At 38.7% G+C, this 57,671-nt stretch carries 56 protein-coding genes (1 of these 56 running past the window's edge); 29 read left to right on the forward strand and 27 right to left on the reverse strand.

The features are described from left to right. Nucleotides 1-85 precede the first annotated feature (85 nt). The 4 genes from MT391_RS14230 to MT391_RS14245 form a co-directional block, all read right to left on the reverse strand. Complete coding sequence (locus MT391_RS14230) at nucleotides 86-658, reverse strand: AbiU2 domain-containing protein (protein WP_499498672.1); 573 nt, start codon at nucleotides 656-658, stop codon at nucleotides 86-88. Between the two features lie 1,100 nt (nucleotides 659-1,758). Then, entirely contained in the window at nucleotides 1,759-2,685 is a 927-nt protein-coding gene (locus tag MT391_RS14235; protein ID WP_166368482.1) for an ABC transporter permease, read from the reverse strand. 22 nt (nucleotides 2,686-2,707) lie between these two features. Beyond that, nucleotides 2,708-3,796 (reverse strand): ABC transporter permease, encoded by a 1,089-nt coding sequence (locus tag MT391_RS14240; RefSeq protein WP_499498674.1) that lies wholly within the window; start codon nucleotides 3,794-3,796, stop codon nucleotides 2,708-2,710. Continuing rightward, nucleotides 3,789-5,375, reverse strand: a complete 1,587-nt coding sequence (locus MT391_RS14245) for an ABC transporter ATP-binding protein (RefSeq protein WP_499498676.1) — start codon at nucleotides 5,373-5,375, stop codon at nucleotides 3,789-3,791. The genes MT391_RS14240 and MT391_RS14245 overlap by 8 nt, the downstream gene beginning before the upstream one ends. A 528-nt stretch (nucleotides 5,376-5,903) precedes the next feature. Here MT391_RS14245 and uraD point away from each other — a divergent pair. The 17 genes from uraD to MT391_RS14330 all read left to right on the forward strand — a co-directional run bounded on the left by uraD (nucleotide 5,904) and on the right by MT391_RS14330 (nucleotide 20,843). Beyond that, nucleotides 5,904-6,401, forward strand: coding sequence for a 2-oxo-4-hydroxy-4-carboxy-5-ureidoimidazoline decarboxylase (gene uraD / locus MT391_RS14250; RefSeq protein ID WP_499498678.1), 498 nt, complete (start codon nucleotides 5,904-5,906; stop codon nucleotides 6,399-6,401). Then, nucleotides 6,398-6,763: a hydroxyisourate hydrolase gene (gene uraH / locus MT391_RS14255; RefSeq protein ID WP_205962922.1), complete on the forward strand. Its 366-nt coding sequence runs from the start codon at nucleotides 6,398-6,400 to the stop codon at nucleotides 6,761-6,763. Before uraD ends, uraH begins: the two co-directional genes overlap by 4 nt. Before the next feature lie 69 nt (nucleotides 6,764-6,832). Then, nucleotides 6,833-8,062, forward strand: a complete 1,230-nt coding sequence (locus tag MT391_RS14260) for a urate hydroxylase PuuD (RefSeq protein WP_499498680.1) — start codon at nucleotides 6,833-6,835, stop codon at nucleotides 8,060-8,062. A 283-nt stretch (nucleotides 8,063-8,345) separates the two neighbouring features. After that, nucleotides 8,346-9,260 (forward strand): homocysteine S-methyltransferase family protein, encoded by a 915-nt coding sequence (locus tag MT391_RS14265; protein WP_499498682.1) that lies wholly within the window; start codon nucleotides 8,346-8,348, stop codon nucleotides 9,258-9,260. A 566-nt stretch (nucleotides 9,261-9,826) separates the two neighbouring features. Then, nucleotides 9,827-10,828, forward strand: coding sequence for a 3-dehydro-L-gulonate 2-dehydrogenase (gene yiaK / locus MT391_RS14270; protein WP_166368470.1), 1,002 nt, complete (start codon nucleotides 9,827-9,829; stop codon nucleotides 10,826-10,828). Nucleotides 10,829-10,853: 25 nt separating this feature from the next. Beyond that, entirely contained in the window at nucleotides 10,854-11,339 is a 486-nt protein-coding gene (locus MT391_RS14275) for a TRAP transporter small permease (RefSeq protein WP_166368468.1), read from the forward strand. 3 nt (nucleotides 11,340-11,342) lie between these two features. Then, nucleotides 11,343-12,623, forward strand: a complete 1,281-nt coding sequence (locus MT391_RS14280; protein ID WP_166368466.1) for a TRAP transporter large permease subunit — start codon at nucleotides 11,343-11,345, stop codon at nucleotides 12,621-12,623. 19 nt (nucleotides 12,624-12,642) lie between these two features. Beyond that, complete coding sequence (locus MT391_RS14285) at nucleotides 12,643-13,617, forward strand: TRAP transporter substrate-binding protein (RefSeq protein WP_166368464.1); 975 nt, start codon at nucleotides 12,643-12,645, stop codon at nucleotides 13,615-13,617. A gap of 89 nt (nucleotides 13,618-13,706) precedes the next feature. Beyond that, entirely contained in the window at nucleotides 13,707-14,399 is a 693-nt protein-coding gene (locus MT391_RS14290; RefSeq protein WP_166368987.1) for an L-ribulose-5-phosphate 4-epimerase, read from the forward strand. Between the two features lie 12 nt (nucleotides 14,400-14,411). Next, nucleotides 14,412-15,224 carry a Cof-type HAD-IIB family hydrolase gene (locus tag MT391_RS14295; protein ID WP_166368462.1) on the forward strand — a complete coding sequence of 271 codons (813 nt, stop codon included), beginning with the start codon at nucleotides 14,412-14,414 and terminating at the stop codon, nucleotides 15,222-15,224. Between the two features lie 7 nt (nucleotides 15,225-15,231). After that, nucleotides 15,232-15,723, forward strand: a complete 492-nt coding sequence (locus MT391_RS14300; protein WP_499498684.1) for a NanQ anomerase/TabA/YiaL family protein — start codon at nucleotides 15,232-15,234, stop codon at nucleotides 15,721-15,723. Then, on the forward strand, nucleotides 15,723-17,216 hold the full coding sequence (locus MT391_RS14305) for an FGGY-family carbohydrate kinase (protein ID WP_499498686.1): 1,494 nt from the start codon (nucleotides 15,723-15,725) through the stop codon (nucleotides 17,214-17,216). Before MT391_RS14300 ends, MT391_RS14305 begins: the two co-directional genes overlap by 1 nt. Then, entirely contained in the window at nucleotides 17,209-17,853 is a 645-nt protein-coding gene (locus tag MT391_RS14310; protein WP_499439152.1) for a 3-keto-L-gulonate-6-phosphate decarboxylase UlaD, read from the forward strand. Before MT391_RS14305 ends, MT391_RS14310 begins: the two co-directional genes overlap by 8 nt. Nucleotides 17,854-17,860: 7 nt before the next feature. Continuing rightward, nucleotides 17,861-18,619 (forward strand): IclR family transcriptional regulator, encoded by a 759-nt coding sequence (locus MT391_RS14315; RefSeq protein ID WP_166368456.1) that lies wholly within the window; start codon nucleotides 17,861-17,863, stop codon nucleotides 18,617-18,619. 9 nt (nucleotides 18,620-18,628) lie between these two features. Then, nucleotides 18,629-19,498 (forward strand): L-ribulose-5-phosphate 3-epimerase, encoded by an 870-nt coding sequence (locus MT391_RS14320; RefSeq protein ID WP_499439150.1) that lies wholly within the window; start codon nucleotides 18,629-18,631, stop codon nucleotides 19,496-19,498. A 20-nt stretch (nucleotides 19,499-19,518) separates the two neighbouring features. Beyond that, a complete protein-coding gene (gene tal / locus MT391_RS14325) occupies nucleotides 19,519-20,469 on the forward strand; it encodes a transaldolase (RefSeq protein ID WP_499498728.1) in 951 nt (316 codons plus the stop codon). 50 nt (nucleotides 20,470-20,519) lie between these two features. Next, on the forward strand, nucleotides 20,520-20,843 hold the full coding sequence (locus MT391_RS14330) for a hypothetical protein (protein ID WP_299666591.1): 324 nt from the start codon (nucleotides 20,520-20,522) through the stop codon (nucleotides 20,841-20,843). A gap of 222 nt (nucleotides 20,844-21,065) precedes the next feature. On the opposite strand, the gene MT391_RS14335 is transcribed toward MT391_RS14330, so the two are convergent. After that, nucleotides 21,066-21,203 carry a hypothetical protein gene (locus tag MT391_RS14335; RefSeq protein WP_166368450.1) on the reverse strand — a complete coding sequence of 46 codons (138 nt, stop codon included), beginning with the start codon at nucleotides 21,201-21,203 and terminating at the stop codon, nucleotides 21,066-21,068. A 410-nt stretch (nucleotides 21,204-21,613) separates the two neighbouring features. On the opposite strand from MT391_RS14335, the gene MT391_RS14340 reads away from it, so the two are divergent. The 5 genes from MT391_RS14340 to MT391_RS14360 all read left to right on the forward strand — a co-directional run bounded on the left by MT391_RS14340 (nucleotide 21,614) and on the right by MT391_RS14360 (nucleotide 27,359). Next, nucleotides 21,614-23,152 carry a sugar ABC transporter ATP-binding protein gene (locus MT391_RS14340; protein WP_166368448.1) on the forward strand — a complete coding sequence of 513 codons (1,539 nt, stop codon included), beginning with the start codon at nucleotides 21,614-21,616 and terminating at the stop codon, nucleotides 23,150-23,152. Continuing rightward, nucleotides 23,139-24,176 (forward strand): ABC transporter permease, encoded by a 1,038-nt coding sequence (locus MT391_RS14345; protein ID WP_299666600.1) that lies wholly within the window; start codon nucleotides 23,139-23,141, stop codon nucleotides 24,174-24,176. The genes MT391_RS14340 and MT391_RS14345 overlap by 14 nt, the downstream gene beginning before the upstream one ends. Beyond that, nucleotides 24,176-25,291 (forward strand): substrate-binding domain-containing protein, encoded by a 1,116-nt coding sequence (locus tag MT391_RS14350; protein WP_166368444.1) that lies wholly within the window; start codon nucleotides 24,176-24,178, stop codon nucleotides 25,289-25,291. The genes MT391_RS14345 and MT391_RS14350 overlap by 1 nt, the downstream gene beginning before the upstream one ends. Before the next feature lie 11 nt (nucleotides 25,292-25,302). After that, nucleotides 25,303-26,190, forward strand: a complete 888-nt coding sequence (locus MT391_RS14355; protein WP_166368442.1) for an SMP-30/gluconolactonase/LRE family protein — start codon at nucleotides 25,303-25,305, stop codon at nucleotides 26,188-26,190. 401 nt (nucleotides 26,191-26,591) lie between these two features. Then, nucleotides 26,592-27,359, forward strand: a complete 768-nt coding sequence (locus tag MT391_RS14360) for an IclR family transcriptional regulator (RefSeq protein ID WP_166368440.1) — start codon at nucleotides 26,592-26,594, stop codon at nucleotides 27,357-27,359. 84 nt (nucleotides 27,360-27,443) lie between these two features. On the opposite strand, the gene MT391_RS14365 is transcribed toward MT391_RS14360, so the two are convergent. Genes MT391_RS14365 through MT391_RS14375 form a run of 3 tightly spaced genes read right to left on the reverse strand, consistent with a single transcriptional unit; the run spans nucleotide 27,444 to nucleotide 30,927 of the window. Next, entirely contained in the window at nucleotides 27,444-28,451 is a 1,008-nt protein-coding gene (locus tag MT391_RS14365) for an Ldh family oxidoreductase (RefSeq protein WP_499498688.1), read from the reverse strand. Between the two features lie 17 nt (nucleotides 28,452-28,468). After that, the gene (locus tag MT391_RS14370; RefSeq protein ID WP_166368436.1) at nucleotides 28,469-29,485 is read right to left on the reverse strand and encodes a zinc-binding alcohol dehydrogenase family protein; all 1,017 of its coding nucleotides are present in this window, start codon (nucleotides 29,483-29,485) and stop codon (nucleotides 28,469-28,471) included. A gap of 2 nt (nucleotides 29,486-29,487) precedes the next feature. Continuing rightward, on the reverse strand, nucleotides 29,488-30,927 hold the full coding sequence (locus MT391_RS14375) for a mannitol dehydrogenase family protein (RefSeq protein ID WP_499498690.1): 1,440 nt from the start codon (nucleotides 30,925-30,927) through the stop codon (nucleotides 29,488-29,490). Nucleotides 30,928-31,396: 469 nt separating this feature from the next. Between MT391_RS14375 and MT391_RS14380 the strand changes: the two genes are divergently transcribed. Then, nucleotides 31,397-32,167, forward strand: a complete 771-nt coding sequence (locus MT391_RS14380; RefSeq protein ID WP_499498692.1) for an FCD domain-containing protein — start codon at nucleotides 31,397-31,399, stop codon at nucleotides 32,165-32,167. A gap of 180 nt (nucleotides 32,168-32,347) precedes the next feature. On the opposite strand, the gene MT391_RS14385 is transcribed toward MT391_RS14380, so the two are convergent. From MT391_RS14385 to MT391_RS14415, 7 genes are all read right to left on the reverse strand, one after another. Then, entirely contained in the window at nucleotides 32,348-33,655 is a 1,308-nt protein-coding gene (locus MT391_RS14385) for a TRAP transporter large permease (RefSeq protein ID WP_166368430.1), read from the reverse strand. Beyond that, nucleotides 33,655-34,200 carry a TRAP transporter small permease gene (locus MT391_RS14390; protein ID WP_499439141.1) on the reverse strand — a complete coding sequence of 182 codons (546 nt, stop codon included), beginning with the start codon at nucleotides 34,198-34,200 and terminating at the stop codon, nucleotides 33,655-33,657. The genes MT391_RS14385 and MT391_RS14390 overlap by 1 nt, the downstream gene beginning before the upstream one ends. 55 nt (nucleotides 34,201-34,255) lie before the next feature. After that, the gene (locus MT391_RS14395) at nucleotides 34,256-35,236 is read right to left on the reverse strand and encodes a TRAP transporter substrate-binding protein (protein ID WP_166368426.1); all 981 of its coding nucleotides are present in this window, start codon (nucleotides 35,234-35,236) and stop codon (nucleotides 34,256-34,258) included. Between the two features lie 31 nt (nucleotides 35,237-35,267). Then, nucleotides 35,268-36,107, reverse strand: coding sequence for a 5-dehydro-4-deoxy-D-glucuronate isomerase (kduI, locus tag MT391_RS14400; protein WP_166368424.1), 840 nt, complete (start codon nucleotides 36,105-36,107; stop codon nucleotides 35,268-35,270). A 908-nt stretch (nucleotides 36,108-37,015) separates the two neighbouring features. Further along, the gene (gene otnI / locus MT391_RS14405) at nucleotides 37,016-37,792 is read right to left on the reverse strand and encodes a 2-oxo-tetronate isomerase (RefSeq protein ID WP_499498694.1); all 777 of its coding nucleotides are present in this window, start codon (nucleotides 37,790-37,792) and stop codon (nucleotides 37,016-37,018) included. Between the two features lie 316 nt (nucleotides 37,793-38,108). Next, on the reverse strand, nucleotides 38,109-38,402 hold the full coding sequence (locus MT391_RS14410) for an ArsR/SmtB family transcription factor (RefSeq protein WP_166368408.1): 294 nt from the start codon (nucleotides 38,400-38,402) through the stop codon (nucleotides 38,109-38,111). 139 nt (nucleotides 38,403-38,541) lie between these two features. Next, the gene (locus tag MT391_RS14415; RefSeq protein ID WP_499498695.1) at nucleotides 38,542-39,663 is read right to left on the reverse strand and encodes a permease; all 1,122 of its coding nucleotides are present in this window, start codon (nucleotides 39,661-39,663) and stop codon (nucleotides 38,542-38,544) included. 240 nt (nucleotides 39,664-39,903) lie between these two features. On the opposite strand from MT391_RS14415, the gene MT391_RS14420 reads away from it, so the two are divergent. Next, the gene (locus MT391_RS14420; RefSeq protein ID WP_499498697.1) at nucleotides 39,904-40,047 is read left to right on the forward strand and encodes a hypothetical protein; all 144 of its coding nucleotides are present in this window, start codon (nucleotides 39,904-39,906) and stop codon (nucleotides 40,045-40,047) included. Nucleotides 40,048-40,072: 25 nt separating this feature from the next. Here MT391_RS14420 and MT391_RS14425 read toward each other — a convergent pair whose 3' ends face one another. After that, entirely contained in the window at nucleotides 40,073-41,509 is a 1,437-nt protein-coding gene (locus tag MT391_RS14425) for a uracil-xanthine permease family protein (RefSeq protein WP_499498698.1), read from the reverse strand. Between the two features lie 795 nt (nucleotides 41,510-42,304). Here MT391_RS14425 and puuE point away from each other — a divergent pair. From puuE to MT391_RS14440, 3 genes are all read left to right on the forward strand, one after another. Beyond that, nucleotides 42,305-43,237 carry an allantoinase PuuE gene (puuE, locus tag MT391_RS14430; RefSeq protein ID WP_499498700.1) on the forward strand — a complete coding sequence of 311 codons (933 nt, stop codon included), beginning with the start codon at nucleotides 42,305-42,307 and terminating at the stop codon, nucleotides 43,235-43,237. 130 nt (nucleotides 43,238-43,367) lie between these two features. Continuing rightward, nucleotides 43,368-43,703 carry a hypothetical protein gene (locus MT391_RS14435; protein ID WP_499498702.1) on the forward strand — a complete coding sequence of 112 codons (336 nt, stop codon included), beginning with the start codon at nucleotides 43,368-43,370 and terminating at the stop codon, nucleotides 43,701-43,703. A 1-nt stretch (nucleotide 43,704) separates the two neighbouring features. Next, nucleotides 43,705-45,162, forward strand: a complete 1,458-nt coding sequence (locus MT391_RS14440; RefSeq protein WP_499498704.1) for an SNIPE associated domain-containing protein — start codon at nucleotides 43,705-43,707, stop codon at nucleotides 45,160-45,162. A 53-nt stretch (nucleotides 45,163-45,215) separates the two neighbouring features. On the opposite strand, the gene MT391_RS14445 is transcribed toward MT391_RS14440, so the two are convergent. The 10 genes from MT391_RS14445 to MT391_RS14490 form a co-directional block, all read right to left on the reverse strand. After that, a complete protein-coding gene (locus MT391_RS14445) occupies nucleotides 45,216-46,451 on the reverse strand; it encodes an allantoate amidohydrolase (protein ID WP_499498706.1) in 1,236 nt (411 codons plus the stop codon). Between the two features lie 11 nt (nucleotides 46,452-46,462). Further along, the gene (locus MT391_RS14450) at nucleotides 46,463-47,695 is read right to left on the reverse strand and encodes a pyridoxal-phosphate-dependent aminotransferase family protein (protein WP_499498708.1); all 1,233 of its coding nucleotides are present in this window, start codon (nucleotides 47,693-47,695) and stop codon (nucleotides 46,463-46,465) included. Then, on the reverse strand, nucleotides 47,685-49,277 hold the full coding sequence (locus MT391_RS14455) for a gamma-glutamyltransferase family protein (RefSeq protein ID WP_166368394.1): 1,593 nt from the start codon (nucleotides 49,275-49,277) through the stop codon (nucleotides 47,685-47,687). The genes MT391_RS14450 and MT391_RS14455 overlap by 11 nt, the downstream gene beginning before the upstream one ends. Before the next feature lie 2 nt (nucleotides 49,278-49,279). Continuing rightward, nucleotides 49,280-50,515 (reverse strand): amidase, encoded by a 1,236-nt coding sequence (locus MT391_RS14460; RefSeq protein ID WP_205962917.1) that lies wholly within the window; start codon nucleotides 50,513-50,515, stop codon nucleotides 49,280-49,282. A 92-nt stretch (nucleotides 50,516-50,607) separates the two neighbouring features. After that, nucleotides 50,608-51,609 carry a bile acid:sodium symporter family protein gene (locus MT391_RS14465; protein WP_166368979.1) on the reverse strand — a complete coding sequence of 334 codons (1,002 nt, stop codon included), beginning with the start codon at nucleotides 51,607-51,609 and terminating at the stop codon, nucleotides 50,608-50,610. Nucleotides 51,610-51,651: 42 nt separating this feature from the next. Continuing rightward, complete coding sequence (locus MT391_RS14470; RefSeq protein WP_166368392.1) at nucleotides 51,652-52,470, reverse strand: MurR/RpiR family transcriptional regulator; 819 nt, start codon at nucleotides 52,468-52,470, stop codon at nucleotides 51,652-51,654. A 46-nt stretch (nucleotides 52,471-52,516) separates the two neighbouring features. Next, complete coding sequence (locus tag MT391_RS14475; protein ID WP_499498710.1) at nucleotides 52,517-53,245, reverse strand: amino acid ABC transporter ATP-binding protein; 729 nt, start codon at nucleotides 53,243-53,245, stop codon at nucleotides 52,517-52,519. Next, nucleotides 53,232-53,882 carry an amino acid ABC transporter permease gene (locus tag MT391_RS14480; RefSeq protein WP_499498712.1) on the reverse strand — a complete coding sequence of 217 codons (651 nt, stop codon included), beginning with the start codon at nucleotides 53,880-53,882 and terminating at the stop codon, nucleotides 53,232-53,234. Before MT391_RS14480 ends, MT391_RS14475 begins: the two co-directional genes overlap by 14 nt. Nucleotides 53,883-53,894: 12 nt before the next feature. Continuing rightward, nucleotides 53,895-54,563, reverse strand: a complete 669-nt coding sequence (locus MT391_RS14485; RefSeq protein WP_299666707.1) for an amino acid ABC transporter permease — start codon at nucleotides 54,561-54,563, stop codon at nucleotides 53,895-53,897. Nucleotides 54,564-54,578: 15 nt separating this feature from the next. Further along, nucleotides 54,579-55,370: a transporter substrate-binding domain-containing protein gene (locus tag MT391_RS14490; RefSeq protein ID WP_166368384.1), complete on the reverse strand. Its 792-nt coding sequence runs from the start codon at nucleotides 55,368-55,370 to the stop codon at nucleotides 54,579-54,581. Nucleotides 55,371-55,770: 400 nt separating this feature from the next. Between MT391_RS14490 and MT391_RS14495 the strand changes: the two genes are divergently transcribed. Then, the gene (locus MT391_RS14495) at nucleotides 55,771-56,187 is read left to right on the forward strand and encodes a group II truncated hemoglobin (RefSeq protein ID WP_499498714.1); all 417 of its coding nucleotides are present in this window, start codon (nucleotides 55,771-55,773) and stop codon (nucleotides 56,185-56,187) included. A gap of 25 nt (nucleotides 56,188-56,212) precedes the next feature. On the opposite strand, the gene MT391_RS14500 is transcribed toward MT391_RS14495, so the two are convergent. Further along, on the reverse strand, nucleotides 56,213-57,037 hold the full coding sequence (locus tag MT391_RS14500; RefSeq protein WP_499498716.1) for a MurR/RpiR family transcriptional regulator: 825 nt from the start codon (nucleotides 57,035-57,037) through the stop codon (nucleotides 56,213-56,215). A 439-nt stretch (nucleotides 57,038-57,476) separates the two neighbouring features. On the opposite strand from MT391_RS14500, the gene MT391_RS14505 reads away from it, so the two are divergent. Continuing rightward, nucleotides 57,477-57,671 carry the start of a bifunctional 5-dehydro-2-deoxygluconokinase/5-dehydro-2-deoxyphosphogluconate aldolase gene (locus MT391_RS14505; protein WP_499498718.1) on the forward strand. The gene runs 1,776 nt beyond the window's last position, so the window shows 195 of its 1,971 coding nt (coding positions 1-195); its start codon is at nucleotides 57,477-57,479; its stop codon lies off the right edge, out of view.

Genomic DNA, 57,671 nt, shown 5'->3' on the forward strand with positions numbered 1-57,671 from the left:
CCCTAATAACTGGCGCGTAGGTTGGTATTGTTTTTGCGCCTTTTCTTTTGCAAAAACGATGACAACCGTTATGCGTCCGAGTTTATTAGCTTGTTATATGCAATTCACGCAAATTACCTAAAAGACTATCCCCGTCATCATACATAATGATTTCTGTTCCTGTTGTCATCAGAACATCAGTTTCACCAACTGCATACCTGATCATATCTAACAACTGCCAAAGCTGTTTCATAAGTAAAGTAAGACCATCATAGTTAAGAGATAAATGTTGAGTTTTATTATTGATGGTTCGTAAGTCATTATGAGACATAACCTTATTGCGGTATTTTTTTAACCCTGTAGAAGTAAAAGTTTCAAGTGTATTAGCTAATAGTTCTGACAACTCTTTATGATCGGTAAGTGCTAATTCTTCAACCAAAAATTTGAAAGATAAATTAGAATCGTTTCCTCTACCATTCTTAGCGGGATCTAAGATTCGAGAAATTCCCATATAAATAGTATTCAATAGAGAACGCTGATAACTAGAGAAAACCATTGGAGCAGTTTTATTTAATAATTCGATAGCATTTGGATTTACAAATAACTGATTATACAAAGTGAATTCGGTTGCCAGATCAGCAATCACTCTCTGCATTTTTTCGATATATTCAGAACTCATAAAGTTTCCTTTGCATATAACAGCGTAATTAAGCAGAACTATTCTGTATTTCCGGTGGATAGATAGAACGCAATTATTTATTTAAATTTGATGTTAGAATAACAAGCTGAATAAACTAATCAACAAGTTAAAAATAAAACTGAAACCTTAGTCATGTAGATAGACAGAATAATCCCACATTTATGGCGGAAATGCAGAACTAAATAGATTATGTGAAAATAGATTATAGTTTTGTCATGCTGAATAAATTAAGCAGTTAACATTGCCCATCATGGAAAATAAATCCCACCGTTGAGTTTTCCCAAATCATCAATGGCTTTTAGCAAAGCCAAACAGGATGTTTGGATTAGGCTCGTTTGGCACATGGATGTGCCGTAAGAGCCGGTGCGTTATAAAAACCATTTATTATTTGGATCAGAAAACTCAACGGTGTCAGTTTCTTTGACTTTTCTGGGTGCTGGTTTCTTTTCTGCTAAAAGAAAGACGTGTCGCCGACAGGGCGAAACCACTGTAAAGAAGCACCAACCAGACTGGATGAGCGTAGACGAACCCTAACTCAAAGCAAACTAAAAACTGCATTTCCACGCGGAGCATGGGAACGAGAATGTAAGCTTAAGCTAAGCATAAAAACATTGCTCATTGTGGATGAACAATCCCACCGTTGAGTTTTCCCAAATCATCAATGGCTTTTAGCAAAGCCAAACAGGATGTTTGGATTAGGCTCGTTTGGCACATGGATGTGCCGTAAGAGCCGGTGCGTTATAAAAGCCATTGATGATTCGGATCAGAAAACGATTCGGTGTCAGTCTCTTTGACTTCTCTGGGTACTGGTTTCTCTTCTGACCAAGAGAAAGTAAAGTCGCCGCAAGGGCGAAATACCAAAGCATATAATTAATCAAACAGACCGGATGAGCGCAGACGAACCCAACTCAAAGCAACCCCATCCAAAGCACGCAATTAATCGCACTGACCGGATGAGCGCAGACGAACCAAACTCAAAGCAACCCCATCCAAAGCACGCAATTAATCACACTGACCTGATGAGCGTAGTCGAACCCAACTCATAGCAAATCCAAATAAGCGATGGCAACCTCGCGAGGTTAACTACTCCTATGCCATGGTTTCCCTAATGCCATCGGCTCAAACAACTTCAATCGTTGCTTGTCACGACTCAACATCACCAACACCACTAATGTCGCAACATAAGGCATCATCGCTAATAAATTAGAAGAAACATCCCAATTTAACCCCTGTGCAACAAGGTGCATAATGCTTGCAAAACCGAATAAGTAGGCGCCTAAAATAATACGTTCTATTCGCCAGCTCGCAAACACAACCAAGGTTAATGCAATCCACCCCTTGCCTGATACCATGCCCTCTGTCCACATGGGAGTATAAGCAATGGATAAGTAACCACCTGCTAAACCGGCCATTGCACCACCAAAAATAACCGATAAATAACGAATGAACATTACCGGTAGTCCTAAGTTGCTAGCAACGCTTGGGTCTTCGCCAACCGCTCTTACCGATAAACCTTGGCGGTGATAACGGAAGAATAAATACACCACAATGACCAATATCCAGCTTAAATATACAATCGCATTTTGTCCGAATAGCGGCTTACCTATTAATGGAATGCTTTGTAATGCATCGATAGATAATGAAGGTAACACGGCTATTTGCTTGCCCTCATAATCGTTGCCTAAAAAAGCGGATAAACCAGTGCCGAAGATAGTTAGCGCTAGGCCGGCTGCCACTTGATTTGCATTTAAATTTAATGCAATGAAGGCAAATAAAAGTGACATCGCAATACCAACTAAGATCGCCGCGATAAAACCAATAAAGTGATTATCCGTGTGGTACATGGCAATAAAGCCTGCAACTGCGCCCATCAGCATCATGCCTTCTTGACCTAAATTGAGCACGCCACTTTTTTCACATACCATTTCACCTAACGCAACCAATAATAGCGGCGTACCGGTCATGATCATGGCGTATAAAATATTGGTAACTAAATCAATATCCATTTGTTGATCTCCTTAATAATCTTTAATGTTTAGCAGCTGCTGTGAAACCAGGTAACTTAACGGTGAATACGATACGGTAACGGATCAGCACATCACAGGAGAGCAAGAAAAATAAGATCAGTCCCTGTAAAATACCTGTGATTGCTCTAGGTAATTGCAATACCATTTGTGACATTTCCCCGCCCATAAATATTAAGGCAATTAATAACCCTGCTAGGGTAATTCCCACTGGGTGCAAACGCCCTAAAAAGGCAACAATAATCGCCGAATAACCGTATCCGGGAGAGATAGCGGGGATTAATTGGCCCGTTGAACCGGTGACAATGACTGCGCCGGCAAGCCCTGCTAATGCACCTGAAACCAAAAACACCATCGCAGCTAATTTTTTCTCTTTAAACCCTGCCATGCGAGCGGCTGGTTTATCCAACCCTAGTACTTTGATTTGGAAACCTAGAAAAGTTTTGCTCATAAATATCCAAACAATAACCAAGGCTAAGATGACCAATAACAAACCAAAATGTAGGCGTGTTCCTTCAAATAAAATAGGTAATAAAGAGCTGTCTCCAAATAGGGCACTTTCAGGAAAGTTATATCCGCTCGGATCTTTTAAAGGGCCATAGACCGCCCACAAAAGAGTATTAAGCGCGATGTAGTTCATCATGATGGTCACTAGCGTTTCGTTACAATTTAAACGCAAGTTGAGGAACGCTGAGATGCCCGAACAAAGCATACCGCCAACCATACCTGCCAGTAAAACTAAGGGCATTGCCCAGAAGCTATCTGAATCAACAAATTGTAAGGCCATGGTGGTGGCAACCACTGCACCTAATAATAATTGTCCTTCTGCCCCGATATTCCATATTGAAGCGCGATAACATAAGGCCAACCCATAGGCGCAGAGTAAAATAGGGATTGCGACAACTAGTAATTCTGTAATGCCATACCAATTTTCGATAGGGCTTATAAAAAAGGTATACAGCGCGAGTTGTGGATCTTTTCCTAATCCCCAGAATAATACGGTGGCTGCAATCAGGGTTAAAAAAACGGCCAATACAGGGGATAGGTAACCCCACTTTGCCGAAGCTTGCGCGCGAGGGGTTAACTTAATCATGACTTGTTGCTCCTATTTCCACTGTTTTTGTCGCCGCGGTTGTTGCTGTCTTTGGCTCTGGCTCTGTACTTGGTCCAAAATCACCGGCCATCCATTGTCCTAACTTAACTAACGGTAATACTTCCGGTACTAAAAAGTCTGATACGCTACCGTCACAGATAGCACCTAAGCGGTCACTGATTTTATATAACTCGTCTAAATCTTCGGAAATAATCAAAATTGCACAGCCACGGTCTCTTAACTGTAAAATTGCATCGTGAATAGCGACTTGGGCTCCAATATCAACTCCCCAAGTTGGGTGCGACATTAATAAAAATTTTGGCTCTTGATCTATTTCTCGCCCAACAATGAATTTTTGTAGGTTGCCGCCAGATAAGCTTGCCGCGCTAGTGTGGTTACCCGGCGTTTTTACTTTATATTGTTTAATTATTTTGTCTGCTAACTGCACAATTTTAGATTTTTTTAAGAAGCCATTTTGCACTAAGCCTGAATCAAAGCTGGTCAGTAGTGCGTTATCGCATAAGTCTAAATCAGGAACAGCACCTCGGCCTAGGCGGTCCTCTGGCACAAAAGCTAACCCTAAACGACGACGCTTTAATGGACTGAGTTGATCAACAAATTGACCAGCAAACTTTATTGCTTGTGAATTACGGTGGATCTCTTCACCGGATAAGGCTTTTAATAACTCTTCTTGTCCATTGCCTGCTATTCCTGCAATACCTACAATTTCGCCCTGTTTAACCTGTAAATTAATATTTTTAAGTGCAATATCAAATTGCCCGATTGACTGTGTAGACAAGCCTTCAATACTGGCAAAAACATCACCGCCTAGAGCGCGTTTACATTCATTACTGATCGCTATATCGTCGCCTACCATCATGCGTGCGATGGACTCGGAGGTTTCATTCTTAGGGATGCAATGACCAGTTACTTTACCTGCTCTAAGGATGGTTGCGCTGTCACATAGCTCAGTGACTTCATGTAATTTATGGCTAATAAACAGTACTGAGCAGCCTTCTTTAGTGAGTTTTTTTAAGGTTTTAAATAGGTCCTGTACTTCCTGTGGGGTTAATACAGAGGTGGGCTCATCTAAAATGAGTAGTTGTAAATCTAATAATAAACAACGCACGATTTCAACACGTTGGCGTTCACCTGTGGATAAACTAGAAATACGGCGCTCGGGATCTAAGGGCATACCATAGCGCTCAGACGTTGCTTTGATACGATGCGCTAATGTCTTGAGGTGGCCTGCTTGGTCACCTAATACGAGTGCTATATTTTCAGTCACGGTTAAGGTTTCAAATAATGAAAAATGTTGAAAAACCATGCCAATACCTAAACCACGTGCAATCGCAGGTTGATCTATCGAAACAGGTGAGCCATTCCAAATAATGCTGCCAGCATCGGGTTTAACTACGCCGTATAACATTTTCATTAAGGTGCTTTTCCCCGCACCATTCTCTCCCAATAGGGCATGAATTTCGCCATGCTCTATATCTAGAAAGACTTGATCGTTGGCTTTACAGCCTGGATATTCTTTGGTTATCCCCTGCATTGCCAAGCGTTTAACATTGCTCATTAATAAATCCCTTTTAATTACAATGATTACTGTGTCTTTTAAAAACAGCTTTTAATAAAGGAGCATTTTGGTTGTTCTATAACCATCAGAATGCCCATCGAAATAGCCTTATTAATACTGGTTTACACTGTAACCTGTCCAATTGGTCAAAGTTGGTATGATATTAGCAATAACCTTACCAGTTATTAAAAATCTATTGGCTGAATGCCCGTAAGTGATATTTTATAAAGTGCTTAAGATGCTAATAAATAAATGATTTTATGTTTTTAAATGCGTTTTTAATGGTTTTTTAAACCTAACAAGTCAGCTCTTAAAATAATTTTATAAGCACCAATAGTGGACATTATTTTCTCTTTTGCACCATTACAGGGCTTCGATTAAAACAGTAATCGATTAACGATTTGTAGTTGATGAGTATTACTATTTGTTGCTGTAACGGATCATCAACAGCGTTTAACGAACAGCAGAATAGTGTTTTTATATAATGAGGTTTATTGTCAATCTTACCGAGATGAAAAAGGAAGTTAGATGAGTTTGGATAAAATAAATAATGCCAGTGCAGAGCAAGCTTATGATCTTTTTGAGCACTGCTGTTGCGCGCCAAACTGGATTAATAGCATGGTTGCAGAGCGTCCATTCAAGAATATGAGTGCATTATTAGCGGCATCACAACGCATATTTCTGCAATTATCTGAGCAGGATTATCTAACTGCTTTTACCGGACATCCGCAAATAGGTAATTTAGCGACTCTACATGAAAAATATGCCAGCACTTCTGGCAGTGCAAGTCATGAGCAGTCTGGTATGTCAGTGGCAGAACAAACACTGCTTGAGGAGATGCTGGACTTAAATAAAGCTTACTTAGCCAAGTTTGGTTTTATTTTTATTGTGTGTGCATCGGGGAAAAGTGCACAACAAATGTTAGCGATTATTCAATCAAGGATCGGTAACGATCGTCAAACTGAACTCACAATAGCCAGTCAAGAACAGGCCAAAATAACGCAAATTAGGTTGGAACAATTATGATCAATAAAAACCCAATAACCACACACATACTTAATACTGCACTGGGTAAACCGGCAGCGGATATAGCCATTCAGCTTTTTGTTTTAAATGAGCAAACTTGGCAGTTATTGTCTGCTGCTGTGACTAATGAAGATGGACGCATTGATGATTGGTTGGATAACAGTTGGTATCAAGATAAACAGCCAGAGGATCTTTTTTCGACCTATAAAATCGTATTTGAGCTGGATGCTTATTGGCAGAAGCAAGGTATTGATGCCTTTTATCCTAGCGCTGAAATCTGTTTTAAAGTGCAGGACAGTAAGCACCATCATGTGCCTCTCTTGCTCTCCCCTTATAGTTATTCCACATACCGTGGTAGCTAGTAAGTATTTATTTTACAGATCCTAAAAAACAGTTACCTAAAAATAAGAATAAAAAGGACGATATAGATTATGGAAAATTACTTAATTGAGGTCGCGCATTTAGTATTGCGTTATTTTCATGTAATTGCGGGCATCGCATGGATTGGGGCTTCCTTCTATTTTGCTTGGTTAGATAACAGCTTAGAAACGCCCCCAAAAGTAAAAGCAGATAAAGGTATCAGTGGTGACTTGTGGGCTATTCATGGCGGTGGTTTTTACGAGGTGGCTAAATATAAAAATGGGCCCGAGCACATGCCAACCACTTTACATTGGTTTAAATGGGAAGCTTATACAACTTGGATCACCGGTGGTTTGTTATTTAGTTTGCTGTATTACGTTGGCGCAGATGTAAACCTATTAGATGGTAGTAAAAGTGAATTAAGTAAACTGGCGGCGATTGCAACATCACTGGGTAGTATCGCGGTAGGTTATATTATTTATCGCCTATTATGTAATTCGCCTTTGGTTAAAAACGGTTTGTTATTTGCGGTAGCTATGGTGCTGTTGTTAGCATTATGGGCTTGGGGTTTTGACCAATTGTTTGCTGATAAAGCGGTTTATATTCATATCGGTGCATTAATTGGTACCTGTATGGCGGGTAATGTTTATCATATCATCATGCCTGGTCAGCGTTATCTCGTTAAAGAAGTAGAAGCAGGGCGCATTCCTGATCCGGCTGTAGGTTTAAAAGCAAAGTTGTGTTCAATTCATAATAACTACGCAACCCTGCCGATTATTTTCATTATGCTAAGTAATCATTTTTCACATACTTATACGCATCAGTATGGTTGGTTAGTGTTAATCGCCTTTATCGTGATTGGTATGTGGATCAGACATTATTTTAATCTTAAACATCGCCATATTAATAAACCTTCTGTGTTAATCAGTGGTATTGCTGCATTTTTTGCATTGATGTTGGCGATTGCACCTTGGGATAGTTTTGCGCCGAGAGTTGTTGCAACGGGAGCAGAAACAACCGATATAGCGCAAGTTTCAGATGCGCAAGCTTGGTCTATTGTAGAAAAGCATTGTACTGAGTGTCACAGTGCAACACCGACTTCAACGATGTTTGCTAGCGCGCCGTTAGGGTTTACGCTTGATTCAATGCAAGCTGTGGAAATCCAACATGAAAAGATCTATTCGCATGCGGTGTTAAACCAAGACATGCCTTTAGCTAATTTAACTAAGATCACAGCAGAGGAACGTGAAACTTTGGGTAGATGGATTGAAAATTATCGCCTGAAGAAAGCCAAGCAGTGATTAAAATTTAACGTTCAAGATGAGCCCTGTTTAAGATGTTAGGGCTCCTCGTTCACGCTGGCTGATCATCGGCTAGTGCTGCTTCTATTTGTAAATGTCTTGGTTATAACGTACTGAATAAAATCTTGAATAACGTATGAAATAAAGCACTTATCTTGAGTGCTTTTAACCTATCCCGCTACATTGAATTTTTCTCATCTTCATCCAGCGTAAGTTTCATTATGATTTTTGTCTAAATATGTTTAAATAAGGACATATCTTTTAGACGTATAGAAGTCCATTAATGAAAAAATTAACTATATTAGATGGTGGCATGGGACGCGAACTTAAGCGTATTGGCGCACCGTTCTCACAACCATTGTGGAGTGCACAAGCACTGCTAGAAGCCCCACATTATGTAACGCAAGCACACCAAGGATACATTGATGCAGGTGCTGAAATTATTACGGTTAATAGCTATGCCTGTGTACCTTTTCATCTCGGTGAAACATTGTATCAACAACAAGGTAGTGCATTAGCCACACAAGCTGCAGTGATTGCTAAAGACGTTGCAAAAGGCGCTAAACATGAGGTTTTAGTGGCTGGATCTTTACCGCCTGCTTTTGGATCTTACCGTCCAGATTTATTTGAAAGCGAAGGTGCCTTTGATATTTTAAGCACTTTATTTAACGCGCAAGATGAACATGTAGATATCTGGTTGGCTGAAACCATCTCAAGTATTGAAGAAGCACAGGTTATGTCAAATGTACTTAAGCATTCAACAAAACCTTGTCACTATGCATTCACATTAAGCGATGAAATTGAACAAGTTGCTAGATTAAGATCTGGCGAGTCTGTTACAGAAGCTATTAACATTATCCTTGATGGCAGTTTTAATGAAAATATTGACGGTATTTTCTTTAACTGCTCTATTCCAGAGGTAATAGAGCAGGCAATAGCAGATACTAACCAAGCTTTATCTGTGCATAACATACAGGCCAACATCGGTGTGTTTGCTAATAGCTTTACACCGATCGCTAGCGATTATAAAGCCAATGAAGGTGTGCAAGCTTACCGTGAGTTATCCCCTGAAGCCTATCTCGAATTTGCTAAAAAATGGTATGAGCTAGGGGCCAATATTATCGGTGGATGCTGTGGTATCAGACCTGATCATATTCAAGTGCTGGCTGAGTGGAGAGATAGTATCGAAGCAGCTTAAGCTAATACCAACTCTGCTAAGTAACTGATCAATCTTATTGGTTAAAAGGAACTATTTTCGCGTTAAAAGTTTTGTAAAGGGAGTAACCATTTACGGTCACTTTTGCCTTAAACTAGCTCCTTTTTCCTGCATAATATTCGATTATTAAACTAACGGGGTAGGTATAATAAAACCCATTAATTGGTCATTAATTTATTCTGTGGCATCAATGGGTGCCACAAAAATCATTGCGGCATTGCGCGATTTTCTCTTATCCACGATAACTACTCCTTGTTTTTCATCTTTACGCTTTTCCTATATTTTTTGTCTCACTATCTCACTATGTAATGACAGGTGAAACTCTATTTCCAGCAATAAAAAAGTGATTCATTTCAAATTTTTATAAAACCATCTCTTTTAATCTCTATTTATACGATCTCCTTCAAATTTATTTTAAATCCTTTTAAAACAGTTGCTTATAAATTTTTGTGTGCTTTGTGTCTAAAAACAAGCCATAAAATAGTGAATAAAATGGAATCTTGGTTAGTATTAATTCCGTATTGTGGAATTCATAACTGGAGGTCAAGATGGCATTAGTAGCAATTAAAAGATTACAAGAAGAATACGAACGCATTTTATTAGCGAGAGATATGGATGGCGAAATGGCTACAAAACTAGCCGCTGGCTTTGTAGAGATGGCTAACGAAGGCACTTATTCTCATGGTATTAATCGCTTTCCTGTTTTTATTGATCAAGTAGATAAAGGCCAAATCAAACTTAATGAAGTGCCTAAATGTGTTAACAGTATGGGCGCGCTTGAGCAATGGGATTGTAATTTTGGACCCGGTGTTTTGAATGGTTTGATTTGTTCTGAACGAGCAATGGAATTAGCACGCGAACATGGTATTGGCATGGTTGGTATGCGTAATTCTAACCATTGGATGCGTGGTGGTGCTTATGTATTAAAAATGGCGAGACAAGGATTTGCTGGTATTGCATCAACTAACTCAATTGCTGTTATGCCTGCTTGGGGTGGTAAAGATCATCGTGTTGGTTCTAATCCGCTTATTATGGCAATTGCCGGCGATCCACCTGTAGTTGTTGATTGCTCAATGAGCCAATTCTCTTACGGTCAATTACAAAACTATGTATTAGCTGATAAGCAATTACCTGTTGTTGGTGGTTTTGATGATAATGGTGAGTTAACGACTGACCCGCATATCTTATGGGAAAACAAACGTTTATTACCAATGGGATTTTGGAAAGGTTCGTCGATGTCTATCGTATTAGACATGATGTTAACGGCAATCACTGGTGGTAACTCTGTTCCTGCTCTTACTGAAGATATGGGCGGCGAATTTGGCGTATCTCAATTCTTGATTGCGATTGATTTGAGCAGAACTATGGAAAAAGACCAATTTGCTCGTGAGATGAAACGTATTCGTGATTATGTATTAGCGTCTGAGCCTGCTGAAACAGGATCTGTAATGATTGCTGGTTCAGAAATGCAGAACTTCATCGATAAGCATGAAAAAGCCGGTGGCATCGAGATTCACGATGAGATTTGGAATCAAATCACAGCCTTGTAATTGAGCGCTAGATTAGGAGAACTTTATGCGAAGTGTATTTAAGTGGATCTGGAACTGTATCGATATTTTAATGGCAGCCGTTTTGTCTTTTATGATTGTGCTTGTCTTTACTAATGTTGTTTTACGTTATGGATTTTCCTCAGGTCTACGTCCTTCCGTGGAACTTTCTCGTCTAGGCCTTGTTTGGGTTGTCATGTTAGGTGCAGTCGTTGTGCTGCGCCGCGGTGAGCACCTTGCTGTGAGTGAATTTTCCGAGAAATTGTTTCCCAAGTTCGTGCCCATATTAAGACGCCTATGTTGGGCTGTCATTTTAGTGTCAGTTAGCATGTTATACCTAGGTTCATTCAATCAAATGATGGCTAATTGGGGAGATATTTCTCAACTGACGGGGCTACCATCTGCACTATTTTATCTCGCGGGTGTTATTTCTGGCGGGCTGATGGGAGTGATTGCTTTGGTACGGATTATTAATCCAGATTGGTTGCTCGATCATAAAGAGAATGGAGAATAAATAATGGTTTTAGCAATATTTTTATCGGTATTGATTATCTCAATTCTGTTAGGTCTTCCGGTTGCATTTGCATTGCTATTGTCATCAATAGCACTGATGTTCCATTTAGATCTCTTCAGTGCGGATATTCTTGCTCAAGGCCTTATTAATGGCGTAGATAGTTTCACATTATTAGCTATTCCATTCTTTTTAGTCGCTGGTGAGGTGATGTCTGCAGGTGGTCTGTCTAAAAGAATTGTGAGATTAGCAACCACCTATGTTGGGCATCGTAAAGGTGGCTTAGGTTACGTAGCAATCTTAACTTCGGTATTACTGGCGGGTTTATCTGGCTCAGCAGTAGCAGATGCGGCGGCATTGGTTAGTATTTTATATCCTATGATGAAAGCAGCTAAATACCCTGAAGGTTCATCAATGGGCTTGCTCGCTTCCGGTGGCATTATCGCCCCTGTTATTCCCCCTTCACTACCACTGATTTTAGTGGGTGTTGCAGGCGGTATTTCTATTAAAAACCTTTTCTTAGGCGGTATCGTACCTGGTTTGTTAATGGGCTTAACGCTCATGTTTGTATGGAGCTTATTAGTTAGAAAAGAAGATTTAGAAGTCAAAGAGAAAGCATCAAAAGCAGAGAGACGTGCAGCACTAAAAGATGGTATTTGGGCGTTGTTCTTACCATTCATTATTATTGGCGGTATACGTTTTGGTATTTTTACACCAACAGAAGCGGCTGTGGTTGCTGCTGTTTACGCCATTTTTGTATCAAGTGTCATCTACCGTGAAATATCCTTAAGAGATTTTTATAACATCTTATTAACTGCGGGGCGTTCAACTGCCATGGTTATGTTCTTGGTGGGATGTGCAATGGTTGCGGCTTGGTTGATTACTGTTGCGCAATTACCACAACAACTTGCTGGCATGTTAGGTCCACTGGTTGATAGCCCTCGCTTATTGATGGCTGTGATCATGTTATTGGTATTGTGTGTGGGTATGGTAATGGATCTTAGTCCGACGATTTTGATCCTCGTACCATTACTGATGCCGATTGTTAAAATGGCGGGTATTGACGTCACTTATTTTGGTTTGATGTTTGTTATTAACTGTTCTATAGGTTTAATCACTCCACCTGTTGGCACCGTTTTAAACGTGGTGTGTGGTGTGGCTAAAGTACCCATGTCTACCGCGGTAAAAGGGGTGTTACCTTTTATTGGTGCGTACATGATTCTGTTAACTTTATTTGTAATATTTCCAAGTATTATTACTGTCCCGATGGCTTTTGTCATTGGTTAAACTACCCAAGGAGAAGAAAATGAAAACATTTTTTAAAATAGTAGGGATTGCATCGACGATTGCTTTTTGTTCATCAGTGTCGGCACAAACGACATTAAAACTGGCTCATGCTGCGCCTGAATCTGATTTACAACAAGACATGTCCTTATTCTTTAAAAAAGAAGTAGAGGCTCGTACCAATGGCGATATTAAAATTAATATCTTCCCACAGGGACAGTTAGGTAACGATAAACAAATGATCGACGGTACTCGCTCAGGGATTCTAGATTTCTCCATGGTAGGTGTAAATAACTACTCTGGTTTCTTACCTGAATCATCGGCTTTTACTCTTCCGTTTATATTTCCTACCCGCGAATCTGCTTATACAGCACTTGATGGCGCACCTGGTAAAGAAGTATTAGTTTCAATGGAAAAATTCGGTATTAAAGGTTTAGGTTATCCTGAAAGTGGATACCGTAATGTTACTAACAGCCGTCAACCAATTCGCACACCAGCAGATCTTGAAGGCTTACAAATGCGAGTAAATGGTTCGAAAGCATTGAATGATATGTTTAATGAGCTTAAAGCCAATCCACAACAAATCCCTGTTGCTGAACTTTACAGCGCATTAGAAACAGGTGTTGTTGATGCACAAGACCATCCAATTGGCGTGACATTGTCATTTAAATTTTATGAAGTTCAAAAATACTTAAGCATGACGCAACACGCTTACTCGCCTTTAGTATTGACTATGAACTTGAAAAAATTCAATAAATTAAGTGCTGAAAATCAAAAAATCATAACAGAAGTTTCTAAAGAAGCCGTTGATATGCAACGTAAGCTTAGTATTGCTAAAGAAGATCAAATGATCGCTGATTTAGAATCGCATGGTATGAAAGTTAACCGTGATGTTGATGGTGCTGCTTTCCAAGAAGTGGTTAAGCCAGTATGGGCTTCATTTATTGAAGCAAATGGCGATGACATGATTAACAAGATCCAAGCTGCTACAAAATAGATAAGAAAATATACGTCATCTAGTTAAGGGTGTGACTAGGTGGCGTATTTATCAATGTAAATGATAAAAAGGGGCCACAGGGTATGAGCATATATAAAGAATTAAAAAAAAGAGTATTAGAGGCTAATTTACAACTTCCTAAGTATGGTCTAGTGACTTTTACTTGGGGTAATGTCTCTGAAATCGATAGAGAAAAAGGTGTGATTGCGATTAAACCATCGGGTGTTGAATATGATGTAATGGCAGAAGAACATATTGTCATTATTGATTTAGAAGGTAATCGAATTGAAGGTGAGCTTAACCCTTCTAGTGATACGGCAACGCATATCGAACTCTATAAAGCTTTCCCTAATATCGGTGGCATTGTTCATACGCATTCTAGAAATGCAACTATTTGGGCCCAAGCTGGCATCGATATCCCGGCGCTAGGGACAACACACGCAGACTATTTTTACGGCAATGTTCCATGTACGCGACAATTAAGTGATGCTGAAATCGAGCATGATTACGAAAAAAATACAGGTACGGTGATTATTGAAGAATTTGCTAAACGCAAGTTAGATCCAAAAGCAATTCCAGGTGTTGTAATTGCTGGGCACGCTCCTTTCTCATGGGGAAAAGATGCCTTTGATGCCGTGCATAATGCGGTTGTATTAGAAGAAATATCTGCAATGGCGATTGGCACTAGAGCATTAAATCCTGAGATTATGATTAATCCCGCGTTATTAGATAAACATTATTCTCGCAAACACGGTGCAAACTCTTACTACGGTCAAAAATAAAGGCACATGCTTATGTATAAATTATTGGCGTTGGATCTCGATGGTACTGTTTTAAATTCAGAGCATAAAATTAGCGCTCAGTTAGTTCAGGCAATTCAACAAATTTCACAGGTTCACCATGTTGTTATTGTGACTGGACGTCATCATGTGGCGGCTGCTCCTTATTACCATGAGTTAGGCCTAAGCACGCCAATTATTTGTTGTAACGGTACTTATATTTACGATTACCATAATAAAAAAGTGCTCTCTGAAAAATCAATAGATAAGTCAAAAGCACTTGATTTCATTAAGCTTGCGAAACAATTCAACCTCAAAATGGTGATGTATAGCCGAGATTCAATGCTGTATTCAACACAGCAACCGGTTGCTTATATGGAAAAACTGTCACAGTGGGCAAATAACTATCCAGTAGCCGAAAGGCCAAGTATTTTACAGGTTGATAGTTTTACTGATGCCTTACAAGAGACAGATTATATTTGGAAGTTTGTTGTTGAAGGCGGTGAAGTGGACTCGTTTAATCAGACTGATTTTATTAACAATAATTTTAATGGTGAACGCTCTTGGGTAGATAGAGTTGATTTTGCCAATAAAGGTAATAGCAAAGGTAATGCGCTCTCTCAATATGCGCTTAACTTAGGGATTGAAGCAAATCAGATTGTCGCGGTTGGTGATAATCATAATGATATTTCTATGCTGCAATTAGCAGGGTTAGGCGTAGCAATGGATAACGCTGAGCCAGAGGTTAAGCAACACGCGCAACACGTCACCTCGAATAACGACCACCCAAGTGCACTTGCACAGCTGCTATTAAAAACATTTTTATAGAGGGTACATGATGTTAATTGGACATATTGACAACAGTGCAATGAGAACTAGCTATCCGGCGATCATTGATGATGTATTGAATGAGTTATCAGCTTTAGACTTGCATTCATTAGCGCTGGGGCGACATGAGTTTAACAACTTAGATAATCAAAAAGTGTGGTTTGTACTTCTAGAATATAACAAATCACCATTAACCGACTTACAGCCGGAAGTGCATCAATACCATTCTGATTTACAAATAGTATTAACAGGCCAAGAAACGATGGCATGGGCATTAGATACAGGTAAACATCAAATTAATCAGCCTTATAACCCAGACAGAGATATTCTTTTTTATGAATATCAAGGTATCGATTTAAATTATATCGCAGCGATCCCTGGGTGCTTTTATCTGTTTACACCGAATGTGGTCCACATTACGAACATCCAAGATGATGATCAGCAAATGGTTCGTAAGCTGGTGGTGAAGATCCATAACGATTTATTGGACATAAAATAATGAATTATTATATAGGTTTAGACTCTGGCGGCACTTTTATGAAGGCTGCTTTATACGATAGTAAAGGTGTACAAGTTGCTTTAACAAGAACCTCTGCAAGTGTCATTAATGAACAGCAGGGTTGGGTAGAAAGAGATCTTGATAGTTTGTGGGATGATGCGGTTATTGTGATCAAAGAGTTATTAGCAACCACAGATATCAATCGTGAAGATATTAAAGGCATTAGTATTTCCGCGCAAGGAAAAGGCGTTTACCTACTAGATAAGCAAGGTCACAACTTAGGGCGTGGCATTATGTCTTCTGACTCACGCTCATTAAGCATTGTTAAAGAATGGTTACAACAAGGTTTACCAGATCAGATCTACAGCAAAACGCTGCAAACGCTATGGACTGGACACCCGGTGTCTATTATCCGTTGGTTAAAAGACAATCAACCTGAGCTTTATTCTAATATTGGTGCGATCATGATGGCGCATGATTATATTCGATATCGTTTCACGGGTGAGGTGGGTGCTGAAATAACCAATATGTCGGAGAGTAATTTCTTTAACGCTCAAACCGGTCAATATGATATGGATTTATTAACCTTATTTGATATTGAAGAAGTTTGGGATGCTCTACCTAATATTATTCAACCGGATCAATTAGCCGGTAGCATTACAGAGCAAGTCGCGCTTGAAACGGGTTTAGTTGCTGGTACACCTGTTTTTGGTGGATTGTTTGATGTTGTTTCTACCGCATTGTGTTCGGGTATTGATGCATCGGAACAAGCATTAAACTATGTGATGGGAACGTGGGCGGTAACATCAGGCATTACACGTGAAATAACTCAAGCAACACATAATTTTGTGTACGGACATTATGCCGTTGAAGGTGAATATATTATTCATGAAGCAAGCCCTACATCGGCGGGAAATTATGAATGGTTTGCTGAATATTTAAGTGCGGATGGGGAATTACAGCATCAACACAATGAGTCATTAGTGGCTAACTTGGAAGTGGCATCGAGTAGTGTTTATTTTGTCCCATTCTTATATGGCTCTAACCAAGGTTTAGGCCTTAAATCTGGCTTTTATGGTTTGCAGGCTCACCACACTAAGGCGCATATTATTCAAGCAATCTGGGAAGGTATATTGTTCTGTCACAATATACACCTAGAAAGAATGAGAGCTAGATTCCCACAAGCAAAAATACTAAAAGTGACTGGCGGACCTACTTCTAATAATACGTGGATGCAAATGTTAGCGGACTTGACTGGTATGGAAGTGGAGATAACGGACATAGATGAAACCGGTTCATTAGGGGCGGCTATTGTTGCGATGGTTGGTGCTGGCGAGTATTCATCAAGCCGTGAGTGCATGGATAATATTGTCAGTCAAAGCAAGCGTATTCTGCCTAATGTTGATAACCACCAAGCTTTGAATAAAAAATATCATCACTATCAGCAATTAGTTCAACTATTTAAAACATTTGAGGAACAGATTAATGACTAAACCCTTATTACAAATGGCCCTAGATGCAACGGATCTAGAAACGGCAATAGCTTCAGTAGCAGATGTTTCAGAAAAATTAGATGTGATTGAAATAGGAACGATTTTAGCCTTTGCTCATGGTGTGGATAGCGTTCAAGTATTACGCAATAAATACCCAGATCATATTATTGTTTGTGACATGAAAATTACCGATGCCAGCGCCATTCTAACGCGTTTAGCTATGCAAGCCGGTGCTAACTGGGTAACAGTTAGCGCTGCTGCACATATAGAAACCATTCGTTCTGCGAAAAAAGTAACCGATGAATTTAATGGTGAAGTGCAAATCGAGCTTTATGGCCATTGGACATTAGATGATGCTAAAGATTGGGTTGAAATGGGTATTACTCAAGCTATTTATCATCGCTCTCGTGATGCTGAATTAGCTGGGGTGAGTTGGACAGATGAAGATTTGAAAAAAATGAAAAGCCTATCAGACCTTGGTATTGCGCTTTCTATCACCGGTGGCATTGTGCCTGAAGACGTACATCTATTTCAGGATATATCAGTTAAATCATTTATTGCTGGTCGCGCTTTAGCGGGTAGCAACGGTGTTGAAATTGCTAATAGCTTCCATAGTCAAATGAATAAATATTGGTAATGACATTATGAGTGAGCAAATTAAATCCTTATCGAAAGCATTAGTCGTTTTAGAATTTTTAGGGCAGTTCCCTAATGGCGTTTCTCTACAAAAAATTGCAGAAGGAACTGGGTTTAATAAATCCTCAGCTCATCGAATTTTGGCAACCTTTGAAGAAGCAGGATATGTTGCTCAACTCAGTTCAGGTAAAGAGTACCGATTGACCATGAAATTGGTGCACCTTGGCCATTCTGCAATGAATTCTGACGTGACTGGCATAGTAAAACCCTATTTATCTGAGTTATTAGGTGAAGTGAATGAGACCGTTAATTTCTTATCATTTGATGCTGATAACATTGTCTTTAAAGATAAGTTTGAGCCTGAGAATGCGTCTTTTAGAACCCGTACTTACGTAGGCTTACACTCGCCAATGTATTGCTCTGCGGCTGGAAAATGTTATTTAGCCTTTAGCTCTGACATGGTCAGAGAAGCTTACTGGCAACGAAATGCTAGCACCATGAAACCGCTAACCGAGAACACCATCCTAGATAAAGGTCAGTTCTTTACTGCTTTAGATGATATTAAAAAATTAGGTTATGCCCTCGATGATGAAGAAAATGAAGCTGGTATTTCCTGTGTTGCGGTACCCGTTTTTGATAAATTTCAAAAACCTGTTTACGCGGTGAGCGTCTCCTCTTTAACACCTAAAATGAGGAAAATTAGTTACCCCATTTTAGCTCAAAAAATTCAATCCTTTACTGCACGTATAGAGCAGCAACTTTACTAAGGACCTAGTATGTTTAATTTAAAGAATAAGTTTCGTTTGGGTATTTATGAAAAAGCGATGCCAACCTCATTAACGTGGGAAGAGCGTTTAATCAATGCTAAACAAGCGGGATTTGATTTTGTAGAAATATCTGTGGATGAAACTGATGAACGTCGTGCGCGTTTAGATTGGAGTGATCAAGAAATATATGCTTTGCGCCGTTTATGTGAAGAGCATGAAATGCCTTTGCAATCTATGTGTTTAAGTGCGCATAGAAAATTTCCATTTGGTTCAATGGACGATGCTATTAGAACTGAGTCATTAGTGATCATGGAAAAAGCAATCGCACTGGCTTATAAGCTAGGTATTCGTTGTATTCAAATGGCGGGTTACGATGTGTTTTATGAACCGCAGTCAGAGGAAACTCATTTGCGTTTTATTGATGGCATGCAACAAGCGACTAAAATGGCTGAAAGAGCAGGGATCATGCTTGGTGTAGAGATCATGGATACACCATACCTTAACTCATTAAGTAAGTTTGAAGTGTTAAAGCGTGAAATTCCATCTCCATTTTTTATGGCTTATCCTGATGTGGGTAACATTACTGGTTGGAATTATGACGTGTGTACAGAGTTGAAATTATCGCGTGACCATATTGTGCAAATACATCTAAAAGATACGCTGCGTGTTTCTGAAACCTGTAAAGGCCAATTTAGAGATTTAGTTATTGGTGAGGGGCAAGTGGACTTCCCAGCGATCTTTAAAACATTAGCTGAGATTGATTATAGCGCTCCCCTCGTTATTGAAATGTGGGCGCAAAATGATCAATGGTTAGATGATATTAAAGCAGCTAGAAGCAAATTAAAAACCATTGCTAATGCGGCAGGCTTTGCACTATAAATATAAGAGGTGGAATAGTAATAATGAATAAATTAGAACAGCTTAAAAAACTAACCGTAGTGGTTGCTGATACTGGCGATATTCAAGCGATTCAAAAATATCATCCTCAAGATGCAACAACTAACCCTTCTTTGATTCTAAAAGCGGCACAATTAAGTGATTATGCACCTTTAATGGATCAAGCGATTGCCTATGCAAAAACACAAAGTGAAGACAGTAAAGAACAAGTCCAAGCAGCCTGTGACATGTTAGCGGTAAGCATTGGTAAAGAGATATTAAACGTTGTCCCAGGGCGTATTTCAACAGAAGTCGATGCATGCCTTTCCTATGATTGCGAGGGCAGTATTGCTAAAGCACGTCAGTTAATCAAAATGTATAACGATGCTGGTATTAAGAATGATCGTATCTTGATTAAGTTGGCGGCTACTTGGCAGGGTATACGTGCTGCCGAGCAACTTGAAAAAGAAGGCATTAACTGTAATTTAACTCTGTTATTTTCATTCGCTCAAGCGCGTGCTTGTGCTGAAGCCGGTGTCTTTTTAATTTCGCCTTTTGTTGGTCGTATTATGGATTGGTATAAAGCGAAGCAAGGACAAGATTTTGAAGCCAGTGAAGATCCTGGTGTACAGTCTGTTAGCCAAATTTATGATTATTACAAAGCGCATAATTACAAAACCGTAGTGATGGGAGCTAGTTTTAGAAACGTAGGTGAAATTCTGGAATTAGCAGGTTGTGACAGATTAACGATCAGCCCTGATTTATTGCAAAAATTAGAACAGTCAGATGGTGATGTTGAAGTTAAATTACAACCCGCTCAAACACAGCAAGATCGCCCTGAAGCAATGAGCGAAGCTGAGTTTTTATGGGAGCATAATCAAGACCCAATGGCAGTTGAAAAACTGGCAGAAGGTCTTCGAAACTTTGCACTCGACCAAGGCAAACTTGAAGCGATGATTGCAGCTAAATTATAATCTGCTAAAGCTTGGTTTAACTGTTTAATAGGTTACAAAGGAAGTACTGAATGACTATTTTAAGAACGGCATTTTTTGAAGCCAACTTGAGTGCTGAAGAAAAAGAAGATTTTTATCAATATATGCAACAGGTTGTTGCACCTATTATTAATACTTTTCCTCACAATCAAGGTGTTGTATTAAGTAAGCCTGAGTTTATTGAGTCTGAAGCGCATCAGGAAGTATTGTTAATAATGCAGCATAGTTATGCGAACAAGGCATTAATGCAACAGGCTTTAGATTCTGAGCAAAGAATACAGAGTATGAATGCAACTAAGAAAATTATTGAAAAATATAACATTAGAGTGCATCACATGAATCTTATTCAGGATTAATACATTTGATTGCTGTGCTAGGCGAAGTGTACTAAGCCTGTATCAGCATAAGAATATGGATGATTGTTAAACAAGAGGCGTCAGTAGTGGATCATTACTGGCGTTTTTTTATTGTGTTGCTTGTAATAAGTGCTATTGGTACCCCAAAAAGGGAGACTTTTTTCTATATTATGTTTTCGTTTTTAATTATATATTTTCATTTTTAATTACAAAAATGATTAATTAAACCCAAGCTGACACTTCTACTAAAATAATTGCACTCATCACAATCGCCATTTTCGCGAAGAAAAATGCTTTATCAGCAAATGCTGAAACGTTGTCTAAATTTTTTACTGAGTTATCTAAAGTTGTAGTATTCATACGTAATTTCCTTACTTATATAATGAATTCGTACATATTATGCTCAAAACTGTGACTCAAGTCAACTTTACATTGTAATATTATTACCTCTTCAGATTAATAATAAATTCAAATTAGATCAACGACCTACCTAAAAATATCAAAAAATAATGCGTTATAGCTAAGCTTTTCATGGCTATTTTTTGCATTTCATCTGTTCATTTTTACTTATAAAACCTTGTTTTTAGTAAGTGATTTTAATGGGATGAAGATCAATTAAACTGAGATTAGTGAACCAATAGATTTAAATTAGGAGGTGAATCACATCTTATTTCAATGACTATCACTACTATAATATGGAATTTATCGGAATGATATTCCACATTGTGGAATTTAGTCCTTATATTAAAAAGACAATATAAGAGGATTGTATGAGATTTGTAGAGACCCCCGAAGGTAGTTTGCTTTCGATTAATAACCTGACGAAACGGTTTTTTAATTTTGTAGCGTTAGAGTCTGCTTCTTTTAATGTGCACCCAGGCCGGTGCGTTGCTTTATTAGGAGAAAATGGTGCTGGCAAATCGACTTTAATAAAAACCTTGGCTGGCATTAATAAAAAAACCAGCGGTGACATTCTTTTTAAGGACAAGTCGATAGAAGATGCCACTGTTCTGAATCGTTCTGGTAAATCACCGATTGCATTTATCCATCAAGATTTGGGATTGATTGAATGGATGACAGTTACCGAAAATATTGGGTTAACGTTAGGTTTTCCTAAAAAGTGGGGCTTAATTAATTGGAAAGAAGCTGAAAAAAAAGCAACTGAAGTTCTTAACTTAGTGGGCTTAGATGCAAAAGCTTCTGAGCGTATTTTTAACTTGAGCGCTGCTGAAAAAGCATTGTTAACGATTGCTCGTGCGCTGATAGCTGATGCAGAGGTGTTGATATTGGATGAACCAACAGCATCTTTAGTAGCGAGTGATGTCGGGCGCATGTTTGATGTACTTAAGCGTTTGAAGTCTCAAGGTGTAGGCATGATTTATGTTTCACACCGTTTAGATGAAATTCATGATATTTGTGATGATGTGGTGGTGTTACGTGATGGAAAAATGGTGGGCTCTGGTTTAGTTAAAGATTATTCATTAGATGATTTAGTGACGTTAATCGTTGGTATGAAAAAAGAGATGAGTTATAGAACGCCATTAAACTCAACCGCTGACATTGTTTTAGATATAAAAAATCTACAGGTGGGCGACCTTGACCCTTTTAATATGACGCTACGAAAAGGTGAGCTAATTTCTTTAGTTGGGTTGAGAAACGCAGGGCAAGAGGCAATAGGCCAATCGTTATTTGGTCGCTTAAATATTCACAGTGGCAGTGTAGTGATTAATGGGCAGCCAGCGAATATTTCCTCACCAGCAAATAGTATTGCCAGTGGTATAGCGATGGTCGCAGCAGACCGCGTAAAAGAAAGTATTTGCGGATCAATGAGTGCTTTGGAAAATTTAAACTTAAATCCGAAGAACTTAGGCAAGAACGATTTATCGTTTTTATCCAAGGAAAAAGAGCAGTCATCGACATTACAAGCGATGCTCGAGTATACGGTTAGACCAAGAGATCCTGACATTGCTATCAATGCTATGAGTGGTGGCAACCAGCAAAAAATTATCCTCGCTAGATGGTTCAATATGAATAAACCAGTCATGATTTTAGATAACCCAACTGCTGGCGTTGATATAGGTGCACGCTCTGAAATATACAAAATAATGCAAAAAGCGATTAACAATGGTCTCGCTGTGATCGTTATTTCAAGCGACTTTGAAGAGGTCGTTAATATATCAAATCGCGCGTTAGTCTTTAACCGTGGACGAGTCGTGAAAGAGTTAATTCAAGAAGATGTGACTTTATCAAATTTATTGAAGTACGCGTCAGGTTCAAAAGTAGAAGAGGTACAACATGTCAACATCTAATATTAAGTCTACCGCGTTAGAAACAGAAGTGACGATGAAGCTAGGTTTAGGAAACATGGTCACACAAGTATTAATGAGATATGGCTTATTAATACTAACCGTCTTATTAATTATATTGTTTAGTGCCACCACAGATACTTTTTTCTCGATGTTAACGCTACAGGCGATCCTCAGTGAAAAGAGTGTGGTCGCGATTCTGGCGCTAGCTGCAATGGTCACTATGGTGACAGGCAAGATGAATCTGAATGTAGGTTTTGGTGTTACGTTTTGGCATGTTTTAGTCATTACACTACAACAACGTTACGGTTTTTCATGGGAAGTTGCGGCAATTATAGTTGTCTTATGTGGCTGCTTATATGGTGTGCTAAATGGCATGTTAGTAGCATTAGCTGACATTGATTCATTTGTTGCAACATTAGGAACCGGCACAGTGATTTATGCTATTTCACTTTGGCATACGGATGGTCGTCAAATCGTCGGTGCTTTACCTGAAAGTTTTTATAATTTAAGTGGTTTTGAAATATTTGGCTTGCCTGTTGTGGTGTTTTATCTCGCAGCAATCACTTTTGCTTTGTGGTTGTTAACTGAATATACAGCGCTGGGCAGAAAGTTGTATGCGGTAGGTGCGAACCCTAATACAGCAACCTTAAATGGTATTAATACAAAGGCTTGTTATATCGGATCTTATGTTGTTTCCGATGGCCTGATCGCCTTTGCTAGTGTGTTGTTAGCTTCACATATCGGTATTGGTTCCTCTTCGGTTGGACAAGATTTTATGTTACCTGCTTTAGTGGGGGCTTTTTTAGGGTCAACCACATTTAGAGCTGGCAGAGTGAATGTATGGGGCACCATTATTGGCGTCTCCTTGGTAAGTGTTGGTATCTCAGGTTTACAACAACTGGGTACTCCTTTCTTCGTCGAACCCTTATTTAACGGCGCAATTTTACTAGTGGCTATTACCTTGGCTGGTTTTAGTCAAAAACGAAAACAAACCGCAACTAAAAACAACGTAAAGGTGAAATAATGAAAAAGACAATGAAATATTTGAGCTTTGCAGTGATCACATCACTAGCAAGCTACGCAAATGCTGACACCAGCAGTGCCCAACAATATGTTGATATGGCAAAGCAAGTGGTTGCTGAAGCATCAGGTGAAACTAATAGTGTTTTTTCTTTGCCTGCAGGACCTGCCGCAGTTAAAGATAAAACAGTTATCTTTATCGCATCGGACTTAAAAAATAGTGGTGTCGCTGGCGTGGTAAAAGGATTTGAGGAAGCATCTGAAGCGATTGGCTGGAATGTCAGAGTATTGGATGGTGCGGGTAGTGTGCCATCGCAATCATCTGCGGTAAAACAAGCCCTTGCCTTACAGCCAGATGGGATTGTGATAGGTGGGTTTACACCAAATACTATGGTGCCGACATTACGTAAAGCTAATAAATTAGGTATCAAGTTAGTGAGTTGGCATGCAACGCCTGATCCTGGCCCTATCAAAGATTTATTTATTGAAACCAATATTACGAGTTCAGCTGATGATGTAGCCCGTGTATCTGCGATGTATGCAATTGCTAAATCAGAGGGGAAAGCTAACGTTGTTATATTGACCGACGGCCTGTACAGCATTGCTGTTCATAAAGCGGATGTAATGAAATCTTACATTGAAAAATGTGAAGGTTGTTCGGTATTAGGTTATGAAGATACACCGCTAGCGAACACGTCATCACGTATTCCACAGCTGACTTACTCTTTAGTGCAAAAACACGGTGAAAAATATAATTATACATTAGCGATCAATGATCTCTATTTCGATTATATGTCTCCAGCATTAAGATCAGCGGGTAAGAAAAAAGGTGATGCACCTTATAACATCTCTGCGGGTGATGGTAGTGAATCGGCATTTGAAAGAATTCGTAATGGTGATTTTCAGGTAGCAACAGTAGCTGAACCATTGAGTTTACATGGCTGGCAAGTTATTGATGAGTTTAATCGTATCTTCCAAGATCAACCTATTAGTGGTTACGTAACACCAGTACATTTGGTGACTGCCGATAACATTCATAGTAATGGTGGGGATGATAACCTTTATGATCCTGATAACAATTACCGTGCTTATTACTCTGCGTCTTGGAATGCTAAATAGAGGAGATAAACATGCCATTTTCTGAAGCAATTGTCTCGCCATTACGACGAGTCAGCGAAGGACATATTTGGTGTGAAGGTGCGGCTTGGTTGCCGCACTCTAACCAACTATTGTTTTCAGATGTTAAAAAAGGGGCGTTACACCTTTATGATGTTGATACCCAATCAACTTTGTTAGTCACGGACCAATCTAATTATGCTAACGGTAATTGCACCTTAAGCAGCGGCGATGTTATTTCCTGTGAACATGGGCGAAGATGTATCTCTTTAAGGTCTAAAGATAATTTAGCTATTGCGAAGGTGATTATCGAAAAGTTGGATGGTAAGCGATTAAACTCACCTAACGACTTAGTTGAACGAAAATCTGACCAAACGATTTGGTTTACAGATCCTCCCTACGGCATTATTAGTGATGATGAGGGGTTTAAATCAGAAAGCCAAATAGTCGGTTGTTATGTCTATTGTTATGATCCTAAAACGGAGCAATTGACGATCGCTACCACTGATGTGCAAAGGCCAAATGGTCTTGTGTTCTCTCCGGATGAATCAATACTTTATGTCGCTGATATGTCCATTGTGGATTTTCCAACGCAAGGTTTAAAACATTTAAAAGCCTTTGATGTTAATGGTAGTACTTTATCGAATGGCCGTTTAGTGTATGAAGTGGAGCATGGTATACCGGATGGCATGACAGTTGATCAATTTGGGACGCTTTATTTAAGTTCTTCTGAAGGCATATTAGTGCTTAGTAAAGAGATGCAATTATTAGGTAAAATTGCGACCACCGAAACGGTTTCTAATTGCACCTTTGATAGTGCAGAGAAAACGCTATATATCACAGCATCAACTTCAGTGTATGCGATAGATATTGATACCGCTTATTTAAGCAAGCTGAGTTAAAAGAAAGCTCGCTATTAAGTTAACCTTAAGTGGCTATGCTAGAGGGATGTGAACAAATCAGCAAACCTTGACGCTATGCCACTTATTTTAAGCCTTGTGCTTATATTCTCAACTAAAGGCAACGATACGCTTAAAGGTCAGCAGGTATATTGTGCTGCAATCATGTAATATGGCACATTCTATCTATCAGGGGATAAAGCCGGGTTATCATATTATTACCTTTAAATTCTCCTCGTTTAATACATTGTCGCTAGTACCATTACACGGTATCGAGTGATTAGCGTATGTAATAATAGTAAACTATCCCCACTTACATTGGTTTAATTGCTACAAAAAGTAACAATAAAGATTGATGAGCAAATAACTAAAATAAAAAATGCAGGCAAACGGGCAAATATACTATGCAATCAGTTAATAAAACTTTCGAAGTGCTTGAAAAAATAGCTAATTATTCCAATGGTATTACATTAGAGCAATTAGGGAAGGAATTGCCTTACCCTAAACCAACACTGCATCGAATTTGTAAGTGTTTAAACCAAAATGGCTATATCAGCCAACGCTCAAGCGGCTTGTATCAGTTAACGACTAAAATGATCTCATTAGGTTACAACGTCATACATAATGATGCCTTACTGATGGATATTACGCCTCATATGTCAGATTTAGCTAATCGAGTGGGTTTTACAATCAATTTACAGCGCCGTGATTTTGATAACGTTATTTTGTTAAAAAAAGAAGAATCTCGGGCTTCTATTTTCCATACTAATGCGCATACTGGCTTAACTTCCTCTTTGCTTAATGCGGCTTGTGGCAAAGTGATTTTGGCCAATTTTTCACTACAGGATAAAGAGAAATACTGGGCTTCACATTGCCAAGATTTGAACAAATTACAGCACTTCAGTGATAATACCATCAGTGATAAAACTACATTTTTTGCAGCACTAGACAGTATTAAAGAGCGTATGTTTGCATTAGATGGTGAAGGAAATGAATCAGGTATTACTTGTATCGGTGTGCCTTTGGAAATTAATGGCATCGTCTCTTATGCGATTAGTGTGTCTGGTTTAACCCCTGAGATTAAGCGTTATGGTCAAAGTAAGCTAATAGATGAATTACATGAGTTTTCAGCATTTGTCTCTGCAAAACTAGGGCAAAAAGTAGATAAATAAGTGACTAGCTTGCTACTAATACACCGTTAGCAAGCTCATTCTAGAGACTGCTAACGGCGACCGTAGCGTATTGAAATTAATACCTTAACTTGTTAAGAATTGATACAACGCGGTCTTAATGGGAATACCTTCTTTTTGGCATTTTGCTTTATACTCGACCTGAATGTCATTAGGTGCTAACACCTTTTCAACTCCTGGTGCTGGTGGCGCAGCCTGTAATTCTTTGACCATCATTGCCATGATAACGGGAAATAGAGGCGAACCTAATTTACGTGGATCAATGACAATAACTAAACTAGCTAATTTTCGCATTTTGTCATATTCATCATACATTCTGACTATGTGATTACCATATTCAGCGCCCATTAATACTCCTGTTAACGCATCGATTGCAAGTGCAATACCTGTCCCTTTATGGCCTCCGAAAGGTAATAATGTGACGGCTTCATTGGCATCTGTTGTTTCATATCCATTAGCATCTATCGCTAAACCTTTCTCAATTGGTTTACCCGATTCTTTAGCTAATAATAGTTTACCAAATGCGGTGGCACTGGTTGCAAAATCAACAATCATTGGTGTACTCCCTTCTACTGGGAATCCAAATGCCAGAGGGTTTGTTCCAATAAACCGAGTTGCACCACCATAGGGAGCAACGCAGGTATCTGTTTGTGTCATTGCAATAGCAATCATTCCTTGGTCCGTTGCTTGCTCCATGAAGTATGACAATGCACCACAATGCGAGGTGTTTTTTATACTGACAAAACCAAGTCCTGTTTCAGCAGCTAATTTAATACCGTGCTCTGTGGCTGCAATTAATGCCGCATGTCCCATCCCATCATCTGAATCTAAAATTGCTACGGAGGGAGATATTTGTTCAATTGAAAAATTAGCTGTTTTATTTAAACCACCTGCTGCAAGGCGTTTACAATAATGTTCTATACGCATTACACCGTGGGAATGGACACCGGTGATATCAGCATGAACTAATACATCTGCTACTTTTTGTGCTGTTTCTTGATCCAGCCCTGCACCATGCAATTTATCAAAAGCGAGTTTATTGAGTTCTTCTGCAAATATAAGTTGAGTTGTCATGTTTTGGTTCCCTTCGCTTAAAATTTAATGATGCCTTTAACTAAAGACTTATTTTCCACCACATTTTCTTTATAGGTATTCCCAAAAGTATGAAAGTCGTATTCTTTATTTTTCATTATTTTTTCGTCTATTTTACCTAACGACATTAATTCGATGACACGTTCAAAGTCTTGTCTCGTTGCATTACGACTACTTAATAGGGTGGTTTCTTTTTTATGGAAAGTGGGATCATCCAGTACTAAATCACCAATATATAAGCCGATAAATACAATCTTTCCTCCATGTCGAATGAGTTCAACGGAGCGGCTCATTGAGGCTTTATTTCCTGTCGCATCCATTAATACGCATGGGAGTCGCCCTTTAAATGTTGATTTTAAATCATCAACATACGTTTCAGACATTGGATTTAGCGCTGTTATTTGTAATAAGCTTTCTGCATGTTCTCTACGTGCATCTGATACATCTGCAATAATTACATTTGCACCTTCTGCTTTTGCAATCGAAGCAACGCCAAGCCCTATTGGTCCTGCACCAATAACTAATACATTCTGTCCTGGCTTTATTTCTGCCCGTCTAACTGAGTGAGCCCCAATAGAAAAACACTCAACGATAGATCCTTGGCTATCGCTAACGTTATCAGGTAGCTTCACCAAGTTATCTTCTAATACGGCTAAATATTCAGAAAATCCGCCATCTTGATGTACGCCATAAAGAGAAATATCTTCACAGCAGTTTGTTTTCCCTTCGGCACAGGCGGCACATTGACCACATGGAATGGCGGGAATAACAGCACAGCGTTGACCCTGTGTAATATCCTTACAATCACTGCCTACTTGGCTCACGGTGCCACTCATTTCATGGCCTAATACGCGAGGATAAGAAAAGAAAGGTTGGTTACCTGTATAAGCATGAATATCAGTGCCGCAAATACCAACAGATTTTATTTTCAATAACACTTCATTGGGTTGGATAGTTGGAATATCACGTTCAATGTATTCAATAGAATGTGGTTCATTACAAATAAGCGTTTTCATCTTTATTCCTTATTTAATTTTTCTATAAAGGCACAAATACCCTTATCACTAATTTCTTCAAAGGCTTTATTCACTAGGTTAAATAGTGCCTGGTTTGGTTTTCCAAAGATTCTTTCTATGTTTAATAACTGCTGTAACGCTTGCTGAGGGCTAGATGCTGTTTCGACGATCTCAATAAATTGAGAAGCGAGAGGATCTTTAACATCGACATGGTTGTTGATGGAGTTGATGATGTAATGTGCCCAACCCGCGACCATGATTGGAATATAAATGCTATGGCAGCCTGTTGTTTGTAAGGTTAAAAAAGGATCTAATGCGCGTTGTGGTAGTTTTTGAGAGCCATCCATCGCAATTTGCGCTGTTTTATGTTTAATTTTAGGGTTGCTGAAACGTTGTAGAAGTAGATTAATATATTCATTTATATCAACATTCAGTCCTTTTTTTAAGGAGTGAGACTGCTCTTCCATCAAGTTTTTAGTGACTTGTTTTAGACTATTGTCTTGCATACATTGATAAATAAACTCATAACCAGCAAGGGAGCCGTTATAAGCTAAAAATGAGTGGCTGCCATTTAACATACGTAACTTCATTTCTTCATAGGGCACAACATCATCTACAAATAATGCGCCAGCAAGTGCCCAATTAGGTCTACCTGCAATGAACTTATCTTCAATCACCCATTGTGAAAAATCTTCGCATACCACACCGACCTGATCTTTTACATTAGTCAGTTTCTCTATTAATGCATACTCTTCAACTTGCATCGCGGGGACTATTCGGTCGACCATTGTGCTCGGGAAAGATACTTTTTTAACTATCCAATCTGCCAACATTGCATCTTTCTGTTGTGCAAAACCAATCACTGCATTACGCGTTAAAATGCCGTTTTCAGGAATGTTGTCACAGGACATAATACTTAAACCACTTTGTCCATTGAGCATTCTTTGTTTTAAAGCTTGAACGAGTAAACCAATAACAGTTTTAGGTAGGCCTTCTGACTCTAAATCATGTATGACATGTTCATTTTTAATATCTAACTGACGCGTTTGAGGATCGATGCAGTAACCTTTTTCAGTAACCGTTAAAGACACTATCGCTACTTGTGGTTCAGCTATTTTTTTAATAATTGCTTGAATACCATCATGGCGACCGTCCAACGCTTCTGAAACTGTTCTAATTAAGCGTGTACTTGTTTTCTCTGCTGACTGTTCAACAACACTAAAACAACAATCTTGAATTTTCAGGGGCTCAATGGAGCTAAACATGCTTACTTCACAGATCCCCCAAAGGTCACTACTTTCCTGATTAGTGACATCGTTATAAACCGCTTGATGACCGCGATGAAATGCTCCAAATCCTATGTGTACAATGCGAGAAGTTAAATCAGAACGATTGTAAGTTGTATGTAAATCAAAATGACCCTGTTGTTCAAATTTGTTCATCAGAAGGCTACCTATTTATGTTTTATCTCTCTGTGTTAACCATTATCTACAATTGGACAACCAATTTCCATAGGGAAAATAAGCAAAGTCTTGAAATGTGATCTTGAAGCAAGCTCATTATTTTTGATTTCTTAGTTTGTTTTTCTTAATTTGTTGATTTATAGTTATTTTTTATGTTTCTAGCTTTGAGGGATATTTAAATTAATTGTTATAAATAGCCGGCTGATAATAGTGCAATATTAAAATTTTTAATTTTTATCAACCAATTTCATTGGGAATCAACTTTTGACAAAGTAACTGATAAGCCATGATTTACTTTGAGCTCATTTATTGAACCTCCATTATTAATTTTTTAAGTTAAGCTTTGTGTCGCTAGTCCTTATAGTGCTTGCCTTTCCTTGCTCATTGTAGGGCTTTTCGTTATTATCAGGCGTTATAGAATTGATAATCCATCATGAGGAAGTTTAAAATGGATAAAGCAGCGACAAAGAGAAGATATTTTGAAATTGGTTTACAAATTGAAGAGTTGCTGCATACGGGTGTATTTAAAGCAGGTCAACGCCTGCCATCTGAACGAGAGCTAAGTGAGCGACTTGATACAAGTCGTGCAACTATCCGTGAAGCTATTATTATGTTGGAATTAAAAGGTTTAGTTGTCGTTAAACAAGGTGCAGGTATCTATTTTATAGATTCTCCAGATGAGTTAAATCAACGTAATTTTATTCCAATTTCTGATGTTGGTCCTTTTGAGTTATTACAAGCTAGACAAATTCTTGAAAGCAGTATCGCTGCTTTTGCTGCCAGCCAAATCAAGTTTAATGAGCTTAGAGAGTTAAAAAGTGTATTGAGGCAGCAAGAAAATGAGATTAACGGAGATAGTGAAAAATTCGAAAGTTTAGATCAAGAATTTCATCGACTTATCGCGGAATCGACACAAAATAGAGTGTTGATAAAGCAAGCCAGTGATTTGTGGAACTTAGTCCGCACTAAAAACCCGTTATGGAAAGAACTGAACCATAAGTATTTACATGAAGAAAAATTACAAACAACTTGGATTCAAGATCACAAAAGAATATTGATGGCGTTACAAAAAAAATCCCCTGAATCTGCACGCCAAGCAGTATGGCAGCATATAGAGAATAGTAAGCAAGAGTTGTTAAAATTGGCTAATATAGATGATAGTAATGAATCGATGGATGATTATTTTTTTGCTACTGAAATGGATAATATAGATATCTAATTTTGTTTTATTTTCTTTATTTATAGTGCTTGCTTGATTGTCGAAAATAGCTGATCTTTGGCTTTTTAGAGGGCTATAGTTTTAATTTAATTACTTTAAATTAAAAAATGTCACTGAGTGAGGTACTGTCCATCACACTCACTCAGCAACAAAACTGCTTCTACTTGCTTACTTCACCTTTTACATTATTAGGCCTGCCATCGTAGGTAACATCATTGAGATAGCTGGAATGTATGTTACTAACATGAGTACTAAGAAGATAACTAAAAAGAATGGTAATAAGGTTTTGATAACCGAATCAATACTGATACCGCTTATTTTACAACCCGTAAATAAGATCGGCCCAACGGGTGGCGTGATAGTCCCTAAAGATAGATTAAATACCATCAAAATACCAAATTGTACTGGGTGCATTCCTAAGTCCATACAAATGGGTAAGAGAATGGGGGTGAAAATTAATACTGCAGGTGTTGGGTCCATAAAAGTGCCGATAAATAATAACACTAAGTTAATGATTAATAGTATTAATATAGGATTATCGGTTAGTGAAAGTAAGCCATCTGCGATCATGCCTGGTATTTGTGTAAAGGCCATCACCCAAGACATTATTGAAGATGTACCAATCATAAATATAACAATCGAAGCCATTTTCACTGTGCTTAAAAGGATTTCTGGTAAATCTTTAATTTTCAGTTGTCGATAAAAAAATCCCAATATAACTGAATAAACAACGGCGATTGCGGAAGCCTCTGTTGCAGTAAATACTCCGCCTAGAATACCTCCAATCACAACGACAATTAATGACAGACTAGGAATGGCATCAATGGTTACTTTAATACACTCTTTAAGTGTCATTGAATGCTTACCGATATATCCTCGACGTTTTCCCATTATTCCAGCCACAATCATCACACCAAGCCCCCATAGAAGACCGGGCACATAACCGCCTAGAAATAATGCAGATATAGAAACACTACCAGCAACCGTAGCGTATACGATCAGAGCGTTGCTTGGTGGTATTAGCATTCCCGTTGGTGCTGAAGCAATATTTACCGCGGTACTAAACTTAGGATCATAACCTTCTTTTTTCTGAATTGGGCTCATAATGCCACCAACAGCTGCACATGAAGCAACGCCAGAACCACTAATTGAACCAAATAACATGTTAGATACTACATTAGTTTGTGCAAGGGCTGCGGGACAGAAGCCGCTCACAATTTTTGAAAAGTTGATTAGTCGTATTGCAATCCCACCATTATTCATTAGGTTACCGGCTAGAATAAAAAAAGGTATTGCTAGCAAAGCAAAGGAGTCTAAGCCAACAAACATACGTTGTGCAGACGTGGTTAACGCGCCGTTGTAAGGGAGAATAGTTGCCATCGCTGCCAACGATGAAATTCCCACACTCATTGCTATCGGCACACCTATAATTAATAGGACCACAACACCGATAAACATAATTAGCGAAGCAGTTAATGCTATATCCATTATAAATTACCTCGTTGCTGTGATTGATCGTGCTTTAAGTCTGCTAGTTGTTTAACAAAGCCCACTTCATGACAAATAAAATAAAATAACATGATTGCTCCAGATGCTGGAATGGCGATATAAATGACACCAATTGGGATCTGTAATGAAGAATCAAGCTGCCACATTTGGCGCATAGAGCCGTTATAACCACCTGTAATCATCACGGTATAAGCAAAGATAACGATGATTAGCTCAATAAACATTTCAACAATAATGCGTGTCTTTTTATTGAATTTATCTTTAATGAAGGTGATCGCCATGTGTTCGCGTAATCCAAAAACATAGGCACTTCCAAATAGAATCATCCAAATAAATAGGTAGCGTGAGGCAACTTCACTAAAAGCACTAGGGTTATCAAAAACATAGCGAACGATGACTTGATAGGTTACCAGTAAGGTCATTAATCCCATCAGTGCGATTAAAAAAATTGAAAGTATTTTATCGATTCCGAATTTAAGTTTCTGAAACACTGAAACTAAGCGGTTTAATTTATTATTTGGCATAATTTAATCCTGAAAAAATAAGGTCAGTGTTTTCCTGACCTTATTTCTCAAATAATTATCGCAGAGCAATAACTTTGTTGTATAACTCTTTTTGAGCGGCAGTTTTGATTAACTCTTGTTGAAGTGGAGTACATGCTTTTTGGAATTGAGTGATATCAACTTCGTTAAACTTAGCTCCTTTGCTCTGTGCTGCTTCTTTAGATACTTTGATTTGGCTCTTCCATAAATCAAATTCAGCAGCAGTACTTTCTTTGGCTAGACGTCTAAAAGTAGCTCGATCTTGTTCTGACATTGAATTAATAAAGTCAGTACTCACAATCACTAAGTCTGGCACCATTAAATGGCGGGTCGCTGAATAAAATGGGGCAACTTCATATTGTTTAAGGTCGTAGTAGGTGATTTCACTGTTTTCAGCGCCATCAAGTACACCCTGTTGAATTGCTGAGTAAACTTCACCCTGTCCCATTGGAACGCCTTGGCCACCCATGCATGAAAGAGTCTTAATCATGGTATCAGATTGCATCACTCGCGTTTTCACGCCTTTCATGTCTGCAATCGTATTGATAGGGCCTTCTTTAGTGTACATGCTACGAGCACCACCAGTGTATGCAGCTAATACTTCAAAACCCATTGGCGTGGTTTGTTTGAATAGGTTATCTAATACACCTGAAGTGAATACTTTTTGTTGGTGGTCATAGCCACTGTATATGTATGGCAGGCTAATAATGCCAAAATCTGCACTGTAGTTTTCAACCAGCGGATTAGCAACTATAGCCATTTGAATTGCACTATTTTGTACCAATTCTAATGATGCGCGTTGATCGCCCAGTAATTCATTTGGGAAAATATTCAATTTATAGCGACCGTCAGTTGCTTCGGCGAATTTTTTTCCAAAATCGTTGAGGGCTGTGTATTGGGGATGTTTATCTGATTGGTTGAAGGCTGCTTTTATTTCCGTTGCAGCATTCGCCATTGAAAAAACGCCAAGTGCACCGACAATAGTGGTAGCAAGGGTTAATACTTTAAACTTAGACATAATTGTACTCCGTGTCATTATTAATAAAAAATTAACGAATTTTGTTCATATCAACAAAATCCATATCATCGAATGTAAGATTTTCACCTAGCATTCCCCAAATAAAACTATAATTTTGTGTTCCACATCCTGAGTGAATTGACCAACTTGGAGATAGCACCATTTGATGGTTTCTAACAACAATATGGCGAGTTTCTTGCGGTTGACCCATGAAGTGAAATACCACCTGTTGTGGTTTAATATCAAAATAGAAATAAGCTTCCATACGACGTTCGTGGGTATGAGGAGGCATGGTGTTCCAAACACTGCCAGCTTTTAATGAAGTTAGTCCCATTGATAACTGTGAGGTAGGTAAAACATCAGGATGAATGTATTGATTAATACAGCGTGCATTTGCATTGCTTTGATCACCTAAATCTACGACCTTTGCATCCTCAAGACGAATAATGCGAGAAGGATGAATATGGTGAGATGGTGCGCTAATACAATATAATAAAGCGGGGGATTCACTCTCTAAAGATTTAAATACGATATTTTCATTGCCCTGACCCAGATATAAAGCATCTTTATGCTTTAACGTATAAACTTTTTCTTTGGTTGTTATTTCCGCTTTACCACCGAGGTTAATCATTCCTAACTCGCGACGCTGAAGAAAAAAATCGGTACCAAAATCTTTATTATTAATAAAGTCATCTAATACTAAGTTATTGTTTTTAGGTGAGACTCCCATTACCACAATACGATCAATATGGCTGTATACAGTTACAATTTCATTATCTTTAAACATCTCTTCGGTTAAGAACTCATCTCGAAGCCGCGTGGTATCGTACGTTTTTGCGTCTACTGGATTACTATTATAATTAATATGCATTTTTACACCTTGTGAAGTTCGTTAATACTTTGATTTATATTAAGTTGCTGCATTTTTCTTATTGTTAGCAACAATTAAAATCATCAAAATTCGTAACTGAAATAACGCTATTCAAATATTTTAATCGTCTAATAATTAGTCGTCTGTGAGTACAATACGGCAGTATTGTTAACCAATCAATGTTATTGGTTGTCAATTTGTTTTATTTTTGACAGGGATCTAATAATTGAACTTAATTGAAACGTTGTTTCAAAAAATGACTTTTATTGCTTTGTTTTGTTGTTTTTTGTAATTTCTTTTAAGTTGTTGTTTTTTTATTGTTTAATTTTCCTGTTTTTAACTTTTTTGTTCTCCAAATAAATTTTTTTTAAAATGAGGGGGGGGAATACAAGGAAAAAAACTTAAAAAAGGTAAACCAACTTGCTTTGTAGTTGGAAGTAGTGAGGTACAAATAGGATTTAACTGTTACTGAGATATAGATAGTTAAAAGGATTGAGATATTAAGTAGCAAGTACTTATTTAATCTAGAAGAGATATAGTAAAGCGTTGAAAAACGCTAGGTAGTGATGAAATAAGAAGGTCTAACATTGTTAGACCTTTTATAAAAACATTAAGCAATAGCAGGTGATTACGTTGCTGGATATTTTTCTTTTATTGGGTTAACCAATCAGTGGTGTCATATCAGTAAACAGTCCCATAATAAGATTCGTGGCAAATATTGCTAGTGCTAATGGGATACGTATTTTTATGATCATTAGCATCATTCCATGATACCGAGGAAAATACCTATTAATGTACTATCCATGGTGAACCCCTATTTGAACTTACTTTTAAATAAGTTTAAATAGGCTACTAAATAAATTAGTAGCCACTTTGTTCGGTCATTTGGCTAGCTTGCTATTGGACGTTTATAAGTAAGGCTTAACCCAGTCCAAACCTTCTTCTGTTGTATTTTTAGGGTTATATTCGCAACCAATCCAACCGTCATATCCAGAGTCATCCAGTACTGTAAATAAGTGTGGATAGTTGATTTCACCTTCGAAAGGCTCATTTCTACTTGGAATAGAGGCAATTTGAATATAGCCAGTAACATCAGCAAGATCATTAATAAGGTGTGTAAGATCACCATCCATGATTTGAGCGTGGTAAAGATCCAGTTGAAGCTTCACGTTAGCACGCTCAACTTGCCTAATTAAATCTGCAGCTTGTCGTTGATGTGCAATAAAGTAATTAGGCGCATCGCGTGTATTTAATGGCTCTATCATCAGTTCAATATCTTGTTCTGCAAAAGCATCAGCAGCAAAACGGATATTGTTAATAAAAGTATTTGTATGTTGTTCACGTGTGAAGCGTGGATCAACAATACCTGACATTGCATGCACTTTTTTACAATTAAGTGCTTTAGCGTAAGTTAGTGCTGTTTTAACACTTTCTTGAAATTCTAGTTCGCGTCCAGGTATTGCTGCAAAACCACGTTCACCAGCATCCCAGTCGCCAGGAGGCATGTTAAACAGTGCTTGCTCAAAGCCATATCGTTGTAGTTTATCTGCTAAAATATCGACATCAAAGGCATAGGGAAATAAATATTCAACTGCTTTAAAGCCTGCATTATGTGCGCGTTCAAAACGCTCTAAAAATGGAACTTCAGTAAAAAGCATGGTTAGGTTTGCTGCAAATTTAGACATTATTTTCCTCTCTCTTTTAAATCTGTTACTTCTGCATCTGTTGGGTAACGAGTTGGATTGCCTGTTAATAACAATGCTAATTGTGCCATTTCTTGTAACTCTTCAGCATTATTAACAGTATCTAAAAATCAGTCTCAGTAATAATAGGGCGATGATTTGCAATTAAGATGTACGATGCTGATCAGAAAATTTAATGATTATGGCGCAATTTATGGCGCCCCTGTGCGGTATTAAGGGATACAGGTAGTCTGCCTATACGCATCATGTGATAAAGGGTGAATCCTTTAATTGCATTATATTGAACGGCACATGCATATTAACTGTTTTCATCAATACAGCATTCATCTTGTAAGAATCCAATGACTGATTGTAGTTTTTTATATTCGGCGACACAAAAAAGTGTGCGTCCTTCACGGCGTTGCGAGATAAGTTCTGCTGAAAGCAAGCTGGATATGTGATGCGATAGGGTAGAGCCGGGTATTGCTAGCTTTTCTTGTAAGCTGCCCACCGCGATCCCTTGATAACCTGCTCGAACGACGCTTTTATAAATACTCAAACGTGTTGGGTGACCTAACTCTTTTAATGCTTTAGCTACAACATCAATATCCATTATTTTACCTTTTCTATTTAATAGGTTAGATTTTCATTTTATATATTTCGATATTACTGGAAATCTTAGAGAGTGCCAATCATTAGTCATTAAAAGGTGGGACAATCAGGCCGACTATAAACGACCTGATTGCTTTATTTTAAAACAGAAAAGAGTAAAGATAACCGGCAGCCATCGCCATACCTAAGATCACCGTAAGAAAAGCAATAATCATTTGGTTTTTAAAAATAGATTTTAACAGGATAACTTCAGTTAAGCTTGCACCTGCGCTACCAATGATTAGTGCCATCACAGAGCCTAGCGCCATACCTTTTGCCACTAATGCCGCACTTAAAGGAATAACCGCTTCAGCTCGAATATAAAGTGGGATGCCAATAATGGCTGCGATAGGAATTGCGTACCAATGGTCTTCCCCTGCGTACTCTGCAATTAAATCTGTTGGCATAAAACCGTAAATAAAAGCCCCTAATGAAATACCAATTAATAAGTAAGGAAAAACTTGCTTGAAATCTTTCCAAGTTGATAACCAAATACGTAACCAACGATTATCTTCTTTTTTAGGCTTAACATTATTGCCGCAGTCCGAAGTCACCGCTGCATCTACTGCACAGGAACTATTCTTCTGAGTGTTTTTGGTAACAGTGTTGGTAGCGGCGCTTGCACAGGCATTGTTCTGTACTGCTTTGTTATTGTTATTGTTATTGTTATCAATATCACTGTTGTTAGTGTCATCGCTATCGCCACTGCAAGAACTTGTGGCCGTTTCTTTTTTTGCGCTACTGCAAGGTTTATCACTTTTTACTGCTTCGTAAGCTTCCGGTTTTACATACCTTTCAAAGCCCAATTTTTCTAATACAAAGCCAGCAGTGACCGCCACAATAATAGCGATAAGAAAATAAAATAAGGCGATTTTAAAGCCAAAAGTAATGACAAAAAGACCAATAATGATAGGGTTAAGTAAAGGACTAGAGAATAAAAATACCATCATTGGTCCAAAACCAGCTCTTGCTCTGAGTAAGCCTTTTAAAAAAGGGATGGTTGAGCAGGAGCAAAAAGGGGTAATCGACCCTAATAGGGCGGCGATAATGTAACCCTTGCCATTACGTGAACTTAAAATTGATTGAATTTTTTGTGGCGTAATAAATTCTTGTAATACCCCGACTAAATAGCTGATTGCTAAAAAAAGAATGATCAATTCTGTCGCTAAAAAAGCAAACATATTTAAGGCCTCTTTGGCCATTGTTAATATTTCTGGACTCATTTACTTACCTTTATTCGTTAATTCTAGATTGTTCGAAATATATTTCGGTTTGAGGTTTGTGTCAAACTATTATTCTGGATTTGTCGAAATGATAGGGTGGCAAGGTGATGGAGTAATGAAGTTAGGAAATGAAAAGTGAAGCTTGAATCTATATTATCGAATGTTGATTTTAGTACCCTGAATGATAACGAGAATATTCATATTAATTGCTACAGACTACCGAGGGTATTTCGTAAATTTTTGAACTTTATTGTAGAGGATAGTGTGATCTTTATTGTAGAAGGTAGTTGGCAGGGAGATAACTTTGCCGCGTCATTTAAAGAAAAACTCACCATTTCAGTATTAATTGCATCAACGTATGCATTAAGAAAAATGGTGAGCTAATTTTTTATCTTATTTTTTTGAAAATTTAATTTTTCACTTGTTGTGGCATCTCTTCATCAATCGGAAAGTCTTGAATAATAGGGTTATATTTTTCAGGGTATTCACCTAAAAATAGGGTTAAAAATACAACCGTTAACCCACTCGCAGTGATTGGTGAGCCAAAGATACTTTTTACTATCGCACCTAAATCTCCACCAATATTTACGGCAACAGTATTAACCACTTGCGGTACTAATAACACGCCTAATCCCATCCCAAATGAAACGGCTAAGGTGAGCATATTTTTTCTATTTAATTCCACATGAGTTAATATTTTTACTCCAGCCATAGCAACGGTCGCAAACATAATAATGGTTGCGCCACCTAAAACAGAGTTAGGAACCGCACGAAATAAAGCGCCAATATGAGGAAACAAACCCATCACAATTAAGATCATACCAATCCAAACACCAATGAAGCGGCTAGCAATACCCGTTAATTGTATTACTCCGTTGTTTTGGCTAAAGGTAGTATTTGGAAAAGTATTAAATATGCCAGCAATTAATGAGTTAACACCATCGCCTAAGATGCCTTGTTTAATGCGTTTAAGGTAAGAGGCTCCGCTGATAGGTTGTTTTGATACCATACAGTTGGCAGTAATATCACCAGATGTTTCAATCGCAGTAATTAGGTAGATAAGCGCAACAGGAATAAACGCAGCTAAATCAAAAGAGAAGCCGTATTTAAAAGGAACAGGTATGCTAATTAGTGTCTCTACATTACCGATAGCACTGTAATTAACTTTGCCCATTAATACCGCAGCAGCCATACCTACTAACATGCCGAGGATAATTGAGGATAAACGCACCCATTGGTTACCGTATTTATGTGCAACAATAATACTTGCCATCACTAATACACCTAAAAACAAGTTATCAAAACTCGCGAAAAGCTCTGGTTTATTGGTTAATAACCACTGTCCACCGGCTAAATCGGTAAAACCTACTTTGATTAAACTAATGCCAATAACCGTGATCACAGTACCTGTAACCACAGGAGTAACCACTCGTTTTAGCTTTTCTAAAAACTGGCTGACAGCAATCTCTACAAAGGCACCTAGTACACAAACACCAAAAATAAGCGATAAGATCTGATCTGGACCACCTCCATTTGCTTTCGCGATAAAACCCGCTGCTAATACTGAGCTTAAAAAAGCAAAACTTGTGCCTTGCACACAGATCATGCCAGCGCCAATACCCATTGGTTTCTTAGCTTGAATGATGGTGCCGACACCAGACACCATTAATGCCATCGATATTAAATAAGGGATCTCCTCACCTAAACCAAGTACACCACCAATGATTAAGGTGGGGGTAATGATGCCAATAAAACTAGCCAATACATGCTGTATGGCTGCAAAAAAAGATGCTTTGCGCGATGGATTATCATCGAGCTCGTAAATTAACTCTGAAGCGTCACTCATCTTGTATTTCCCTATGCATTATGTGGAACGATTGGAACTTGTAAGTTAATTTTTGCAACGATCGTGCCACTTAAGGAGAGTTTTATAAAATCATTTAAAAACAATGAATTAAAGTTTTTATCCGTTTAAATGTGAAAAATAGTAAATGCAGTTAATACATTTTTGGTGCACTAGTTGCACTTTAATTGAGCAGGTTACTGGAAGTTTCATTTTTATAATTTTCACTTGTTACCATGGTTTTGTACAACTTTAGTTATGCTTGGTAATGTATATTTACATAGCATCTTATACCCATTACCAATGAAAGATGCGTTATTGATAGCTAACACGGACATCAATACAAGGTGTAATATATTGATCTTTATAAGAATCAACTTCGTTAATGTGCCTCGACAGGTATAAAAATAAGTATTTACTCCTTAAATGGTTAGCCCTTATCGAATGTTATAACGACATCTTATATTTAAAATAGTGGGAGGAATCGGCACCTAGTGGGGAAGTCGTGAGGCAACTATCTTCGTTGCACTTCAGCTTATAAGCCTAAATTCGATTCGAGTAGTCAATTTATAAACGATGCTTATATTCAGCCGGTTTTATTATTGCTCAAGCACAAAGCAAAGATTTCCAATTACGTGTTGGTATGTCAGTGGTGCCGACTATCATGACCGGCGAACAGCAAAAAGAGTCTTTATAATAAAACCAGACCTTATAAATTTTTATAAGCTATGGTATTAATAAATAAAGCAAACTTATTATACGAATCTAGAAAATAATAAAACTAAGGAAGGTAAATAAATGAGTATCAATAATCCTCGTGATTACATCGGTTATGGAAGAGATAATGTGCCCGATGCAAATTGGCCTAATGGCGCTAAGATAGCGCTTCAGTTTGTGCTCAACTATGAAGAGGGTGGGGAGAATTGTGTGTTGCATGGTGACCCGCACTCTGAAACCTTTTTGTCTGAAATCGCGGGTGCTGAAGCTTACCCAGAGCGTCACATGAGTATGGAATCATTATATGAATATGGTTCAAGAGCGGGTGTGTGGCGTATTCTTAACGAATTCAAATTACGTGATTTGCCATTAACTGTTTTTGGCGTAGCAACTGCTTTACAGCGTAATCCAGAAGTAACCCAAGCGATTATTGAAGATGGTCATGAGATCGCTTGTCATGGTTTAAAGTGGCTTCATTATCAACATACGCCGATTGAAGAAGAACGTGAGCATATGCATCAAGCATTGGATATCATCGAAGATCTGACGGGATCGCGTCCACTAGGATGGTATACAGGGCGTGACTCTCCTAATACTCGCGGTTTGGTTGCAGAGCAGAGAGGCATGTTATATGACTCTGATTATTATGGTGATGATCTTCCTTTTTGGGTGCAAGTACCTAGCGATGAAGATGGAGAGGAAACTCGTCCACACTTAGTCATTCCTTATACGTTAGATAACAACGACATGCGTTTTTCTTCTCCCTATGGCTTTAGCCATGGTGAAGAGTTTTTCCAATATTTAAAAGATAGCTTTGATTGTCTATATGCTGAAGGTGACAGCAAACCTAAACTGATGTCGATTGGTTTGCACTGCCGAGTGATAGGCAAACCGAGTCGCTTTATGGCACTCAAGAAGTTTTTAGATTATGTACAGTCACATGATGATGTTTGGGTTGCACGACGTGATGAGATTGCACAACATTGGATAGCAAACCATCCTTGTAGCGAGTAATTCATTCGAAAATATGAATGATAGCAGCCCTTTATGTCCTTTAATTGGAAGCTAAACCCCATAAGCCTCTATTTTTTTTATGATCGCTTTGCGTACAATAATAAATACGCTTTATATAATTGAGATATACATGGCTAGAAGAATGAGTGGATTACGGACAACTATAAAAATTGCTAAAGCTATTAATAAGCTAAGTAAGGATTCTGCACGACATGCAGAACGTCGTCGCAAAGAAATAGATAGGCAGCAAGCACGCAGTGCAAAAGAACATGAACGAGCATTACGAGAGCAGGTTCGAGCCGCAAAGGAATATGAAAGGAGGAACCTAGCAATAAAAAAACGCAATGCAGCAGATGAAAAACTTGCCTTCAAAGAAGCTTTGAATGATGCAAAGCTAGAATATGAATTTAGATGTGAAGAGCGCGCTACATTACGTAAACAATACATTGATGAGGTTTTAAAATAAGATGACGCAAATACAAATTATAGCTAGCTTATCTGCTGTTTTCTTGTTGTTGGTTATAGCAGTTTATTTTTTTATTAAAGGTAAATACGATAAACAATCGGGCGAATTTAAGACACTTCAATCAGGTATTGAACAGAGTAAAAAAGAGCTTGGTACTAGAGCAACGCTGAAAGATGAACTTGACTCAAAAATAGCAGAAAAGAATGCAATACTCAGTACTGTCACCGAAGAATTAGCAGAAGTGATTGCTTTAAAGGGAAAAGAAAAAGAATTATTAGGATCTATTAAATCGCAAGAAACAGAAATTGAAGTTGCTACTAAAAAAGTTTATGAGTTGAACATAAATGCTGAAAATTTGGATAATGAAGTACAAGGTCTAATGAGTTACTTAGATCTATATTCTCAAATTGATGAATTTACGAGTGTTGGTCATTATGAAGAGCCAGAGTATTTATTCGAGACATCTTTAAGGTTTGCTGAACAGATAAAAGATATCCGTCAACAGCAAAAGGATATGATAAAAGATAAAATTGCGATTACCTTCCCTGAAGATACTGTTATTTCAACAGATAAGGCATTTAATAAGAAGATATTGAATGGGCAAGTAAAGTTAATGCTAACGTCCTTTAATATCGAAACCGATTTATTAATAGCAAATTTAAAACCTTCTAATTTTGCTCGAACTATTGAAAGAATCGAAAAGCTAGCTAATAACCTTGAAAAAAACTCTGCTACATTTGAATGTGGATTTAACACTGACTATGTTGGTTTAAAGTTTGAGGAGTGTAAGCTTCAATATCAGTATACCTTGAAAAAACAAGAAGAAATAACTGAACAAAAGATAATCCGAGAGCAAATTAAAGAAGAGCAAAGAGCAATTAAAGAATATGAAAAAGCAATTGCTGATGCTGAAAAAGAAGAGAAATTATACCGATCTTTATTAGAAAAAGCTCGCCAAGAGTTATTAGAGCTTAATGATGAAGAGCGCATGGTAGCGGAAAATCGAATTGAAGCACTTGAATTACAATTAGCCGAAGCAGAAGCAAAAGAAGAACGTGCAAAAAGTATGGCACAACAAACAAGAAAAGGTCATGTATACGTTATAAGTAATATTGGCTCATTTGGAGAAGATGTTTATAAAATTGGTTTGACTCGAAGACTAGAGCCGTTAGATCGAGTCAAAGAGCTTGGCGATGCTAGCGTTCCATTTATATTTGATGTTCATGCAATGATTTATGTTGAAGATGCTCCCGCATTAGAATCTGCATTGCATAGAGAGTTTAGTAAGCAGCGAGTTAATGCCGTGAACTTTAGAAAAGAATTTTTCAATATAGATCTTGATAGTATTAAGGATGCTGTAGAGCGGATTGCTGGTGTAGAGGCAGAATTTAAGATGACAGCACTTGCTGAAGATTATTATGAATCTAAACGCTTAAGAGGTGATGAGGTAATTATTTAATTTAGAAATCAAAAGAGACCTATAAATTAGGTCTCTAATAACCTATCTGTTAATTATTCTACAGCAAGTTTTTTAAGCATATCGATTAAACAATCCAGGGCTACAGCGACATCGGAAACCATCACCTGTTCTCTAGGGTTATGGCTAATCCCTTTTTCACAGCGTACAAACAACATGGCGATATCTGCAATATTGGTGATCACCATGGCATCATGACCTGCACCACTTGATAGAAAACAAGGTGTTTTTTGAGTATGTTTTTCAACCACTTCACCCCATTTTTGTTGCAGATCATCACTGCATAAAACCGCTTCTGCTTGGTAAAGTTTTTCATGTGCTAAGGTCAGCTGACGTTTGTCGGCGATATTAGTTAAATCTTGTAATAGCTTTTCACAACAACTCTCTAAAGTTGACTGAGATTGACTACGAATATCGACGGTGAAATGTACTTCACCTGCAATCACATTCACTGCACCTGGAAACACATCGCAGCGCCCAACGGTAGCGACAATGCCATGGTCAAAGGCAAATTGCTCAATCATACCAATCATTTGTGCGGCACCTGACATCGCATCTTTACGTAACGCTAAGGGTACTGTGCCAGCGTGGCCAGCCATGCCTTTAAGTTTGAATTGATAGCGTTTTGCACCGGCAATACCAGTCACAACTCCCACCGGTAAATTGAGATCTTCTAGTACCGGACCTTGCTCAATATGTACTTCTAAATACGCTAAGATATCATTGGCATTGCGCTTATCTTGCCCTGCTCGCATCGGATCTAAACCAAAATCAGTCATCGCTTGTGCCATGCTAATACCTTGATTATCAGTGATGGCTAACCATTCTGGCTTAAAGCAGCCGGCAGTTGCACTAGAACCGATCAGGGTTGTATTGAATCGTGTTCCTTCTTCATCTGCAAAGGCAACAATATCAACATGAAAGGGCAGTTCTTGATCCATTAATTGCGTCATTGCTTCAATTGCAAGCAGCACACCTAAGTTACCATCATATTTACCCGCATTGGCTACGGTATCGCTGTGTGAACCTATTAATACAGTGGGTAATGTTGGATTAGCAGATAGCTTCCGCCCCCATTGGTTTCCGACACTATCTTCCCAAGTTTGTAGGCCTGCTTGTTGCATCCACTGTTCAATTTGTTGATGCGCTAGTTTATGCTCTGCTGTTAAATAAGCACGAAGCAAACCGCCTTGCATGGCCGTGAATGTGGCGAGGTGATCCGCCCATTGCATGATTTTTTGCGCACCGTCATTTGTTGTAGTCTGCGACATAAAGGCTCCTTTTAAACAGTGTAATACTGCATTGCAGTAGTGACTGCTTGACCAGGCTGAATGCCAGCTTTGTATTTTAATAATATCGACTCTAGTGCCGCTAATGTTGTTAATACACACTCTTGGCGAGCGTTAAAGCCCATCGTTCCAATGCGCCAGATCTTGCCATGTAGAGGGCCAAAGGAAGTACCAATTTCAATGCCAAAACATAACAATAACTCTTGTCGTACTTTGTCACCGTCAATGCCATCTGGAATATAAACACCGACCACGTTATTCATTTTAAATTGTTGATTACCGAACAATGTTAATCCCATTGCTTTCAAGCCCATTGCCATTGCATCACCAGCTTGTTTATGACGAGCAATAACATTTTCACTGCCTTCTTCAAGGTAAATTCGTGCGCATTCACGTGCTGCATATAACATACTAGTGGCTTCAGTATGGTGGTTTAAACGTTCTGGCCCCCAATAATCCATTACCATGGCTAAATCAAAATAGTTAGACTGAATTCTAATATCGGTACCGGCAGTATGATGATCTGCTTTAATCCCAGCTTCAACATGTTTACGACGGTTGATCACTTCAGCACATTGGTCGCTTAGACTGATAGGCGCGCTACCTGATGGACCACCTAAACATTTTTGCAATCCAACAGAAACCGCATCTAAGTGCCACTCATCCATCTTCAGTTCATTGCCTGCAATAGAGGCAGTTGCATCACAGTAGAATAAAACACCATAGCGTTGACAAATTTCACCTATTTCAGCAAGCGGTTGATTCATGGTGGTAGAGGTATCACCTTGTACCGTTGCTAATAGCTTTGGTTGGAACTCTTTAATCGCTTGCTCTACTAATTCTGGCGGACAAACTTCACCCCATTCAATATCGATGGTTTTAACAACGGCACCAACACGCTGTGCAATTTCACACAATAAGTGTCCAAAGCGGCCAATCACTGGAATTAATACTTTATCGCCAGGTTGTAAAATGGAAACCAATACCGCTTCGATACCTGCACGTGCAGTACCATCAACTAACATCGTTTGTTGGTTTTCGGTTTCAAGCACACCACGGTATAGGGATTGCACTTGATTCATGTAACCTGTCATGACCGGATCGTATTGACCGATTAGTGCACTAGAAATAGCTTGATGAACACGTGGATACGCATTGATTGGTCCCGGCCCCATTAATAAACGAACTGGCGGGTTAAGTGTTTCAAATAGGGATTTAGTGGTCATTTTTTTCTCCAAGTAAACTTTGCCCATCACTACGAGGATCGCTAGTTGCTGCTGCTTTCCCGTTTTTATCGAGCATAATGGCACCTGCGTGCCCCATTAATTCATTATTATCAGCCACTATTGTTATATCGTGACCCAGTGCTCTTAAGGTGGCACCGTGTTGTTTGTAAAGTTGATTTTCTACTCGTAAGTTATTGCTGCTGTCACCCCAAGTTCTCCCCAGCAACCAACGAGGTTTTGAAACTGAAGCCGCTAAACTTATGCCTTGATAAAGGTGGCGGCTAAATAAACAAGCTTGCGTTTGTGGTTGTCCTTCACCGCCCATTGAACCGTAAACAAAACGACGTCCATCCTTGAGCTCTGCATAGGCTGGATTTAAGGTATGGAATGGTTTTTTACCTGCAGCAAGTACGTTGTGATGATTTGCGTCAAGGCTGAAACTTTTACCGCGAATATTCCATGTAATACCACTGCTTGGTAGTACTACGCCTGAACCAAACTCCCAGTAAATACTTTGAATAAAACTGACCATGGTGCCGTATTGATCCGATGCTCCCATCCATACTGTATCACCGGGTTTTGCGACATGTGGCCAAGGTAATGCTTGTTCAAAAGAGATATTAGCGGCACATTTTTTTATCACATCGTCATTTAATAATTGCTGCAAAGGTACATCTAGGTACGCGGGATCGGTGATTTGCTGATCGCGAATGATAAAGGCTTGTTTAGTTGCTTCTACTAACAGATGAATATGTTCAACTTCAGAGGTCACTTGATCCACTAAACGGTCGTAAATTGCTAAGATTAATAATGACGCTAAACCTTGAGTGGGTGCATCTAAGTTATATAAACTACCCTTAGAGATATCCACCGTTAACGGCGTTGATACCGTGGCTTGGTACTGGTTAAAATCATTCAACGTTAACGGGCTGCCGGCATCAGCAAGTTCATCCGCCATTTGTTTGGCAAGCTCACCTCGATAAAAGTCATCTAAACCCTTCTCAGCTAAATGTTTAAAGGTATCTGCCAATGGTTGATTAATGAGGCTTTCACCTACTTTTAAGACTTCATCTTGATCCAAAAAACGCGCTGCAAAATTAGCTAAATGACTTAAACGAGACAGCGTTTTTTCACTGGCATCAACCAAACTTTGGGTGATTTCAATTCCTTGTTCAGCGGCATCAATAGCAGGTTTAAGTAGCCTATTTAAAGGCATCGCTTTACCATTGAGCCCACTGCTATCTAACTTAAGAGCTTGTTGCCAACCTGCAACCGTACCCGCCATGGTTATTGCTGATTTACCACCACTTTCTGGTAATTCATCCGCTTGCTGTCGGTAACTTTCCACATCAATATTTAGCGCTGCACCACCGCAGGCATCAATTGCGACCGGTTTTTCCCCTGCTTTACAAATTAACCAGAAACCATCTCCACCAATACTATTCATGTGTGGATATTGCACTGACACCATCGCCGCCGCTGCCACCATTGCTTCGCTAGCCGTTCCGCCGGCATCTAATACTGCTTGTCCGGCTTGTGCTGCTTTGTAATGTGGTGCGGTAAATGAAGTTTGAAATGTCATCGTTATTGCTCTCCTTGCCATAAGCTAAGACCCGTTTTGATCAGATCCGCTTCCTGGTTATCGATACCCATCAATGAAAATCCGCAGGGTCCTTCTTGTAAGTTTTGTATCGGTAGATGTAACTGTGGAAAACCGGCTAAACCTGCAATGCTGGTTAATCCCATTAATTGCGACCGATATTCAGCTAGTGCTTCACCTGCCATAGTCAGCGCTGGTGGGCCTGATGGAGTGGTTGGTATCACCCATAAACCTTGCATATCATTAAACTGGCTAAGTAATTGTTGTTTAAAATTATGCTGTTGTACTTTAGCTTCACGATATTGTTCGGGCGTAATAGTACGTGCCCAAATCACACGTTGTAGAATTGAAGGATCTAAGGCGTCACCGTGTTTTGTTAACCAAGCCTCGTGCTCCTCAATTATTTCAAAACCTTGAATAGTGCGGAATAATAGACTCAGCTTATCAAGAGTTTGCTCTGTGTCGGCTAATAGATCACAGCTTAGCAGTGTGATATTAGCTTGTTGGCACCAACGGCTTAATACACTCAACCTTTGGGCACTGAATTGTTGCTGTAATGTTTTATCTAGATACAAATTTTGTGCAACTTGTCCTTGTTTTTTTAAAGTAATTGCCGGTTTTTGGGGATCAGTTACCGGTTGTGTTGAAGCACCTAATAATGAAAAAACATTCGCTAGTTTGTTTAAGTCTTGGCTGAAAATACCTGCGGTATCAAAGCTTTTTGATAATTGGAAAGCATTATCTAAGCTCACTTTCCCAAGTGTTGGGCGTAAACCAAATAAGCCACAATAACTGGCAGGAACGCGCACTGAACCGCCAGTATCTGTGCCGATTGAGAAATCAGCTTCACCCTTTGCAACGGCCACTGCACTACCACTTGAAGATCCTCCCGGTAAGCAGTTTGGCGCAAGCGGATTAACGGGCGTACCATAGTGGATATTTTGCCCGTTTAAACTGTAAGCAAGCTCATCGGTTTGAACGCGGCCGACGCAGCTTGCACCATTGGCTAACAAGCGCTCAATTAAACTCGCACTTTGCTGCGCTGGTTGATGGCTTGCTAACCACGCCGGATTACCTGCTCCTGTGACATAACCTTGGACATCGAATAGATCTTTAAACACGAAGGTTAAACCACTTAGCTCACCGTCAGCAGTTGCCGCTAAATTATCGGGCCCTTGTGTACAGTACACACTTGCGTCTTTAGTTATTAGGTGATCCATGTTTAACGTACTCCCTGTTTAAGGCTGCTTTATTTAACCTTGTTTTTTTGTCACTATTTTTTACTACTGTTATCTTTAAAGCTACTTAACACTTAATGTGAAGAGGCCGTCTTAACTTGTTCACTTTGAGTGGCATAACGGCTAGCTAGTATTGCGCAGTAGAAAATCTGAATCGGGTGATACAGCATGATAGGTAATAGGATCATGCCTAAGTCGGGATTACTGCCAAAAATAACGGTCGCCATCGGAATACCCGCTGCGAGTGTTTTTTTAGTGCCACAAAATACCGCCGCTACTTCATCGGCTAATTGAAATTGACAACGGCGAGCTCCCCATTGAATAAGGTGAACCATACACAGTAATACCACTGCACAAATGGCAATCGAGGTGATCAACATTTGCATTGAGAATGAACTCCAAATGCCGTTCGCAACAGAGTCACAAAAAGCGTTATAAACGATTAATAAAATGACGTATTTATCAACCTTACTCACTACTGATTTATGTCTTTCCGCAAATTTTAATAAAAAAGGTCTCGCTAATTGCCCTAGGATCATCGGTAATAACAGTAACTTAGCAATCGAGGTAATAGAAGCGACTAAATCAAGTTCAACACCTTCAAACCCCATGAATGCTTGGATTAAAAGAGGCGTGATCACAATGCCTAGAATACTAGATAATGAGGCATTAAAAATTGCCCCCGGAACATTACCTTTACCAACACTGGTCATCGCCACTGAAGAAGAGATAGTGCTTGGCAAAACGAATAAGTAGCAGAAACCAAATGCTAATGCTGCTGGCATATAAGCTAGTAATAGATCACCAAAAATGATCCAAAGTAGAGGATAAGCAATAAACGTCGCAGCTTGAATGTAGATGTGCATGCGCCAGTTGCTGACACCTGCTTTAATCGCAGAAGGGGAAAGACCTAAACCATGTAAAAAGAAGACAATCGCAACACCGATGCCGGTAAGTTTATCAAGATGAATTAATCCTCCTGATTTACCAAGTTCAGCGGTTATTGTAGCTAACGCAATGGCGATCACCATGCCCACTAAAAACCACTCTTTTTTAAGTTTATTTATAACATTTATCATTTAATTATTACTCTTACGGCTGATTATTTAATTTAATATTTACTCTAACTCATTGAGCTTGGAATAATTAACACTTATTTTACTGCTTACTTTGGTCGCTTCACCATTTAATAATTGATAGGTGTTATTAACCAAATGAGAAATTAAACTCATGGGAACCGCATAGCTATCTAAAGGCGTTTCATTATTCATATGGCAAATCAGTGAATGGGTGGTACTTTGTACGTATTTTTGCCCAGATTGATCCGTGATCAATAAACATTGATGTGTTTGCAACTGCTCAATTATTTTTGAAAAATGACTTACTCGACGGCGAATACCTATCACAATCACAAAATCGTCTTCTTCAATTGCAGCTAAATCTTCACCGATAGTTTGCCCTGGTAAAGGCAGCAGTTCTACATGACTGCGGCATTGCATCAGCTGTTGTCTAAAGTGAAGCGCCAGAGGGTAACTGTTGCGATAACCAATAATTTTAATACGTTTCGCTTCAGCAAGATGTTTAATAATCGCTTTCATATCAACGCTTTTAAGTTGCTCCCGTAAGCGCTCTAAAGCTTGAATCTCTTGGTGAAAATCGCAGTTATCTAATGCACTTGTTAATACCGGTTGGCCTCTTTCGCGTACTGCTAATAACTCATTACGTAGAGAAAGATGATCCGCATAGCCTAAGCGACGAATAAAACGACTGACACTGGTTTTAGAAACAGAACACACCTCTGCAATGTCATTCGTTGACATGATCAGGACTTTCTCAGGGTTCAGCAGTAAATAGTCGGCTAAGCGACGACTATTTGGCGTCAAGTCTGGGTAATGTTTAGTAATACGCTCAATCAATGAGTGACTGTTGCTGGTCATCTACTCTTCCTTGTAGGCTAATATAGGCAGTAAAAATAGCTTTCTATCATCTCACAGCCGCAAGAAAACTTTGTAATTCTTCGGTTTGTGGGTTAGAAAATACTTCATCACTTTGACCTGTCTCCCATACTCGGCCTTGATTCATAAATACCACTCTATCGCCAACATCGCGTGCAAAGTTCATTTCATGTGTCACCAGTATTAATGTCATACCTTCTTGTTTAAGTTTTTCTAATACTTTTAGTACTTCACCGACTAGTTCTGGATCTAATGCAGAGGTTATCTCATCGCATAATAAAACTTTAGGTGACATAGCCAGTGAGCGAGCAATAGCAACACGCTGTTGTTGACCTCCAGATAAATTACCAGGATAAGCTGAGAATTTATCTGCTAGTCCAACTTTCTCTAATAGTTCTTTAGCTAACATTTCACTTTCTGCAGAAGACTTTTTCATGACTAGCTTAGTCGCTAGCATCACGTTCTCACCTACCGTCATATGTGGAAAAAGATTAAAGTTTTGAAATACCATTCCCACACTACGACTTAATAAACGTAGTTTGTAATCATCATTTTCAACCGACTGATTATCAACAATAACCGCACCTTTTTGGTATGCTTCTAAACCATTCATACAGCGTAGAAGGGTGCTTTTACCTGAACCACTGCGACCAATGATAGAAACTACTTCACCAGCCTCGACCTTAAGGTCAACACCTTTTAATACGTGGTTTTCGCCATAGTATTTATGGACTTGATCTAGGCTAACGAGCGACATGATTTTTTTTCTCCAAATGGCGAGCTAAAACAGAAAGTGGAAAACAGATAAGAAAGTACAATACTGCAACTAGTGCAAAGACTTTAAAGGGTTCAAAAACGGCATTATTGATCATAGTGCCAGCTTTAGTTAACTCAACAAAACCAATAACAGATGCGAGCGCTGTACCTTTAACTATTTGTACAGAAAAGCCTACGGTAGGTGCGATTGACATGCGCATCGCTTGCGGCACAATAACGTAACGCATGGTTTGTAAATAAGTTAAACCTAGTGTGCGACAGGCTTCCCACTGACCTTTTGGTAACGCTTCGATACAACCTCGCCAAATATCATGAAAAAAGGCACTACTAAACAGTGTTAAAGAAATTACTGCGGCAGACCAAGCGTCCACTTCAATACCAATTAACGATAAACCAAAGAAGGTTAAAAACAATTGCATCAGCAATGGAATACCTTGGAATATTTCTACGTAAGTTTGAATAATTCGAGTGGTAATTTTGCTACGCATACTGCGCAATAGGGTTAGTATCAAACCAAATAGACCACCACCTGCAAACGCTAATAATGACAATGAAATTGTCCAACGAGCTGCCAGTAGTAGGTTTTTTAAAATATCCCAATCAGTAAACTGTACCATTTTAAAGTCCTCCTACAGAGACGGGTTTTTAAAAGCGAAACGCTTTATTAATGCAAACGTCTGACGCATTAATATTGCTAAGAGTAAATAAACTAATGCGGCTACCATGTAAGATTCAAAACTTAAAAAGCTACGTGATTGCACAAAGTTGGCTGAAAAGGTTAATTCCTCAACGGATATTTGCGAGACCACAGCTGAGCCAAGCATGACGATAATACATTGACTGACTAACGCTGGATAAACACGTTGGTAAGCTGGTAGTAAAATGATATGCCAAAAAACCTGACGCCTTGTTAAACCAAGTGTTTGGCCTGCTTCCCATTGTCCCTTTGGCGCTGCATCAATACCCGCTCGAATTATTTCTGCACTATAAGCGCCTAGATTAATGATCATCGCTAACATGCCGGCTTGCCAAGCTGAAAGCTTGAGCCCTAAAGCAGGTAAACCAAAAAAGATAAAAAATAACTGCACAATAAACGGAGTGTTACGAATGATTTCGATATAGCAGGAACAACTTCTTCGTAACCATGCATCTTTACTGATTCGACCCTGTGCGCAAAGAGTACCTAATAACAACCCTCCTAGTGTTGAGATAACAGTGAGTTCTATAGTGGCCCATAAACCTGCCGCAAATTGCGGCAAGTAAGGAACTAAACCTGCAAAATCCAGTTGATAGCTCATCGTCTTTATTCCAACTTATGACTTAAGGTCTGCAGGGAACGGCGCTTTTAACCATTTTTGTGAAAGTCCTTCTAATACATCATTTTGCTTAGCGGCTTTAATTAAACTGTTAACGCTATCAAGTAACGCTTGTTCACCTTTCATAACACCGACATAACAAGGAGAGTTTTGTAATAAAAACTTAGTTTGTGGGGCTTTGTCTGGGTAACGAGTTGCAATTTCAGTGACGACTAAATTACCGGTTGCGATTAAGCTAACTTGGCCAGATAAAAAAGCAGACAAAGTACTGTTATTATCTTCAAATCGTTTAATGACAGTGTCTTTAGGAGTTAACTTACTTAACTCAAGATCTTCTACTGAACCACGAGTTACACCAATTGTTTTACCAGCAAGATCTTCTGCACTGCTAACTTGCTCGTCAGCGGTTCCAAAAACACCTAGGAAAAAGGGTGCGTAAGCTTCACTGAAATCGACCACTTTTTCACGTGCAGGGTTTTTCCCCATGCTTGAAATAACGAGGTCAACTTTACCGGTTTGTAAATAAGGGATACGGTTTGCACTTGTAACGGGGATTAATTCCAGCTTTACGTTTAATTCTTTGGCAAGGTACTTAGCCATATCAATATCGTAACCCTGTGGCTGTAAATCTGTTCCAACAGAGCCAAAAGGAGGGAAATCTTGGGGCACTGCCACTCTAAGTACTGACGATTGTTTAATATCTGCTAATTTATCTGCCTGTACTGCTTGTGCTGAAAACAGTAAAGAGGTGGATAAAACTAAGCTAGATAAAACCTTTAAAAATTTCATATTGTATCTCCATATTTTATTTAAATGAAACGATCGGAACTTTTTGTTTTTATTTTGCAACGATTGTGCCACTCACGTTATATTTTTTAATTTCAATAAAAACAGTTGCTTATGTTTGTTTTTTGTTTGAGATAAATATTTTATTCGCTTATGTCTTTCCGTGTTGGTGCAAGTGATGCAATCGATGCACTGCAATAGGGCGAAGCTGAATCAGAAAAAGCATAATAAATAGCTATCAGTAGAGCAGGGGAGATGTTTTGCTTGGGTGTATTAATTGTTACGCGATTAACCAACAATTTATTTTGGATCAATAAAGGTGAGAGTGGATAATCAAATCAGCGTTAAAGTAGGTTATTATCAGCGATATATTAATACTAAGTAGCTTAATAGGTTTCAGTTTATGATGGATTCTAATATGGAATATGGTGTAGGTGATAACTCGTACACTATGGCAGGGAAGTTAGCGGGTATTTCTAAACTGGTTGATGATTTTTATATCAATATGGATAACTTTCCTGAAGCAAAAAAAGTAAGAGCGATGCACAGTAGCGACCTTTTTGAGTCAAAGAAAAAGCTCGCATACTTTTTGTCGGGTTGGCTGGGTGGCCCCAAACTATACGCTGAAAATTATGGCAGCATTAATATTCCGGCGGCGCATCAGCATTTATCTGTTGGCGTAGAAGAAAGTAATGCTTGGCTTTTATGTATGGAAAAAGCGATTGATCAACAACCCTATGAAGCGGCCTTTAAAGTTTATTTATTAGAGCAGTTATCGATACCTGCAGCAAGAATACGAATGGCCTGCGGTCGAGGCTAATCGAAGGTCTTTTTTACTTTATTCTCTATTCATCATTAAACGCTAATGCAACGGCTAACGATTGCACTAAACATAGTGATGCAGACTGAGACCTGAATGTATCGACTTTACCTTCATTAATAATAAAGCAAACATCACTGTACGGCATGAGTGGGCTAGTTTGACTATCGGTAATAATGATTTGTTTAGCGCCGGCCTTTGAGGCAGCTTCACTTAGTGTGATTGTTTCCTGTGCATAGGGGCTGAAGCTAATCGATAACACAAGATCGTTTACACCAAGCATTGATAACTGCTCGTTAAACATTCCCCCCAACCCATCAATTAAAAATGCACGGCGTTGCGCATGACGTAATGCATAGGTTAAGTAAGTAGCGATACTGAATGAGCGCCTTAAACCAACAATATAAATATTGTCAGCTTTATTTAATATATCGACGGCCATTTCTAATTGTTGCTGTGATGTTTGAGCTGCAAGTTGATGCATTGCCTGTGAATTGACCTGTGCAAACTGTTGTAAGATATGTAGCGGTTTACCGCGCTCTGTTTGCAAAGGTTCGTGTTCTTTTAGCAGCCTAGCACGATCCGTATAATTACTTTTTTCTTCAATTAAATCTCGTCTAAATAATTGTTTTACTTCATTAAACCCACTAAACCCAAAGGCTTTTGCAAAACGGATCAAGGTTGAAGGAGGAACATCGGCTTGGGTCGCGATGACGGCAATCGTATCAAAAGCTAAGCTGTTGTTATTGTCTAATACATAGGAAGCAACTTGTTGTAATCGTTTGCTTAAATCACCATAGCGAGTACGAATCTGCTGTTGTAATTGTGCGATATTAGTAGCTACGGTCATGTTACTTCACTTTATTAATGTTGACGACATAATTGAAAGGTTAATTATAGGGGCTGTTAGCCTACACACCTAATTTATGAATATAATATTTCAAAAAATTAAATTAATGAAATAAATAGTTCATTTTATTTTGAAATGCAAAATTTATTATTAACTATTGATATTTAATGTTTTTTATTTATTTTTTAAATTTTAATTTTCTCTTTTTCTAAAACACTCATCACATTGCCTTATTAAAAATGAAATAAAGTTTTCATTTAACTTGAAAGTGAAACATTTATTTCATAGTATGCCTGCATGGTTAATAAAAGAGCATCTCTTTGATCATTAACTGCACTAAGTTCTCGACTTTTTGTTGTTGGCATAAGCGTATTGTTTATTTACAAATGCGACCAATGCTATCAACCAGAGACGTTGTCAAATAATGGAGCACAACATAATGCAAGCTGAAAACAAGAAATTAGACCTCATTTGTATGGGCCGTGTTGCGGTCGATTTATATGGACAGCAAATAGGTGCTCGCCTTGAAGACATGGGGTCATTTTCAAAATACTTGGGAGGCTCTTCGGGCAATGTTGCTTACGGGACTGCTCGCCAAGGATTAAAATCTTCTATGCTTGCACGTGTTGGTGAT

The organism is Vibrio sp. 1-Bac 57 (assembly GCF_037546855.1).
In the GTDB taxonomy this organism is placed as follows: domain Bacteria; phylum Pseudomonadota; class Gammaproteobacteria; order Enterobacterales; family Psychromonadaceae; genus Psychromonas.

Excerpts from the sequence above, each read along its gene's own strand:
- MT391_RS14460 (WP_205962917.1), bottom strand. The coding sequence starts at position 50,515 with ATGGATCACCTAATAACTAAAGACGCAAGTGTGTACTGTACACAAGGG.
- MT391_RS14410 (WP_166368408.1), bottom strand. The coding sequence starts at position 38,402 with ATGGATATTGATGTTGTAGCTAAAGCATTAAAAGAGTTAGGTCACCCA.
- MT391_RS14280 (WP_166368466.1), top strand. The coding sequence starts at position 11,343 with ATGGTTTTAGCAATATTTTTATCGGTATTGATTATCTCAATTCTGTTA.
- MT391_RS14235 (WP_166368482.1), bottom strand. The coding sequence starts at position 2,685 with ATGGATATTGATTTAGTTACCAATATTTTATACGCCATGATCATGACC.
- MT391_RS14445 (WP_499498706.1), bottom strand. The coding sequence starts at position 46,451 with ATGTCGCAGACTACAACAAATGACGGTGCGCAAAAAATCATGCAATGG.
- MT391_RS14380 (WP_499498692.1), top strand. The coding sequence starts at position 31,397 with ATGGATAAAGCAGCGACAAAGAGAAGATATTTTGAAATTGGTTTACAA.
- MT391_RS14475 (WP_499498710.1), bottom strand. The coding sequence starts at position 53,245 with ATGTCGCTCGTTAGCCTAGATCAAGTCCATAAATACTATGGCGAAAAC.
- MT391_RS14370 (WP_166368436.1), bottom strand. The coding sequence starts at position 29,485 with ATGAAAACGCTTATTTGTAATGAACCACATTCTATTGAATACATTGAA.
- MT391_RS14230 (WP_499498672.1), bottom strand. The coding sequence starts at position 658 with ATGAGTTCTGAATATATCGAAAAAATGCAGAGAGTGATTGCTGATCTG.
- MT391_RS14305 (WP_499498686.1), top strand. The coding sequence starts at position 15,723 with ATGAATTATTATATAGGTTTAGACTCTGGCGGCACTTTTATGAAGGCT.
- MT391_RS14320 (WP_499439150.1), top strand. The coding sequence starts at position 18,629 with ATGTTTAATTTAAAGAATAAGTTTCGTTTGGGTATTTATGAAAAAGCG.
- MT391_RS14315 (WP_166368456.1), top strand. The coding sequence starts at position 17,861 with ATGAGTGAGCAAATTAAATCCTTATCGAAAGCATTAGTCGTTTTAGAA.
- MT391_RS14440 (WP_499498704.1), top strand. The coding sequence starts at position 43,705 with ATGACGCAAATACAAATTATAGCTAGCTTATCTGCTGTTTTCTTGTTG.
- MT391_RS14385 (WP_166368430.1), bottom strand. The coding sequence starts at position 33,655 with ATGGATATAGCATTAACTGCTTCGCTAATTATGTTTATCGGTGTTGTG.
- MT391_RS14360 (WP_166368440.1), top strand. The coding sequence starts at position 26,592 with ATGCAATCAGTTAATAAAACTTTCGAAGTGCTTGAAAAAATAGCTAAT.
- MT391_RS14480 (WP_499498712.1), bottom strand. The coding sequence starts at position 53,882 with ATGGTACAGTTTACTGATTGGGATATTTTAAAAAACCTACTACTGGCA.
- MT391_RS14450 (WP_499498708.1), bottom strand. The coding sequence starts at position 47,695 with ATGACCACTAAATCCCTATTTGAAACACTTAACCCGCCAGTTCGTTTA.
- MT391_RS14340 (WP_166368448.1), top strand. The coding sequence starts at position 21,614 with ATGAGATTTGTAGAGACCCCCGAAGGTAGTTTGCTTTCGATTAATAAC.
- MT391_RS14495 (WP_499498714.1), top strand. The coding sequence starts at position 55,771 with ATGATGGATTCTAATATGGAATATGGTGTAGGTGATAACTCGTACACT.
- otnI (WP_499498694.1), bottom strand. The coding sequence starts at position 37,792 with ATGTCTAAATTTGCAGCAAACCTAACCATGCTTTTTACTGAAGTTCCA.
- uraD (WP_499498678.1), top strand. The coding sequence starts at position 5,904 with ATGAGTTTGGATAAAATAAATAATGCCAGTGCAGAGCAAGCTTATGAT.
- MT391_RS14245 (WP_499498676.1), bottom strand. The coding sequence starts at position 5,375 with ATGAGCAATGTTAAACGCTTGGCAATGCAGGGGATAACCAAAGAATAT.
- MT391_RS14350 (WP_166368444.1), top strand. The coding sequence starts at position 24,176 with ATGAAAAAGACAATGAAATATTTGAGCTTTGCAGTGATCACATCACTA.
- MT391_RS14355 (WP_166368442.1), top strand. The coding sequence starts at position 25,303 with ATGCCATTTTCTGAAGCAATTGTCTCGCCATTACGACGAGTCAGCGAA.
- MT391_RS14285 (WP_166368464.1), top strand. The coding sequence starts at position 12,643 with ATGAAAACATTTTTTAAAATAGTAGGGATTGCATCGACGATTGCTTTT.
- MT391_RS14455 (WP_166368394.1), bottom strand. The coding sequence starts at position 49,277 with ATGACATTTCAAACTTCATTTACCGCACCACATTACAAAGCAGCACAA.
- MT391_RS14390 (WP_499439141.1), bottom strand. The coding sequence starts at position 34,200 with ATGCCAAATAATAAATTAAACCGCTTAGTTTCAGTGTTTCAGAAACTT.
- MT391_RS14260 (WP_499498680.1), top strand. The coding sequence starts at position 6,833 with ATGGAAAATTACTTAATTGAGGTCGCGCATTTAGTATTGCGTTATTTT.
- MT391_RS14275 (WP_166368468.1), top strand. The coding sequence starts at position 10,854 with ATGCGAAGTGTATTTAAGTGGATCTGGAACTGTATCGATATTTTAATG.
- MT391_RS14425 (WP_499498698.1), bottom strand. The coding sequence starts at position 41,509 with ATGAGTGACGCTTCAGAGTTAATTTACGAGCTCGATGATAATCCATCG.
- MT391_RS14485 (WP_299666707.1), bottom strand. The coding sequence starts at position 54,563 with ATGAGCTATCAACTGGATTTTGCAGGTTTAGTTCCTTACTTGCCGCAA.
- MT391_RS14415 (WP_499498695.1), bottom strand. The coding sequence starts at position 39,663 with ATGAGTCCAGAAATATTAACAATGGCCAAAGAGGCCTTAAATATGTTT.
- MT391_RS14500 (WP_499498716.1), bottom strand. The coding sequence starts at position 57,037 with ATGACCGTAGCTACTAATATCGCACAATTACAACAGCAGATTCGTACT.
- MT391_RS14300 (WP_499498684.1), top strand. The coding sequence starts at position 15,232 with ATGATGTTAATTGGACATATTGACAACAGTGCAATGAGAACTAGCTAT.
- kduI (WP_166368424.1), bottom strand. The coding sequence starts at position 36,107 with ATGCATATTAATTATAATAGTAATCCAGTAGACGCAAAAACGTACGAT.
- MT391_RS14295 (WP_166368462.1), top strand. The coding sequence starts at position 14,412 with ATGTATAAATTATTGGCGTTGGATCTCGATGGTACTGTTTTAAATTCA.
- yiaK (WP_166368470.1), top strand. The coding sequence starts at position 9,827 with ATGGCATTAGTAGCAATTAAAAGATTACAAGAAGAATACGAACGCATT.
- MT391_RS14365 (WP_499498688.1), bottom strand. The coding sequence starts at position 28,451 with ATGACAACTCAACTTATATTTGCAGAAGAACTCAATAAACTCGCTTTT.
- uraH (WP_205962922.1), top strand. The coding sequence starts at position 6,398 with ATGATCAATAAAAACCCAATAACCACACACATACTTAATACTGCACTG.
- MT391_RS14240 (WP_499498674.1), bottom strand. The coding sequence starts at position 3,796 with ATGATTAAGTTAACCCCTCGCGCGCAAGCTTCGGCAAAGTGGGGTTAC.
- MT391_RS14330 (WP_299666591.1), top strand. The coding sequence starts at position 20,520 with ATGACTATTTTAAGAACGGCATTTTTTGAAGCCAACTTGAGTGCTGAA.
- MT391_RS14435 (WP_499498702.1), top strand. The coding sequence starts at position 43,368 with ATGGCTAGAAGAATGAGTGGATTACGGACAACTATAAAAATTGCTAAA.
- MT391_RS14470 (WP_166368392.1), bottom strand. The coding sequence starts at position 52,470 with ATGACCAGCAACAGTCACTCATTGATTGAGCGTATTACTAAACATTAC.
- puuE (WP_499498700.1), top strand. The coding sequence starts at position 42,305 with ATGAGTATCAATAATCCTCGTGATTACATCGGTTATGGAAGAGATAAT.
- MT391_RS14375 (WP_499498690.1), bottom strand. The coding sequence starts at position 30,927 with ATGAACAAATTTGAACAACAGGGTCATTTTGATTTACATACAACTTAC.
- MT391_RS14265 (WP_499498682.1), top strand. The coding sequence starts at position 8,346 with ATGAAAAAATTAACTATATTAGATGGTGGCATGGGACGCGAACTTAAG.
- MT391_RS14345 (WP_299666600.1), top strand. The coding sequence starts at position 23,139 with ATGTCAACATCTAATATTAAGTCTACCGCGTTAGAAACAGAAGTGACG.
- MT391_RS14395 (WP_166368426.1), bottom strand. The coding sequence starts at position 35,236 with ATGTCTAAGTTTAAAGTATTAACCCTTGCTACCACTATTGTCGGTGCA.
- MT391_RS14310 (WP_499439152.1), top strand. The coding sequence starts at position 17,209 with ATGACTAAACCCTTATTACAAATGGCCCTAGATGCAACGGATCTAGAA.
- MT391_RS14335 (WP_166368450.1), bottom strand. The coding sequence starts at position 21,203 with ATGAATACTACAACTTTAGATAACTCAGTAAAAAATTTAGACAACGTT.
- MT391_RS14490 (WP_166368384.1), bottom strand. The coding sequence starts at position 55,370 with ATGAAATTTTTAAAGGTTTTATCTAGCTTAGTTTTATCCACCTCTTTA.